The organism is Desulfovibrio diazotrophicus (genome assembly GCF_902498985.2).
Classification (GTDB): Bacteria; Desulfobacterota; Desulfovibrionia; order Desulfovibrionales; family Desulfovibrionaceae; genus Desulfovibrio; species Desulfovibrio legallii.
Map to the genome: position 1 here is coordinate 2445470 of NZ_OX346397.1, position 57269 is coordinate 2502738.

The 57269-nt window shown below is 62.8% G+C and carries 46 protein-coding genes and 1 tRNA gene (2 of these 47 running past the window's edge); 22 read left to right on the top strand and 25 right to left on the bottom strand.

Annotated features, from left to right (window positions below; genetic code table 11):
• From J7I12_RS10535 to J7I12_RS10545, 3 genes are all read left to right on the top strand, one after another.
• Window positions 1-738 carry the 3' portion of an adenine nucleotide alpha hydrolase family protein gene (locus J7I12_RS10535; RefSeq protein WP_118229700.1) on the top strand. Its footprint begins 330 nt before the window's first position, so 738 of the gene's 1068 nt are visible here — the last part of the coding sequence; the start codon falls outside the window, past its left edge; it ends in the stop codon at window positions 736-738.
• 196 nt (window positions 739-934) lie between these two features.
• Entirely contained in the window at window positions 935-1297 is a 363-nt protein-coding gene (gene dksA / locus J7I12_RS10540) for an RNA polymerase-binding protein DksA (RefSeq protein ID WP_118229699.1), read from the top strand.
• A 143-nt stretch (window positions 1298-1440) separates the two neighbouring features.
• Complete coding sequence (locus J7I12_RS10545; RefSeq protein WP_118229698.1) at window positions 1441-3027, top strand: NFACT RNA binding domain-containing protein; 1587 nt, start codon at window positions 1441-1443, stop codon at window positions 3025-3027.
• Between the two features lie 275 nt (window positions 3028-3302).
• On the opposite strand, the gene J7I12_RS10550 is transcribed toward J7I12_RS10545, so the two are convergent.
• Window positions 3303-5498 (bottom strand): putative bifunctional diguanylate cyclase/phosphodiesterase, encoded by a 2196-nt coding sequence (locus J7I12_RS10550; RefSeq protein WP_118229753.1) that lies wholly within the window; start codon window positions 5496-5498, stop codon window positions 3303-3305.
• A gap of 389 nt (window positions 5499-5887) precedes the next feature.
• Here J7I12_RS10550 and rimO point away from each other — a divergent pair, with 389 nt between their 5' ends.
• On the top strand, window positions 5888-7216 hold the full coding sequence (gene rimO, locus J7I12_RS10555; RefSeq protein ID WP_118229697.1) for a 30S ribosomal protein S12 methylthiotransferase RimO: 1329 nt from the start codon (window positions 5888-5890) through the stop codon (window positions 7214-7216).
• Window positions 7217-7318: 102 nt separating this feature from the next.
• Here the strand turns inward: rimO and J7I12_RS10560 are convergent, their stop codons facing one another.
• On the bottom strand, window positions 7319-8206 hold the full coding sequence (locus J7I12_RS10560; RefSeq protein ID WP_302413511.1) for a flagellin N-terminal helical domain-containing protein: 888 nt from the start codon (window positions 8204-8206) through the stop codon (window positions 7319-7321).
• Between the two features lie 442 nt (window positions 8207-8648).
• On the opposite strand from J7I12_RS10560, the gene J7I12_RS10565 reads away from it, so the two are divergent.
• The gene (locus J7I12_RS10565) at window positions 8649-9164 is read left to right on the top strand and encodes an Hsp20/alpha crystallin family protein (RefSeq protein WP_118229752.1); all 516 of its coding nucleotides are present in this window, start codon (window positions 8649-8651) and stop codon (window positions 9162-9164) included.
• Window positions 9165-9476: 312 nt separating this feature from the next.
• Here J7I12_RS10565 and J7I12_RS10570 read toward each other — a convergent pair whose 3' ends face one another.
• Window positions 9477-10361, bottom strand: a complete 885-nt coding sequence (locus J7I12_RS10570; protein WP_302413509.1) for a flagellin N-terminal helical domain-containing protein — start codon at window positions 10359-10361, stop codon at window positions 9477-9479.
• Between the two features lie 308 nt (window positions 10362-10669).
• On the opposite strand from J7I12_RS10570, the gene J7I12_RS10575 reads away from it, so the two are divergent.
• Window positions 10670-12004, top strand: a complete 1335-nt coding sequence (locus J7I12_RS10575) for a DUF4910 domain-containing protein (RefSeq protein ID WP_118229695.1) — start codon at window positions 10670-10672, stop codon at window positions 12002-12004.
• 231 nt (window positions 12005-12235) lie between these two features.
• On the opposite strand, the gene J7I12_RS10580 is transcribed toward J7I12_RS10575, so the two are convergent.
• Entirely contained in the window at window positions 12236-14035 is a 1800-nt protein-coding gene (locus J7I12_RS10580) for a methyl-accepting chemotaxis protein (protein WP_288908079.1), read from the bottom strand.
• A 332-nt stretch (window positions 14036-14367) separates the two neighbouring features.
• Window positions 14368-16125, bottom strand: coding sequence for a methyl-accepting chemotaxis protein (locus J7I12_RS10585; protein WP_118229693.1), 1758 nt, complete (start codon window positions 16123-16125; stop codon window positions 14368-14370).
• Between the two features lie 537 nt (window positions 16126-16662).
• On the opposite strand from J7I12_RS10585, the gene J7I12_RS10590 reads away from it, so the two are divergent.
• On the top strand, window positions 16663-17001 hold the full coding sequence (locus J7I12_RS10590) for an Hpt domain-containing protein (RefSeq protein WP_118229692.1): 339 nt from the start codon (window positions 16663-16665) through the stop codon (window positions 16999-17001).
• A gap of 169 nt (window positions 17002-17170) precedes the next feature.
• Here the strand turns inward: J7I12_RS10590 and J7I12_RS10595 are convergent, their stop codons facing one another.
• Window positions 17171-18490 carry an amidohydrolase family protein gene (locus tag J7I12_RS10595; RefSeq protein ID WP_118229691.1) on the bottom strand — a complete coding sequence of 440 codons (1320 nt, stop codon included), beginning with the start codon at window positions 18488-18490 and terminating at the stop codon, window positions 17171-17173.
• A 210-nt stretch (window positions 18491-18700) separates the two neighbouring features.
• Between J7I12_RS10595 and yajC the strand changes: the two genes are divergently transcribed.
• From yajC to secF, 3 genes are all read left to right on the top strand, one after another.
• Entirely contained in the window at window positions 18701-19060 is a 360-nt protein-coding gene (gene yajC, locus J7I12_RS10600) for a preprotein translocase subunit YajC (protein WP_242621275.1), read from the top strand.
• A 211-nt stretch (window positions 19061-19271) separates the two neighbouring features.
• On the top strand, window positions 19272-20855 hold the full coding sequence (secD, locus tag J7I12_RS10605) for a protein translocase subunit SecD (protein ID WP_118229751.1): 1584 nt from the start codon (window positions 19272-19274) through the stop codon (window positions 20853-20855).
• 18 nt (window positions 20856-20873) lie between these two features.
• The gene (gene secF, locus J7I12_RS10610; RefSeq protein ID WP_130958263.1) at window positions 20874-21977 is read left to right on the top strand and encodes a protein translocase subunit SecF; all 1104 of its coding nucleotides are present in this window, start codon (window positions 20874-20876) and stop codon (window positions 21975-21977) included.
• 66 nt (window positions 21978-22043) lie between these two features.
• Here secF and J7I12_RS10615 read toward each other — a convergent pair whose 3' ends face one another.
• Window positions 22044-23279 (bottom strand): ISL3 family transposase, encoded by a 1236-nt coding sequence (locus tag J7I12_RS10615; RefSeq protein WP_498793481.1) that lies wholly within the window; start codon window positions 23277-23279, stop codon window positions 22044-22046.
• Window positions 23280-24128: 849 nt separating this feature from the next.
• Here J7I12_RS10615 and J7I12_RS10620 point away from each other — a divergent pair.
• Together J7I12_RS10620 and J7I12_RS10625 are read left to right on the top strand one after the other, a co-directional pair.
• Window positions 24129-25034 (top strand): LysR substrate-binding domain-containing protein, encoded by a 906-nt coding sequence (locus J7I12_RS10620; protein WP_498793673.1) that lies wholly within the window; start codon window positions 24129-24131, stop codon window positions 25032-25034.
• A 45-nt stretch (window positions 25035-25079) separates the two neighbouring features.
• Window positions 25080-27272 (top strand): methyl-accepting chemotaxis protein, encoded by a 2193-nt coding sequence (locus J7I12_RS10625; RefSeq protein WP_487126093.1) that lies wholly within the window; start codon window positions 25080-25082, stop codon window positions 27270-27272.
• Window positions 27273-27589: 317 nt separating this feature from the next.
• Here J7I12_RS10625 and murJ read toward each other — a convergent pair whose 3' ends face one another.
• From murJ to J7I12_RS10640, 3 genes are all read right to left on the bottom strand, one after another.
• Complete coding sequence (gene murJ / locus J7I12_RS10630) at window positions 27590-29203, bottom strand: murein biosynthesis integral membrane protein MurJ (RefSeq protein ID WP_118229686.1); 1614 nt, start codon at window positions 29201-29203, stop codon at window positions 27590-27592.
• Window positions 29200-31614: a ribonuclease R family protein gene (locus tag J7I12_RS10635; protein ID WP_302413377.1), complete on the bottom strand. Its 2415-nt coding sequence runs from the start codon at window positions 31612-31614 to the stop codon at window positions 29200-29202. Before J7I12_RS10635 ends, murJ begins: the two co-directional genes overlap by 4 nt.
• Before the next feature lie 83 nt (window positions 31615-31697).
• Window positions 31698-32405, bottom strand: a complete 708-nt coding sequence (locus tag J7I12_RS10640) for a Bax inhibitor-1/YccA family protein (RefSeq protein ID WP_288907833.1) — start codon at window positions 32403-32405, stop codon at window positions 31698-31700.
• Window positions 32406-32695: 290 nt separating this feature from the next.
• Between J7I12_RS10640 and J7I12_RS10645 the strand changes: the two genes are divergently transcribed.
• Window positions 32696-33313 (top strand): peptidylprolyl isomerase, encoded by a 618-nt coding sequence (locus J7I12_RS10645; RefSeq protein WP_270229460.1) that lies wholly within the window; start codon window positions 32696-32698, stop codon window positions 33311-33313.
• Between the two features lie 151 nt (window positions 33314-33464).
• On the opposite strand, the gene J7I12_RS10650 is transcribed toward J7I12_RS10645, so the two are convergent.
• From J7I12_RS10650 to alr, 11 genes are all read right to left on the bottom strand, one after another.
• Window positions 33465-34262, bottom strand: a complete 798-nt coding sequence (locus tag J7I12_RS10650; RefSeq protein WP_118229683.1) for a hypothetical protein — start codon at window positions 34260-34262, stop codon at window positions 33465-33467.
• A 154-nt stretch (window positions 34263-34416) separates the two neighbouring features.
• Window positions 34417-34902 carry a metal-dependent hydrolase gene (locus J7I12_RS10655; protein WP_302548454.1) on the bottom strand — a complete coding sequence of 162 codons (486 nt, stop codon included), beginning with the start codon at window positions 34900-34902 and terminating at the stop codon, window positions 34417-34419.
• A gap of 17 nt (window positions 34903-34919) precedes the next feature.
• Entirely contained in the window at window positions 34920-36191 is a 1272-nt protein-coding gene (hemL, locus tag J7I12_RS10660; RefSeq protein WP_303193115.1) for a glutamate-1-semialdehyde 2,1-aminomutase, read from the bottom strand.
• 12 nt (window positions 36192-36203) lie between these two features.
• On the bottom strand, window positions 36204-36683 hold the full coding sequence (gene ahbB / locus J7I12_RS10665; RefSeq protein ID WP_118229680.1) for a siroheme decarboxylase subunit beta: 480 nt from the start codon (window positions 36681-36683) through the stop codon (window positions 36204-36206).
• Window positions 36684-36783: 100 nt separating this feature from the next.
• Window positions 36784-37338 (bottom strand): hypothetical protein, encoded by a 555-nt coding sequence (locus tag J7I12_RS10670; protein ID WP_118229679.1) that lies wholly within the window; start codon window positions 37336-37338, stop codon window positions 36784-36786.
• A gap of 419 nt (window positions 37339-37757) precedes the next feature.
• On the bottom strand, window positions 37758-38024 hold the full coding sequence (gene rbp, locus J7I12_RS10675) for an RNA-binding regulator (RefSeq protein ID WP_118229678.1): 267 nt from the start codon (window positions 38022-38024) through the stop codon (window positions 37758-37760).
• Between the two features lie 460 nt (window positions 38025-38484).
• Window positions 38485-39957, bottom strand: a complete 1473-nt coding sequence (dnaB, locus tag J7I12_RS10680; RefSeq protein ID WP_288907830.1) for a replicative DNA helicase — start codon at window positions 39955-39957, stop codon at window positions 38485-38487.
• A 30-nt stretch (window positions 39958-39987) separates the two neighbouring features.
• Window positions 39988-40512 carry a 50S ribosomal protein L9 gene (rplI, locus tag J7I12_RS10685; protein WP_118229676.1) on the bottom strand — a complete coding sequence of 175 codons (525 nt, stop codon included), beginning with the start codon at window positions 40510-40512 and terminating at the stop codon, window positions 39988-39990.
• A 10-nt stretch (window positions 40513-40522) separates the two neighbouring features.
• A complete protein-coding gene (rpsR, locus tag J7I12_RS10690) occupies window positions 40523-40786 on the bottom strand; it encodes a 30S ribosomal protein S18 (protein WP_118229675.1) in 264 nt (87 codons plus the stop codon).
• The gene (gene rpsF, locus J7I12_RS10695) at window positions 40787-41095 is read right to left on the bottom strand and encodes a 30S ribosomal protein S6 (RefSeq protein WP_118229674.1); all 309 of its coding nucleotides are present in this window, start codon (window positions 41093-41095) and stop codon (window positions 40787-40789) included.
• Between the two features lie 101 nt (window positions 41096-41196).
• The gene (gene alr, locus J7I12_RS10700) at window positions 41197-42333 is read right to left on the bottom strand and encodes an alanine racemase (RefSeq protein WP_302548947.1); all 1137 of its coding nucleotides are present in this window, start codon (window positions 42331-42333) and stop codon (window positions 41197-41199) included.
• A gap of 211 nt (window positions 42334-42544) precedes the next feature.
• On the opposite strand from alr, the gene tgt reads away from it, so the two are divergent.
• The 5 genes from tgt (at window position 42545) to lon (ending at window position 50069) form a co-directional block, all read left to right on the top strand.
• Window positions 42545-43681, top strand: a complete 1137-nt coding sequence (tgt, locus tag J7I12_RS10705) for a tRNA guanosine(34) transglycosylase Tgt (RefSeq protein WP_118229749.1) — start codon at window positions 42545-42547, stop codon at window positions 43679-43681.
• 353 nt (window positions 43682-44034) lie between these two features.
• Complete coding sequence (gene tig, locus J7I12_RS10710; RefSeq protein ID WP_118229672.1) at window positions 44035-45390, top strand: trigger factor; 1356 nt, start codon at window positions 44035-44037, stop codon at window positions 45388-45390.
• 261 nt (window positions 45391-45651) lie between these two features.
• On the top strand, window positions 45652-46260 hold the full coding sequence (clpP, locus tag J7I12_RS10715) for an ATP-dependent Clp endopeptidase proteolytic subunit ClpP (protein ID WP_118229671.1): 609 nt from the start codon (window positions 45652-45654) through the stop codon (window positions 46258-46260).
• 1 nt (window position 46261) lies between these two features.
• The gene (gene clpX, locus J7I12_RS10720; RefSeq protein ID WP_118229670.1) at window positions 46262-47551 is read left to right on the top strand and encodes an ATP-dependent Clp protease ATP-binding subunit ClpX; all 1290 of its coding nucleotides are present in this window, start codon (window positions 46262-46264) and stop codon (window positions 47549-47551) included.
• Between the two features lie 73 nt (window positions 47552-47624).
• Window positions 47625-50069 carry an endopeptidase La gene (lon, locus tag J7I12_RS10725; protein WP_130958256.1) on the top strand — a complete coding sequence of 815 codons (2445 nt, stop codon included), beginning with the start codon at window positions 47625-47627 and terminating at the stop codon, window positions 50067-50069.
• Window positions 50070-50524: 455 nt separating this feature from the next.
• On the opposite strand, the gene J7I12_RS10730 is transcribed toward lon, so the two are convergent.
• From J7I12_RS10730 to wbaP, 4 genes are all read right to left on the bottom strand, one after another.
• Window positions 50525-50608 (bottom strand) — tRNA-Leu (locus J7I12_RS10730).
• Between the two features lie 140 nt (window positions 50609-50748).
• Complete coding sequence (gene selD, locus J7I12_RS10735) at window positions 50749-51807, bottom strand: selenide, water dikinase SelD (RefSeq protein ID WP_302549141.1); 1059 nt, start codon at window positions 51805-51807, stop codon at window positions 50749-50751.
• Between the two features lie 133 nt (window positions 51808-51940).
• Window positions 51941-53065, bottom strand: coding sequence for a glycosyltransferase family 9 protein (locus tag J7I12_RS10740; protein WP_130958254.1), 1125 nt, complete (start codon window positions 53063-53065; stop codon window positions 51941-51943).
• On the bottom strand, window positions 53065-54468 hold the full coding sequence (gene wbaP, locus J7I12_RS10745) for an undecaprenyl-phosphate galactose phosphotransferase WbaP (RefSeq protein ID WP_130958253.1): 1404 nt from the start codon (window positions 54466-54468) through the stop codon (window positions 53065-53067). Before wbaP ends, J7I12_RS10740 begins: the two co-directional genes overlap by 1 nt.
• 308 nt (window positions 54469-54776) lie before the next feature.
• Here wbaP and J7I12_RS10750 point away from each other — a divergent pair, with 308 nt between their 5' ends.
• The 4 genes from J7I12_RS10750 to J7I12_RS10765 all read left to right on the top strand — a co-directional run.
• Entirely contained in the window at window positions 54777-55520 is a 744-nt protein-coding gene (locus J7I12_RS10750) for an ABC transporter substrate-binding protein (RefSeq protein WP_118230771.1), read from the top strand.
• 72 nt (window positions 55521-55592) lie between these two features.
• Window positions 55593-56285, top strand: a complete 693-nt coding sequence (locus tag J7I12_RS10755; protein ID WP_118230772.1) for an amino acid ABC transporter permease — start codon at window positions 55593-55595, stop codon at window positions 56283-56285.
• 1 nt (window position 56286) lies between these two features.
• The gene (locus J7I12_RS10760; RefSeq protein ID WP_130958252.1) at window positions 56287-57045 is read left to right on the top strand and encodes an amino acid ABC transporter ATP-binding protein; all 759 of its coding nucleotides are present in this window, start codon (window positions 56287-56289) and stop codon (window positions 57043-57045) included.
• A protein-coding gene (locus J7I12_RS10765; protein ID WP_118230774.1) for an amino acid ABC transporter permease crosses the window boundary here: on the top strand, window positions 57046-57269 show its beginning. It continues 445 nt past the right edge of the window; 224 of the gene's 669 nt are visible here — the first part of the coding sequence; its start codon is at window positions 57046-57048; its stop codon lies off the right edge, out of view.

The following is a 57269-nucleotide window of genomic DNA, read 5'->3' on the forward strand; positions in this document are numbered from 1 at the left end:
GGCGAGGTGCTGGGCCAGCGGCCCATGTCCCAGCGGCGGGACACGCTCAACGTGATTCTGCGCGACGCGGCGGTCAGGGATGTGCTGCTGCGACCTTTGAGCGCCCTGCATCTGCCGCCTACGCCCCTGGAAGAAAGCGGCCTGGTAGACCGGGACCGGCTGCTGGGCATCTGGGGACGCGGCCGGCAGGACCAGCTGGCGCTGGCGCGAGAGATGGGCATCAGGGAAGTGCCTACCCCCGGCGGCGGCTGCCGCCTGACGGAACGGGAAAATGCCCGCCGCTACTGGCAGGTGCTTACGCTGACGGACGCGCCCACGGGCGCGGACTTTGCCCTGGCCAACCTGGGGCGGCAGTTCTGGCACAGAACGGCAGAAGCGGCCTACTGGCTGTGCGTGGGGCGCAACAGCGCGGATAATGAAAAGCTGGCCGCGGCGGCTCGGCCGGGGGATCTGCTTTTGCGGCTGCGCGACCTGCCTGGTCCGTTGGCCCTGGCCCGCAAGGGCGCGATCTGGCCCTTGCCCGTGCTGGAATCGGCCGCGGCCCACGCAGCCTCTTACGCGCCCAAGGCTATGGCCCTGGGCGGGGCGGTGGCGGTGCGCCTTGTGCCGGACGGCGTGAGGGGGGATCTGCAAATCACGCCCGCCCGCCAAGAGGACGCCTGGGGTGAACCCGCCTGGGAGACGGTCAAGGCCGCCGTCAAGGCAGCGGCGCGGGCCAGAACCGCATGTGCGGACTGATCCATCCGCAGCAGGCCCTTCTTGCAGTACAGCGGCGACACGGCGTTGTTGCTGGTTCGTCACAGATTGCAACAAGTTGCGTATCTTTTGATGACGATGGTGCAGTGCGCTTTACAAATTTTGTGTATGACGCTATAGAGTTTCATTGTGTTGAAGACCATTCCGCGGCCCCCAGCGGCATCCGCCGGAGGAGTATATGGATCACAAGGATTTGGAGTATTTTCGCAAGCTGCTCACCGGGATGCTGGAAGAAGCCCAGCAAAAGGGCGACAGCACCCTTGAAGAACTGACCGACAGTAACGAGGTCTTTGCCGACCCCGCGGACCGTGCCACGGCGGAATCCGACAGGGCCTTTACCCTGCGCATTCGCGACCGGGAGCGCCGCCTGATCCGCAAAATCCAGGCCGCCATCACCCGCATTGACGATGGCACCTATGGTATTTGCGAAGAATGCGGCGATGATATCAGCATCGCCCGGCTCAAGGCCCGCCCCGTGACCCGCTTGTGCATCAACTGTAAAGCCAAACAGGAAGAAGACGAGCATCTGCGCGGCGATTAGCCGGGCCTCCCGGTTGGGGCCGTTGTGCCCGCCGCGTTTTGGGACCAGCGCATCCCGGCCCCGACCTTTGTTGCCAGCACCAGCCTCAGACCGCCGTCGCTGCTTTTCAGGAGCACGGCGGCGGCTTTTTTACGGGAGGCGTTATGGATGCCCACCTTTTTCGCCGTTGTTGCGATGCCCTGACGCCTCTGCTGCAGGGCGCGCGTCTGGAAAAACTGCAGGAGCCCGCGCCGGGCCTGCTGGCCTTGACCTTTTTTGGCGGCGGGCGCAAGCGCCTTCTTTGTTTGCGGCACGGCCGCAAAGACCCTTTTCTTTTTGTTACTGAACAGCGCCTTACGGCCGGCATTGCGCCTTCGGCGGCGGTCATGCGCCTGCGCAAATACGCGGCAGGCCGTCGGGTGGCGGCCTGTGTGCCGTGTTACTGGGCGCGCCAGCTCTGGCTTTTGCCCGCCGGATCGGGCAGTGCAAGCCTGCCCTGGCTGGTGCTGGATTTGCGCGAAGGCCCCGGCCTACGCTTTCTTGCCCCTGACGCCACGCCAGAGGAAGAGCGCCCCGCCTGGCCCGAACCGCAGGAGCTTGCCGCCGCCCTGCAGGACTGGCGCAGCTGGCCCGTGCTCACTCCGGCGCTGCGCCGCACCCTGGCCCTGCTGGAGCCGCCGGAACAGTGGGCCTTGCTGGAAGACCTGCGACAGGGGGGCGGCGATATTTTTCTTTACGCTCTGGCAGGGGGCCCTTGCCGCGCCGTCAGCGCCTGGCCCCTGCCCGCGCCCTTGCGGGAGGGCCTGCGCATGGCGGCGGAGGCCGCGCAAGCCAGAGCGGTGACGGAGCAGGGCGGGGACGATATTTTGCCCCTTCTGGAGCGCGCGGGCGCGGACTTAGTGCTGGCGCGCCTGGCCGCGGACGCCGCCAAAGAAGCGGACCGGCCTCTGAGCCGCCGTGAAACCAAACTACGCCGCCTGCTGGATAAACTTCGGGAAGAAGAGGCGCGCCTTACGGGCATGTGTGCCGCCGGGGCCGACGCGCTGGCCCTGCAGGCCGAACTCTGGCGCTGGCCGGCGGATCTGCGCGCGCCCAGCGTAAAGGTAAGCGCCGGAGCCCACGGCCCAGCCAGAGAAATAGCCCTGGACCCGCGCTACAGCGTACGGGAAGCCATGACCCGGTTTTTTCATACGGCTGCAAGGGGCAAGCGGGGCCTGGTCCATCTGGGCGAACGCCGCGCCGCCCTGGAGGCAGAATTGGCCGCCCTGCGGGCCGCGCGCGGTCTGGGCCTGCCCGTCAGCGCCCCCGCCAGTGCGGGCGCAAGTGCGGATGTGGCCGGCCTGGCGGCGGCCGCTCCCAGAAACGTTCAGGTCTTTGTGAGTGAGGACGGCTTTGTGCTGCTGCGCGGGCGCGACGCCAAGGGCAACCTGGCCGCCCGCAAGCTGGCCGCGCCGCACGACATCTGGCTGCACGCGGAAAACGGTCCCGGCGCGCACGTCATTATCCGCCGGGCCCACGCCGGGCAGGAGGTGCCTGCGCGTACCCTGGATCAGGCCGGTTCTCTGGCTGCGGGCAAAAGCTGGCAGAAGGATGCGGCCCGCGCCCGCATCCAGTACGCTGAAGTGCGCCACGTCAAGCCTTTGCGCCGCGCTCCGGCGGGCACCGTGCGGGTGGATAAGGTGCTGGCCTCGCGCGAGGTGCCCGTGGACCCTGGCCTGGAAACCCAGCTTTTGCCGCAAGCCGTCCGCTAGAGCATTTACCACTTGAAATGCTCGCTTACGGCAGGCAAAAGCCTGCCTTCTCGCATTTTGTGGCAAGGATTTTCAAGAAAATCCTTGCAGAGCAGTTAGCTCATTTCATTCGCTAACTGCTCTAGCGCAGAGGACCGTTGCGAAGATATCTTCTCAAAGGTTACGGCGCGCTCGTTACGGCGCAGAGCTGCGCAGATGACGTGTGCTGACGCCTCCGCAGCGGGCGGTTGTCGGCGCGCCGTCGCCAGGGCATTGGCGGCATAGAACAGTTCTGCTTAATACTCCCGGTACGGCCGCTCTTCACTGAGCGGCAGACCCAGCCGCCGGGCGTCCTTTTCAAGGCTGGGGTCCACCCAGAAGGCTTTTTGCTGTACAAAGCTCAGCACTTCAAACTCCGGGGTGTCCACGGGGCGGGAATAGTAGTAGCCTTGGGCGCAGTTGCAACCGCTGTTGAGGAGAAAACGGGCGTGCTCCAGCGTTTCCACGCCTTCGGCCACCACGCGCATTTGCAGGTCGCGGGCCAGGGCGATGGTGTTGCGGGCCACAATCTGGCCGCGTTCGTTGTCCGTGCCGTCGCTGATGAAGGTGCGGTCGAGTTTGACGATGTTGAAGGGCAGGTCGCGCATAGTGCTCAGGGAGGAGTAGCCTGTGCCGAAATCGTCCATGGAAAAGACAAAACCCGCGGCCTGCAGTTCGTACATAAGGCGGATCAGGGCGGTTTCATTGGCAAAGAAGGCGCTTTCGGTCAGTTCCAGTTCCAGCAGGTGGTGGGGCAGGTGGTAGGAGTCCACAAGGTTGATGATTTTGCTGGGCAGGTCGGCGTCGTTAAAGTGCAGGCGCGAAACGTTGACCGAAACGGGCATGGGCTGGTAGCCCTTGTCCAGCCAGCTGCGCAGTGTGCGGCAGGTCTGGTCCCAGATATATTCGTCCAGCCGTACAATAAAGCCGTTGCGTTCAAACAGGGGGACGAAGCGGCCGGGCAGGATGAGGCCGTCAGTAGGGTGGGCCCAGCGCACCAGGGCTTCGGCCCCGATGATGCGCCCGCTGGAAATTTCCACCTTGGGCTGGAGATAGAGCTTGAATTGCTGTTTTTCCAGTGCGGCGTACATCTGGTCGGTAATATAGGTTTCGTCGTGCAGTCGTTTGCGCAGGGCGTCGTCGTAAAAGGCAAAGCTGCTGAGGTCGCTGCCCTTGACGGTTTTTTGCGCCAGGTAGGCCCAGTCGCAGAGCACATGGGCCGGGGTGCGGCGGTTTTCTACCTGGCAGACGCCGAAAAAGAGCTTGACCCGGAACGTTTCTGAATAGTGTTCCAGACGACGGGACAAAGACTGCATGAAGCGCAGCAGCCGGTCCGTGTCGCCCGTGAGGCAGGCGGCAAAGACATCCGCAGTGAGCCGGGCAAAGATCTCCCGTTCCGGGTCCAGGCGTTGGCGCACCAGGCGGGCGATAACCCGCAGCAGCCGGTTGCCTTCTTCCAGGCCAAAGGCCTCGTTAAGGGCCTTGAAGCCCGCCACGTCGAAGCGCAGCACGGCGTAGGGATTTTCAGGATTTTTTTTGAGGAGGCTTTCCACCTTTTCAAAAAAGGTCTGGGTGTTGTAGGCGCCGGTAAGGGGGTCCAGCTCCGCCCGCTGGCGCAGGGCCTGTTCCGAACGGGTGATGGCGTCCACATCATTGAGCGTGCCGATGTAGCGGTCGCCGGGTTCGCCGTCGGCCAGGGCCGTGTAGGTCACCTTGCACCAGATGAACTGGCCGTCGCGTCGCCGCAGGCGCACAGTGGTTTCGCCGGATTTGACGCCCAGGGCCAGCCGTGAAAGACAGGCGTCCATGGCCGCGTTGTCGCCGGCAAAGAGCACGCCGTCTTCGCGCCAGACCTCAAAGGGAATGCGGCCGTCGTAGTTGCCGGCCAGCAGCTCCGGGATGCGGTGGCTCAGGTAGTTGAGCTCCGTGCCGCGCCATTCAAAGACCAGGGTGCGGGTGTGGTCCACTACAGCCTTGTAGCGCAGGCTGTCCAGCTTTTGCTGCTGGAGAGTTTCGTTCTCGCGCTGCAGTACGGCGGCCCGTTTGCGTTCCTCCACATCCTCCACCCCCACCAGAAAGAGCGGCTGCGCTTCATTGGGCGGCTGCAGGCGAAAAAGCATCACCTGGGCCCAGCGGTAGCCGCCTGTTGTGCATTTTTTGCGCACATCGGCGCTCACAAAGCCGCGTTTTTCATCTATTCTGTCCAAGGTCTCAGGGTTGAACAGGGCGATAAAGGCGGCGCGGTCGTCAGGGTGGACGTAGTTGGCGCTGACGTCGTCCAACAGGGCGGTAAGGCCTTTGTTTATGGCAGGGGTTTCAAAAACATTGGTGCTTCGGTAGAGCTCGCGGCATTGGTCGCGCGCAAAGTCCAGCACGAAGATTTCGTCGTATACGCTGCGCAACACGCCAGCGTAGCAGTGCGAGGTCATGTTTTGGGCGGTAAGACAAGGCATGGTTGGCGCCTTGCTGCCGCAAGGGAGGGATTCGTCAGCCTGGGTTTTCATGCTGCGGGTTTACCTTTTTGCGCTGTGACGTCGGAACCGAAAAACGGCGAACAGCGCGGCGTGGGGGCAGGTATTCGCCCCACAGGAGCGACGGTGCGCAGGAGGTTCCGACATGCCGCTATGGGAATCAAAGTACTCTACTATCACCAAGCCCGCCGCTTGGCAAACTCTTGCGGTTCAGAGCCCCGGTCCGAAGCGTGCGCCGGCGGCCGCCAACGCGGACGGACGCCACCAGAGCACGGGGGCTGCCCTTTGCGCTTTTTCATTAAGAGCGAGCAGCGCGCCGGAGTGCGTCCCGGCAGGGTGACAAGGGCGCGCGGGCTCTGTACAGTGCCCCCATGACTATTCTTCGTCCTTCACGTCCGTTGCAGGTCTGGTCCCTGAGCCTGGGCTGTCCCAAAAACAGGGTGGACAGCGAACGCTTGCTGGGTTCTCTGGGCGTGCCCATTGCCCATGCCGCCCATATGGGCCGCGCGCGCCTGGTTTTTATTAACACTTGCGGCTTTATCGCCCCGGCCGTGCGCGAATCCGTGCGGGCGGTGCTGGACGCCGCCCAATGTTTGGGCCGCTGCAAGCGCAAGCCCCTGCTGGCCGTGGGCGGCTGTATGGTGGGCCGCTACGGCGCGGCCGAGCTGGCCAGGGAACTGCCGGAGGTGGACCTTTGGCTGCCCACGGCAGATCTGCCCCGCTGGCCCGCCCTGCTGGCGCAGGCCTTGCATCTGCCGCCGCCCCCGGCGGATCCGCCCGGCGGGGGGCGGCTGCTTTCCACCGGGCCTTCTTACGCCTGGCTCAAGGTGGGAGAAGGCTGCCGCCACCGTTGCGCCTTCTGCACCATTCCGTCCATCCGCGGCGGGCTCAAATCCCTGCCGGCGGAACGCATTGAGGCCGAGGCCCGTGTTTTGCTGGGGCAGGGCGTGCGGGAGCTGGACCTGGTGGCTCAGGATCTGACCTCTTGGGGGCTGGATCTGGGTATCAAGGACGGCCTTCCCCGGCTGCTGGAGCGTCTGGCCGGGCTGGACGGCCTGGCCTGGCTGCGGCTGCTCTACCTCTATCCCACCGGGGTGACCCGCGAGCTTCTGCGCCTGCTGCGGCAATGGGGCGCGCCCCTGCTGCCCTATCTGGATATTCCTCTGCAGCACGCCCACCCCCAGGTGCTGGCGCGCATGGGCCGCCCTTTTGCCCAGGATCCGCAGCGTGTGTTGGATCTGGTGCGGGAAGAGCTGCCCGAAGCTGTGCTGCGCACGACCTTTATCGTAGGCTACCCCGGCGAGAGCGCGGCGCAGTTTGAAGCCCTGTGCCGTTTTGTGGAAAAAAATCGTCTGCAGCATGTGGGGGTTTTTGCCTATCAGGCAGAAGAGGGCACCCCGGCCGCCCAACTGTCGGAGCAGGTGCCCATGCCCCTGCGCGAGGAGCGTCGTGCGGCGCTTATGGAAATTCAGGCCGACATCAGCGCGGAGCTTTTGGCCGCCCATGTGGGCGCGCGCCTGCCCGTGCTGGTGGACGCCCCCCATCCGGAATGGCCGGGCCTGCACCGGGGCCGGGTCTGGTTTCAGGCTCCGGAGGCGGACGGCATTACCTATGTGAGCGGCCCCGGCGTGCGGCCGGGCGCGTTGCTGCCTTGCGATATTGTGGAAAGTGCGGCCTACGACCTGACGGCCCTGGCCTGACCCCCGGCATATCCCCGAAGGGCGGAAGCCTTCGGGGATATGTGAGGTCGCGAGCGGCGTGCGTCCTCAGCCCGCCAGGAGCTGGGGCGTGGAAAAACGCCCCTAGCCGCCGATAAGCTGCATAGCCATCTGCGGCATGCTGTTGGCCTGCGAAAGCATGGCCACAGCGGACTGGGTGAGGATCTGATTACGCACGAAGTTCGTCATTTCCGTGGCCACGTCCACATCGGAAATGCGCGATTCCGCCGCCTGCAGGTTTTCTGCCTGGGTAGTCAGGTTGCTGATGGTGTTTTCCAGCCGGTTCTGCAAAGCGCCCAAATGCGCCCGGATGGCGTCCTTGGAAACCACGGCGTCGTTGATGCCCACCAGAGCGCTCTGGGCCGCATTCTGGGTGGAGACCGTGTAGGCCAAGCTGCCTTCTGCGGCGCTGTTGCCCACACCCAGAGCCGAGGCCGTGCTCGTGCCGATCTGGATGTAGTAGTAGTCCTCGTCCGAGTCGTTCATGGTCCCGAAGTGGATCTTCATCTTGCCCGTGGCGGTCAGATCGCTGCCGTCGTGTGTGTCGCCGGACAGGTTGCCGTCAAGCAGGTGGATGCCGTTGAAGTCCGTGGCATTGGCGATTCGGGTAATTTCCGAAGCCATGGCCTGGTACTCCGAGTCGATCATGAGCCGCTGGGTGGAGTCGTAGGTGCCGGTGGCCGCCTGTTCCGCCAGTTCCTTCATGCGGGTCAGCTTTTCGTCGATGACGCCCAGGGCGCCGTCGGCGGTCTGGATGAGGGAAATGGCGTCGTTGGCGTTGCGCACGCCCTGTTGCAGGGCGGCCACATCCGTGCGCATGAGCTCACGGATGGCCAGGCCGGCGGCGTCGTCCGCCGCGGAGTTGATGCGCAAGCCAGAAGACAGACGCTGGGTTGAGGTTTGCAGATTGCTGTAGTGGTCCGTCAACGTGTTCGCCACGTTGGTGGCCATCTGGTTGTGATTGATATACATGACATTCCTCCTTGAATGTGCTGTCAGCCCGGCGGCGCACTGCGCGCGTCCGCTTCCGTGCGGACTGCCGCCGTTGCGGCCCGCCGTAGGGCGGGCCTCCTCCCTCCGGGAGTAGGGTTGTGTCGCCCGCGTTCTACCGGTTCCGCTGCCGGTTGCGCGGGTGGACGGTCCCAAACCTGGGGCGGTTGTCGTTTTGCTCGTGGCGGCGCAACGGCAAGTTTTGCCCCCAAACCTGCACAGCACACCTAGCAGAATCCGTGCCAGCTTCTCGGTCTCTTTTTGTTGTGTCGCAGTCGGTTACGCCGCGCGGCCCTGCGTTGGGGCATTGTCAAAATCCTGGCGGCAGCGCTGCGGGTATACAAAACTTTTCCACAGCATCTTGACGAAGCTAACTTCTGTTTTATCTATTGGATAGAAAGATTTGCACAGGAGGTTTATGATTATGGCCACTACAATGCGTCTTCCCCGTCGTTGGTTCGCGCCGCGCGAGAATATCGCCCCGGCAGCGCCCTTCAGGGACGATATGGACAAAATTTTTCAGGCCATGTTCAACGGTATGGCGGCCCCGTGGGAGGCCATGAACGAGATGCTGCCCTTCTGGCGGCACCAAAAGGCAGAAAATGCCCTCTTGCCCGACATGGATCTGACCAGTGACGACAAGGCTTATACCCTGCGCATGGAACTGCCTGGTGTGGAGCCGGAAAATGTTGCCGTGGAAGTGCGTGAAAACGCCTTGGTCGTTTCTGGTGAGAAAAAACGGGATAGTGAGGAAGAAAATAAAAATCAGCATGTTATGGAGCGAGTCTACGGTTCCTTCCAGCGGGTGCTGGCTCTGCCCGATGATGCCGATGTGGACAGCATTGCCGCCACGCACAAAAACGGCGTGCTGAGCGTCGTCATTCCGCGCAAGGCTCCGGCTGCGGCAGAGGCGAAAACTATTGAAATCACCAGGGCCTGAGCGCCGGGCGGTCTCTGCCGCCCCGGCTGCCGGGGAGGGCCGTAACGGCCCTCCGGGCCCCCATCCCATCCGGGGCCACCCCAGGCCCCGGAGCGCGAAAGCCGCCGTTTTGCGGCACATCCTCCTCCTCGCGGGCCAGCGCTCCGGCCCGTGCGCGCCCCCGCCGTTCTGGCGGGGGCGCTTTTGGTTTGGAAGTTTTGTTCAAAGAACGAAAAATCCTGGCCCGCTTTTGCGGACCAGGATTTTTCGTAGCCGCGCCCTCTCCGGCGGCGCGGCCTGTGTGGGCTTTGCGTCCTTCCCCACGTGCGGCGTTTAGCCGCCTATGAGCGAAAGCGCCATCTGTGGCATGCTGTTGGCCTGCGAAAGCATGGCCACAGCGGATTGGGTGAGGATCTGATTACGCACGAAGTTCGTCATTTCCGTGGCCACGTCCACATCGGAAATGCGCGATTCCGCCGCCTGCAGGTTTTCTGCCTGGGTAGTCAGGTTGCTGATGGTGTTTTCCAGCCGGTTCTGCAAAGCGCCCAAATGCGCCCGGATGGCGTCCTTGGAAACCACGGCGTTGTTGATGCCCACCAGAGCGCTCTGGGCCGCATTCTGGGTGGAAACCGTGTAGGCCAAGCTGCCTACGGCGCTGTTGCCCACACCCAGAGCCGAGGCCGTGCTTGTGCCGATCTGGATGTAGTAGTAGTCCTCGTCCGAGTCGTTCATGGTGCCGAAGTGGACCTTCAGCTGGCCCGTGGCTTCCAGGCCGCTGCCGTCGTGCGTGCTGCTGGACAGGCTGCCGTCCAGCAGCTTGATGCCGTTGAAGTCCGTGGCGTTGGCGATTCGGGTAATTTCCGAAGCCATGGCCTGGTACTCCGAGTCGATCATGAGCCGCTGGGTGGAGTCGTAGGTGCCGGTGGCCGCCTGTTCCGCCAGTTCCTTCATGCGGGTCAGCTTTTCGTCGATGACGCCCAGGGCGCCGTCAGCGGTCTGGATAAGGGAAATGGCGTCATTGGCGTTGCGCACGCCCTGCTGCAGGGCGGCGATGTCTGTGCGCATGAGCTCGCGGATGGCAAGGCCGGCGGCGTCGTCCGCCGCGGAGTTGATGCGCAGGCCCGAGGACAGGCGCTGGGTTGAGGTTTGCAGGTTGCTGTAGTGTTCCGTCAGCGTATTGGCCACGTTGGCGGCCATTTGGTTGTGATTGATATACATACATTCCTCCCTGAATGCTGCATGTGCCGGGCGGCGCGAAATGCCGACGCGTCCTTGCGTGCTACCGCCTCTTGCAATCTTATCGGCACGGTCCGGCCGGGGTTTAGCCGGGGGCGGAAAAATTTTCCGGAGGTTCAGGAAGCAGAACGCACAGGGAGGCAGAGCAAAATTTTTTTGCCGCCCGCCAAGCCGCCAGCGGCAAGGGCAGACAAGGCGCTGGACAAGCGTCGCACTTTCTGTTTTTTTGTCGACGGTTCCCACGGCGCGGGCCGATTTCCGGCCAACGGCATCTGAAAGGACAGCCTCCTATGCGCACCACGCTGCACGATTTTCTTACGCGGCTTTTCCCCATCTGTCGGAGCATTACCGGCAACGGCGTCCGGGAGACGCTGCGCCTTATCCAGGAAGAGATCCCTGGGCTCCGCATTCATGAAGTGCCATCGGGCGCCAAGGTTTTTGACTGGACCGTGCCCGACGAATGGAACATCACGGACGCCCGCCTTGTGGGGCCCGACGGCGAGGTGGTGGCCGACTTTGCGGACAGCAACCTGCACGTGGTGGGCTATTCCGAACCCGTGGACGCGGTTCTGGATCTGGAAGAACTGCAGGAACACCTGCACTCCCTGCCGGAGCAGCCCGAAGCCATCCCCTACGTCACTTCCTACTATGTGCGCCGCTGGGGTTTCTGCCTGCGGCACAGTCAGCGCCTGCGGTTGCGCCCCGGCAAATACCACGCTGTCATCCATTCCAGCCTGAAGCCGGGTTCGCTGACCTATGCGGACCTGATCCTGCCCGGCCGCAGCCGGAAGGAGATTCTGCTTTCCACCTACGTCTGCCATCCTTCCATGGCCAACAACGAGCTTTCCGGCCCTGTGGTGGCCACGGCCTTGGCCCAGTGGCTGGCCGCCGCGCCGCGCCGCTACACCTACCGCATTGTGTTTGCGCCGGAAACCATCGGCGCCATCACGTATCTGAGTCGGCACTATCAGGCCCTGCGCCGCAACGTGGCGGCGGCCTTTAACCTCACCTGCATGGGGGATGAGCGGGCCTGGTCTTTTGTGCCCAGCCGCAAGGGCGATACCCTGGCGGACAGGGCGGCCCTGCACGTGCTCCGGCATTTTGCGCCGGACTGCAACCGTTATTCGTTCCTGGACCGTTGCAGCGACGAGCGCCAGTATTGCGCCCCGGGCATAGATTTGCCCATGTGCAGCGTCATGCGCAGCAAGTACCACGCCTATCCGGAGTACCACACCTCCCTGGACGACTGCAGCCTGGTGACGGAAAAGGGCTTGCAGGAGAGCTTCGCCATGCTGCGCAGGATTCTGGAGGCCCTGGAAGAAAACGTGGTCTACAAAAATCTGGTGCTCTGTGAGCCGCAGCTGGGCCGCCGGGGGTTGTATCCCACCCTGAGCACGGCTTCCTCCTGTACGGAGGAGGTCAACCTCATGATGGATTTGCTGGCCTATGCCGATGGCCGCCTGAGCCTTCTGGAAGAGGCCGAGTTGGTGGGGAAGGACATTTTTCGCTGTGCCGCCGTCATGCGTCGCCTCAAGGAAAACGGCCTGCTCACCGTCTGCCCCGGTCGACCGCGCGCCGCCAGATCCCCTGCCGCGCCGTCCCTGCCCGAACTGCAGTCCGCCTGACCTCTTAGAGCAGTTTACGAATGAAATGAGTTAATTGCTCTGCAAGGATTTTCTTGAAAATCCTTGCCACGAAATGCGAGAAGGCAGGCTTTTGCCTGCCGTAAGCGAGCATTTCAAGTGTTAAATACTCTAGCGCTGGGCGCACCGCAGTTGCCGCCCCAAACAATAAAAAGCCGCCCCCGGCGTTGAACGCTGTCGGGGGCGGCCTTGTGCGCCTGAGCGGCGGGGACGCTATTGCTTCATCGCGTGGATGAGGTCGGCCAGGCGTTGGGCCTGTTCGGCCAGGTCGGCTACGGCCTTGGCGGCCTCATCCATGGCTTCGGCAGTTTGTCGGGACATTTCGTTGACGGTTTCAATGGAGCGGTTGATTTCTTCGCTGGCGGCGGATTGTTCTTCACTGGCCGCGGCAATGGCGTTCACCTGGTCCACAGTGCTTTCCACCTTTTCCACAATACCGTCCAGGGCCTGGCCGGACTGGTTGGCCAGCTCCGTAGCCTGGTCCACATTGCTCACGGCTTCTTCCATGGCGGCCACGCTTTTGGCCGTGCTTTCCTGAATGGCTGCAATGGCCTTGCCCACGTCGTGGGTGGAGGCCATGGTCTTTTCGGCCAGTTTGCGCACTTCGTCGGCCACCACGGCAAAGCCGCGGCCGGCCTCTCCGGCGCGGGCGGCTTCAATGGCGGCGTTGAGGGCCAGCAGGTTGGTCTGGTCCGCAATGTCCGAGATGACGCTCATGATCTGGTTGATAGACTGGGCGTGGGCATTGAGCTGCCCCATGTCGTCCTTGAGCTTGAGTGAAACCGCGTGCACGTGGCCAATGCTGAGCACGGATTTTTCCACAATATCCGCGCCGGAGCGGGCCTGTTCGCGGGTTTCGGCAGAGGCTGCGGAGGCCTCGGCCGCGTTTCTGGCCACTTCCTGCACGGTGGCGTTCATCTGGTTCATGGCCGTGGCGGCTTCTGCCAGGCGCTGAGCCGACTCCACCGCGCCCCGGTCGGCCTGTTCAATCTGGGCCGAGAGCTGGGTGGAGGCCGAGCTCACCACATGGGCCACTTCTTCCAGCCGGTTAGCGGCCTCCATCAGGGCGGCGCTGCGGGCGCGGGCCTCCGCGCCGGCCTGTTCGGCTTCGGTCTGGGCCGTCTGGGCTGCATGGGCGGCGTTGTCGGCGTCCTGGCTTTTTTGCTGCGCCTCGCGGATCAGGGTCTTGAGCTTACCGACCATGTCGCGCAGGCCTTCTTCCAGCACAGCCACCTCATCCCGGCCCGTGGGGCGGATGTCCACGTCCAGATTGCCGCCGGCCACGGCGCGGGCAAGGCTCGTCACCTGGGCCAGGGGCCTGGTGATGGAGCGCAGCAGCAGCAGAGAAAAGGGAACCACCACCAGCAGCAGTACGGCCAGAAAGCCCAGGCCGTAGGCGCGCACAGTGCTGCTGAAAATGTTGTGCATGGTGTTCCGCAACCGGGTCGCCTCTTTGTCCACATTGTCGATGTACACGCCGGTGCCGAGCCAGTAGGGCGTGCCGGGGACGGCTTCGGCGTAGCCCAGTTTAAAGACGTCGCCTTCGCCGGGTTTGGGGAAGACAAAGTCCACATAGTCGCCGCCCTTGGCAGCGGCTTTGCTCAGTTCCCGCACATAGTAGACGCCGTTTTTGTCTTTGGTCTGGCCCAGATCCTTGCCGATAAGCTGCTTCTGGGTGGGGTGGGCCGCGTTGACCGTGCCCTTGTAGACGTAGAAGTAGCCTGAACCGTCGTCCTCAAAACGGGATTTTTCTACAAAGTCCGTGATAATGCGAAGTTGGGCTGCTTCCGGCAGGCCCTGCGTCAGGGCGGCCAGGCCCTGGGCCGAAGAATGGGTCACGTCCTTGATGCGGGCGCGCTGGGCGTGCAGCAGCTGCTCCCGGCCCAGGCCCGTGCCTTCGTCGATGACCGTTTGCGTCATGCGATAGGAAAGCCCGGCCATGACGAGCAGGAACAGTAAGGTCATGCCCACAAGACAGATGATACGACAAGAGATGGTGTAGTTTCGCAACATGGCGGTAGTCCTCGGCGTGCGGGAGGGGGCGTCCCCGCAACGCAATATGGGGGATGTCTGGTCGCATCGTCCGGCCTGCGGCGCGTCCGTTTTAGGGGGATGACGTCAACAGGCCGGCGGGGGCGCGGCAAGGCGCAAAAGCGACAAGAATCCCAGGGAAATGCCATGCCCGCGGGACTGCGGCACCCCGCCCGAAAGGGCGGTGCATGGCCCGGCGCAAAGCCGGTGACAAAAACGCCGCGAGCGCGGCGTTGCTGGCTGGTGTGGGGCGCGGGGGATGCCCCCGCGCCCCCTTCAGGTATAAGATTTCTTTTCTGATAGCAAGAGCTTGCTTACCCCTGACGCATGTCGGCGATAAGTTCCGTCAGGCGCTGGGCCTGGGCGGCCAGGTCGCTTACGGCTTTGGCCGCTTCGCTCATGGCCTCTGCCGTCTGCTGCGACATGTCGTTGACCTGGGTAAGAGTATGGTTGATTTCTTCGCTGGCGGCGGACTGCTCTTCGCTGGCCGTGGCGATGGCGTTGACCTGGTCTGCCGTGGATTCCACCGTACTGACGATTTCCTGCAGGGCCGCGCCGGACTGGTTGGCGTAGTCCGTGGCGCTGTTGACCTGCTCCACGGCTTTATCCATGCTGTCCAGGCTTTTGGCCGTACTTTCCTGAATGGATTTGATGGCATTGCCCACGTCATTGGTGGAAGCCATGGTCTTTTCGGCCAGTTTGCGCACTTCGTCGGCCACCACGGCAAAGCCGCGGCCGGCCTCTCCGGCGCGGGCGGCTTCAATGGCGGCATTGAGGGCCAGCAGGTTGGTCTGGTCCGCAATGTCCGAGATGACGCCCATGATCCGACTGATGGCCTGGGCGTGTTCGTTAAGTTCCGTCATATCGTCTTTGAGCTCCAGCGAAACCTGGTGCACGGCGTTGATGCTCTGCAGCGAATTTTGGACAATGGACGCGCCGGCCTCGGCTTTGGCCTTGGTTTCGGCCGAGGCGCTGGAGGCAGCGCCGGCATTTTTGGCCACTTCCTGTACGGTGGCGTTCATTTCGTTCATGGCTGTGGCGGCCTCGCCCAGGCGCTGGGAGGTTTCGTGCGCGCCGCGGTCGGATTGCTCGATCTGGGCGGAGAGCTGGGTGGAGGCGGAGCTCACCACCTGTGAAACCTGCTCCAGCTGCGAGGCGGCGTGGAGCATGGCCTCGGTCTTGGCCCGGGCCTCGGCCCCGGCGGCCTCGGCCTGGCGCATGGCCTCGGTGGCTTTTTCAGACTGTTCGCGGGCTTTTTCCGATTCCAGGCGGGCCTGTTCTATATGTTCCTTGAGCGCGTGGACCATTTCCACAATGGCGGCGTACACGCCGCGTTTGGCGCTGCCGTCGTCCACGTTGTAGTCGCCGTCCGCCACGCGCTGGGCAATCTGCTGCAACTCGCCGGGGTCTTTGCCCAGCTGGGCGGCCACGCTCTTGGTCAGCAACCAGGTGACCACAATGCTGATGGCAATGGCCGCCAGCGAAAGCACCACGGAGGTGACCTTGGCGCTGTTGCCCGCGCTGATGGCCTGCTCCAGCAGTTTTTTGGAGCTGGCCGTGGTTTGGGCGACGATATCCTCATAAACGGGGATCATGTTGTTGAAAAGGGGGCGGTACTGTTCGGCAAAAATTTTGTAGGCTCCGTCAAAGTCGCCGCCTCGGGCCAGTTGGGTCAGCTCTTTGCGCACCGTGCCCATCCGGGCGGAGGTGGCGTTGATTTTGTCCAGCATCTCTCTGGCTCTGGCTGCGTCCTGCGGAGGGAATGCGTCCAAGGTGTCCAGAAACGCGTCGCTCTTTTTTTTGATCTGGGCCAGAGTGTCGCTGTTGCGTTTGTCGTACTCGCTCACGCGGCTCACGTCCCGCGCCAGGAGCATGGCGGAAAGGTTGGTGCACACACTCCAGAAGTTTAGCTGCATGCCCTGGATGGCCACCACTGAGGGCATGATGTCCGTATCCACCGTGTTTACATTGACGTTCATGCCGGAAATGCTTTTGAAAGCCACGCCGGACATGAGCAAAAGAAGGACAATAATTCCGGAAAATGCAAGTACAAGTTTTGTCGCCAGCCGCATGTGTTATCCCCCTCCACAGATAGTGATACCGAAGACGTTTTTCCGTTCCTTTGACATGCTCCCGCAAAGAGGCCACAACGGGGTCGGCGCTGTGTAGAGGCGCAGCCGGAGCGTGGCCCGCGTGCTGGGATGTTCGCCGCGTTGCCGGGATGGCCCGCTGTGAACAATCGTTTTGCATTTTATCGGAATTGTAAGCGCAATCATTAGGGGTAACTGTTTATTTATTTACTTTTTGTGTGTGAAATAAAGTCGATATACGCGAAATGTCGTCAAAATGGCGTGGACGTCGGCCAAGGCCGGCTCGGTGGGTTCGGGCTTGTCAGGCAGGGGGGCTTGCTGGCAGTATCCACATGCGGCTTGTGCGCCGCGTGTGGGATCTGGGTTTTGTGAAAGACTTCGGCGGCTGCGCCGGCGCGGACGCTGCAAAGACGCATGTGCCGGCCGCCCGCGCGGAAGAACGTTGGGCTGGGCGTTTTACTTGCCTTTGGGAAGGAACGTCCCCAAAGGCATTCTGCCCTGGAAGGCAGGAAGGAAATCATGAGCGAGGAAGTTTTGGATTGGAAGGACGGGGTGGCGCGCGTGCTTAATCAGCGTGATCTGTACACCCGCCTGCTGGGCAAATTTATTGAAAATGAAAAGGATACCCCCGCCAGGGTGGCGACGGCCCTGAAAAACGGCCAGGCCGAAGAGGCCCGCATGCTGGTGCACAGCACCAAGGGGGCAGCGGCCAATCTGGGGGCCAAGGCCCTGGCCGCGGCAGCTCTGGAACTGGAAATGACCATCAAGGCCGGGGCCGACCCCCAGCGTGTTTTGAACCACTTTGAGGTCGTGGCCATGGACACCCTGGTGACCATGCACGCTTTTATTACGCAATAGGCGGTTGCGGCCGGCACTGCCCGCCGCGCATTTCGTGCCTCCCATCGGGATACGCTCCGCGTGTGGCCTGAAGGGAGGTTTTTTTGTTCTTTGGCATATTATCAGGTCTGCCAGGCGCATTTCCCGCCCGTGACAGGCCCTTTCCCTGCCACCCTTGAACGCGCTCCTCTCACAAACCGGCGGCGTGCAGGATGTGCCGGCGCAGGTCGCGCACGGCGTCCAGGAGGGCGGGGTAGTCAAAGCGGGTGAACTGGCCGTCTTTATAGAGTATCTCACCGCCCACCATGGTCAGGCGGGTTTCCATGCCGGTGGCGGCGTAGACCAGTTGTGAGATGGGGTTATAGAGGGGTTGCAGGTTGGGGGCGTCCAGGTCCAGGGCCACGCAGTCCGCGGCCATGCCGGGGGCAAGGGCGCCCAGGCGCGGGTCGTGCAGGGCTGCGGCGCCGCCCAGGGTGCCCATGTCCAGCACTTGTGCGGCGGGGAGCAGGGTGGGGTCGTGCCCGGTGAGTTTGTGCAGCAGGGCGGCCCGGCCCATTTCGGTAAACATGTTCAGGCGGTTGTTGCTGGCTGCGCCGTCCGTGCCCAGGCCCACGGACATTTTTCGTTCCAGCATGGCGGCCACGGGGGCCGCGCCCGAAGCCAGCTTCATGTTGGAGGAAGGGTTGTGGGCCACCACAATATTTTTGCGGGCCAGCAGGTCCAGTTCGCGGGGGGTGACGTCCACTACGTGGGCCAGCGTACAGGGCAGATCCAGCAGCCCCAGACTCGCGCAGTAGGCCACAGGCCGCTGGCCCTGTGTGCCCACGCAGATTTGGGTTTCCGTCGGGGTTTCCGCCAGGTGGATGTGCAGGGGCAGGTGCAGCTCCGCGGCCAGATCGCGGCAGGCGGTCAGGATTTCCGGCGTGGTGGTGTAGACGCTGTGCGGGTTTACGGCTACACGCAGCCGGTCGTTGTCCTTGCAGGCTGCGGCCAGGGCGCGAGTGGCCTCCAGTGCGGCCTGGGGGCTCGCGCAGGCTGCGGAGGGAAAGGCAAACACGGCTTCGCCGCCCGTGCAGCGCAGCCCGGCCTCTGCAGCGGCCCGCAGTACGCTTTCTTCAAAAAGGTACATGTCCATGCAGGCCGTGGTGCCGGTGCGCAGCATTTCCGCATAGCCCATAAGGCAGCCCAGGTGGACCATTTCGGCCGTAAGGGTTTGCTCCACGGGAAAGATGCGCTGGTTGAGCCAGTCCATGAGGGGCATATCGTCGGCCAGGCCGCGCAGCAGGGTCATGGCCGCGTGGGTGTGGGCGTTGACCAGGCCCGGCAAAAGGATTGCCCGGCCCAGGTCAAGATCCCGCCGGGGCTGCCAGTGCGGGGCCAGATCTGCGCGCGGGCCCACGGCGGCCACCTGTCCGTGGTCCACGGCCAGAGAGGCGTTTTCCAGCACCCGGCGCTCACTGTCCTGGGTGACGATAATCGCCGCGTGGAGCAGCATGTCGCACTGTTGCATGAGTTCTCCTTGAAATAAGGGCTTAGATCGGGGCGAGTTTAGCGGCTGCCCGGCAGGCTGACAAGGGGCGGGGCGCGGGGCTTGCAAGATTGCGCCGCAACGTATATAGAAATGCGCTGGTATAACGCGCAGACCGCGCCGGGCCTTGCCGCCCTCGCGGGTGCGGCAGCCTTCGGGCCATGGGCCCGTCCACCTATTTGGAGGTGCGTTTTGTTTGAATCCCTAGCGTATGCCATGGGCACGCCCCAGGCCGGCGGCGCTCCCGCCAGCGGTACGGACATGCTGATGCAGTTTTTGCCGCTCATTATCATGTTCGCCATTTTCTGGTTCCTGCTCATCCGTCCGCAGCAAAAGCGGGCCAAGGCGCACAAGCAGATGCTCTCCGAGCTCAAGCGCGGCGACCATGTGATGACCTCCAGCGGTCTGTTGGGACGTATCCTTGAGATCGACGACGAGCAGGTCTTGCTGGAATGCGGCGAGGCCAAGCTGCGTGTTTCGCGCGGCGCCATCGGCGGTCTGCTGTCCGGTAAGGGCGGCAACAAGGACGCAGCCAAAGAAGAAAAGAAGTAGACCGCGGTACGGCGCGCCTCGCGGCCGTGCCGTCCCCTTGGGGCGGCCCCTGTGGTCGCGCGCGGCGGCGCGCATGCCGGGCCCGTGGGCCGGGCCGCAAAGGCTCGGTTCTGGGCCTTTTGCCGTTGGCTGTAAAAGCGCCGCCACGGTCTTTATGTCCTTGAGCGCGCACTGCACTCATGGCGCAACGTTCTCGAGCGGAAGGTGAATGATGGGTCTGCGTTGGCGATTGTCCCTGTCCATTCTGGTATTTGTCCTTGCCCTGGTCTACACCCTGCCCAGCGTGCCCGTGGTGGGGCCCGCGCTGCAGGGCGTGCTGCCCAAGAGCAAAATCAACCTCGGGCTTGACCTCAAGGGCGGCATCCACCTGACCCTGGGGGTGGACGTGGCCAAGGCCGTGAGCAACTCGTTGGCCCTGGCCGGCCAGGATCTGCGCCGCATGGCCCAGGACGAAAAAATTGTGGTGCTGCGCCCCCGCGTGGTGGGCGGCACTTCGCTGGAATTTCTCTTGCCCAGGGCGGAAAACGAACCCGCCCTGCGTGAGCTTCTGGCCAAGCATTTTCCCCAGTTGAGTGTGGGCGAACCCCAAAAGGGCGACGCCGGGCAGCTGCGCTATGTGGCCCATTTTACGGGCGCGGAAGTGAAGCGCCTGGAAGGTCTTGCCCTGGACCAGGCCCTGCGCACCATCCGCAACCGCATTGACCAGTTCGGCGTGGCCGAGCCGGATATCCGCAAACAGGAGGGCAACCGCATTCAGGTGCAGCTGCCCGGCATTTCAGACCCGCGCCGCGCCGTGCAGATCATCGGCCAGACCGCGCACCTGGAATTCCATCTGGTGCGCGAAGATGTGGATCCGGGCAAGGCCGTGCTGCCCCCCGGCGTTATTGTGCTGCCCTTGCTGGAGAAAAACCCCGGGCAGCATCAGCAGCGCGAGGGGCGCATTGCCGTGGAAAAGGACGCCATGCTCACGGGCGAGGACGTGGCCGACGCCAGGCCCGCCTTTGACAACATGAACCAGTCCTATGTGACGCTGACCTTCAACGCCCGCGGCGGCCGCATTTTTGAGCGCGTCACGGGCGAAAGCGTGGGGCGGCGCATGGCCATTGTGCTGGACGGCAAGGTCTATTCCGCCCCGGTCATCCGAGAACGCATCGGCGGCGGCCGGGCCAGCATCTCGGGCAGTTTCACCACTGCCGAGGCGCAGGATCTGGCCATCGTGCTGCGCGCGGGCTCCCTGCCAGCGCCTGTCTCTGTGTTGGAAGAGCGCACCGTGGGGCCCTCTTTGGGGCAGGAAGCCATTGACAGCGGCATGCGCGCGGCCATGGTGGGCGCGACCGCCGTGGTGCTGTTCATCGGCGTCTATTACGGCCTGAGCGGCCTCATTGCCGACCTCATGCTCTGCTTTACCATGCTCATCGTCATGGCGGGCATGGGGGCCTTTGGGGCCACCCTGACCCTGCCGGGCATTGCGGGCATTGTGCTGACCATCGGCATGGCAGTGGACGCCAACGTGCTCATCTACGAGCGCATCCGCGAGGAACTACGCCTGGGGCTCACGCCGCTGGCGGCGGTGCGCGCGGGTTTTGACCGCGCGGCCATCTCCATTACGGACTCCAACCTGACGTCCATCATCGTGACCATCATCCTTTACCAGTTTGGCACAGGCCCCATCCGGGGGTTTGCCGTCACGCTGGGGCTGGGCATCATGGCCTCCATGTTCACGGCCATCTTTGTTTCGCGGGCCATTTTTGAAGAATGGGCGCGCCACTGCGGCCCCAAGGGCATCAGCATCTAGCGCCGGGGAGGCAGCGTCATGGGTTTGAGTTTTATCAAGCACGATACCAATATTGACTTTATCGGCTACCGCTACTGGTCCTATGGCATTTCCGTTCTGCTGATTCTGGTGGGGCTGGGCGCGGCCATCTGGGGCAACGGTCTCAAAATGGGCATCGACTTTGCCGGCGGCGTCATCGTGCAGGTGCAGTTTGCCCAGCCGGTGAGCGACGAGGCCCTCAAAACCAGTCTGGACGTGCCGGCCTTGCCCGGCATCACCACCCAGCGCTACGGCGAAGGCGGCCGCGACTATCTGCTGCGCTTCTCCAAAGCCGAAAACGCCGACGCCACGCAGCTGCGCACCACGGTAACCGGTACCCTGGCGGCGGCCTTTCCCGGCAACCCGGCGGAAATCGTCCGCCTGGAAATCGTGGGCCCCAAGGTGGGCGCGGATCTGACCAACAAGGCTTTGAGCGCCCTGTACTATTCCATTCTGCTCATTGCCGTATACATTTCCGGCCGTTTCGAGCAGCGCTGGATGGCCGGCGCGGCTATGGCCGGCGCCCTTTGGGGCGGTATGTATGTGGTGGGGCTTACGGGCCTGAGCATGGGCTGGCTGGTGCTGCTCTCTCTGGGCATCACCATGGGCGTCTGCCTGGCGCTGCGCCTCAACTTTGCCTTGGGCGCGGTGGTGGGCCTGCTGCATGACGTGTTGATCACCGTGGGGCTGCTGGCCCTTATGGGCGTGGAGATCGACCTTAATGTCATGGCCGCCCTGCTGACCCTGGTGGGCTATTCCCTCAACGATACCATCATTGTCTACGACCGCCTGCGAGAGAATCTGCGCGCCGACCCGCACATGGACATGGCGGCTCTGATCAACCGCAGCGTCAACCAGACCCTTTCACGCACCATCCTCACCAGCGGCACCACCTTTCTGGCCACGCTTTCCCTGTTCCTGCTGGGCGGCGGCGTCATCCACGACTTTGCCCTGACTATGCTCATCGGCGTGGTGGTGGGCACGGCTTCGTCCATCTACGTATCCTCCGCCGTGCTGCTGGCCTTGGGCGACACGGCCTTCTACGTCAACCTGGTCCAGAAAAAGGGACAATACGAGCGCCCCGGTGAACACGGCGTGGTGTAGCCTGTAGCCTCTCCTCCGCTACCCGTAAATAAAAGGTTCTTCCGGGTTTTCCGTGGGTAACCCCTGTCAGGAACTGGCCGGGTAGAGGTTTAGACCGCCACAGAAGAAGTAGATGGCTGTCTTGAAATGCTCCCGGTTCCTATAACCGCAAGCCTTCCTCTTGATGGCCATGATCTTGCTGTTGAGGCCCTCGGCCACGCCGTTGGTGATCCTGTGGCGGCAGAAGGTCAGGATGTTCTCAAGATGTCTCTGAATCAGTCCGCCCACTTTGCGCATTGGGGCAAGATCTGACCTGTTCACCCAGACCAGCCATCGCTTCACAAAACGTCTGGCCCATCCCGTGCTCAGGTACTTCCAGACGTCGTTCAGGCTTTCCTTCATGGCCCAGGCCTTGGCCACCTTGAGGTTCGCTGTCTTCAAGGCCTCCAGGGCTGGCCGGTGTTTGTCCGGCAGATTCTCCTCCCGGTATAGCCAGAGGAATTTCGTGCCCTTGAGTCGATGGTCATCCTGACTTGTGAGTTCGCGGTGCTCTTGCTTGCGTACCCGGTCCACAGCCTCGCCTACGTGTTTCATGACGTGGAACCGATCGTGAACGATTTTCCCCGCCGCGTCCGGCACATGTTTGAGCGTAGCTTTAAAATAGGGCTCCCACATGTCCATGGCCACGGCCTTGATCCGCTCCAACTGCGCCTTGGTGAACTGAAGGTAGTACCCCTCAAGGCTTTCGGCCTTACGCTCGTCGGCCACATACTCCACCGTGCTGCCGATCAGATCACAAACCACGGTCACATAGTCGTGCCCCTTGCGGAATGCCTTCTCGTCAACGCCAAGATACCGCGAGGGATTCGATTGCTTGCGCTCCCGGCCCCGGCGCACCGCCCTTTCCATGACACCCCATGCTTCGTCCCAGGTGATGCGCAGGATGCGCCGCGCTCCTGTTACGGTGGCGCACTCGGTCAGCACGTCGATGATCAATCGCTCCATCAATATGGTGAAACGTGCCTTGGACTCGGCCCAAGGCACGTTGACCTGAAGGACGCCATGCTCGGGGCAGTCCACTCGGGGAATCCGAGCATGCAGGAACGTCTTGAACTGGCACGTGTCCAGATGGCGCCAGACACGAGGCTCGGCATGGTCGCGGCAAGCCAGCTCTCGACCACAAGTAGGGCAAAACCAGCGAACACCAGGACCATGCTCCCCGCGGATGTCTACCCGACCTTCCGCCGTGTCCAGTTCAACAGCCTCAACAAACCAGGGCTCGGTCAGCCCGAGAATCCGAAAATATAGGTCCGTATCCTTCATTGGTGCCCTCCGGGAAGGACATTAGCAGATCAGCTACCCACGGAAAACCCGGAAGAGCCAAATAAAAACGCTGGGTGCCGCCCATGTCCGGGATACCGGATGTGGGCGGCGCTTTTGTATGTGGCCCCCTGCTTTGTCGGGGGGCCTTCTGTTGCCCGTGACCGGTACGCTCCGGCGCGTTTGCAGTTTTTCTCCACGTGGTCGCGGAGGTTGGCGTTCCCTGTTTCGAGCTTGCCAGGGGCATAACGTCTTTTGCAATGATGGTCTTTGTTAACACTCCGGAATAATTCAACAGAGTAATGCCATGGGTTAGAAAACTAGGTATACTAAATGGTTGTTGTAATATTTTTATGCAACCTCCTTAATTTTTTAAGATACTGCAGCATGCCGCCGGAAACGGGTTTTTAATCTGTTTGCCCCCATGCGTTATCCCGCGCCTTTTGTTGTTTAGCGTTATTGCATTGAATTATGAAGCATCGTCGTTGCAGTATGTTGCCTCTAGCGTTTATTCGTAAAAAATGCCGTAGTTTCGTCGATATCACGACCCAAAAATCCTGCAAGCTCCATACATATAACGAATAATCGTAATGAATATTGCGCTGTTGGGTACATCGGGTTATAATGAACTAATTTCTCCCTGAGCACAAAATCTGGCTTGAAAAAGGCATGATAACAAAATGCCAGAGAATATTCTGGGCACGCACTCCACCCTGCGGGCGTGGGTGAAAAAAATAAATTCGCATGTGATATTTTTAACAACATCTGCCATTATTCCGTATGGAAGCTGGGGAATACGCGCATCTATAACATGGAGTCATAGATACGCTTTGCATGTAACAGGAACGTGTCATGGAACTGAAACACCTTAGATATTTTTTAACTGTAGCTGCAGAAAGAAGCATTTCAAGGGCTTCTTTGCAGCTAAATGTATCGCAGCCGTCAGTGAGTCGCGTAATACATGAATTAGAGGATGAAATAAGCATTCCACTTTTCTATAGAACGTCATCCGGCATGACATTGACTTCTTCTGGTGAAAAATTTTTCATGTATGCTAACAGAGTACTGTCAATAATGAATGAGGCAAAATTTGAAATATGCAAAATTGAGCGTAGCAACAGCATCATAAATGTTGGTTTTTGTTCAAGCATATATATATTTGAAATTATAGAAAAGCTAAAATATGTTGGATACAATGTAAAAAATTTACGCTTTTTTGAGTTCAACTCCATGAAACAAATAGCTGCTGTAAAGGATAAGCTGCTTGATCTTGCTATAATACGATATGCTGATGATTTTTCGTTTCCAGATCTCGAATGTTTACCATTTTTTAATAATGAGATTTTTGCCGTAGTACCGGCATCACACCGGCTTTCTGGAAAAAAATCAATTTATTTGCGTGAGTTGAAAGATGAAAAGTTTGTTGTTCTCAAAAGAGACGTGCACGAAAATATGAATAAGCTCCTTTGTGATGCTTGCGCCGTATCGGGATTCAGCCCAGACATCACATTTTGCGCCAATGGCTTCATGTCGGCACTGGCCACTATCGCCACCGGCGTCTGTGTGGGGCTGCTGCCGCGCAACATCGCCAATGCTGCTATCCCTGGCTACGTCTATCTTCCGATCAATGGCGGAAACTACTGTGTAGAGTCGGCCTGTGTATATAGGCGGAATGAAAAAAATGCCTCAGTTATTGAATTGGCAGAAAAAATTAAGCTCTGCTATTCAAATGAAATTTGTAAACAATGCGAGGGATAAATGCGTTCAATAAAACAAAAAATTATCCTGGTTTCAGGGTTGTGCATGGCGATAATCGCAACGGTGCTTGTTGTCTTTAGTGTATATTCAACAGGTACAACACAGCATATTGTCACGGAAAAAGTTTCTCACATCCTGGAAACAAAAAGCAAAACAGCGCTTACCTATCTTTTGTCATCCTGCGCTGCAACGGTAGAAAAAGCCCTGCAGGACAACCTGGACACGGCCCGCACTACCGGAAAGATTTTTGAAGTATTGCACGCCCAACCGCAAAAAGAGCACCTTCGCGAACTGGTGACCACCATCCTGCGCGCCAACCTGGAAAATAACCCGGCCTATCTCGGTTCTTATTCGGCTTGGGAACCCAATGCCCTGGACGGCAACGACATGGCCTATGCCAACACCACGGCGCACGACGCCAGCGGGCGTTTCATCACTTACTGGAATCGCGATGCCGCAGGCAAAATCAACCGTCAGGCTCTGGTGGATTACGAAAGTCAGGGCACGCATCCCAATGGCGTGCGTAAGGGTGGTTGGTACCTGACCCCCAGGGAGACGGGTAAGGAAAGCGTCCTTGATCCTATCCCCTACACCATTCAGGGCAAGACAGAATGGCTGACCACTATTTCTGTGCCCATCAAGGAAAAAGGCAAATTCCTGGGCGTGTCCGGCACAGACCTGCGGCTGACCTTCCTGCAAAAAATGGCTGAGGAGGTTAATCAAAAAATATATTCAGGCAAAGGTCGGCTGTTGATTATCAGCCATCAGGGCTTGCTGGTGGCGGACAGCGCCAATCCCGGCATGGTGGGCAAGCCGCTGAGCGAGGCTCTGCCCCAAAGTGAAGACATCCTGCGCGACGTGCAGTCGGGCAAAGAAGCCATGCGGGCGGACTCTTCCGGCAAACAGATTTTGGGCTGCGCCCCGGTAGCTTTGGGGCGCTCCGGCAAGTTCTGGTCTGTATTGGTGCAGTTGCCGCGCGAGGTTGTGCTTGCAGATGCCGTGGCCCTGCAAAATGAGCTGGAAGCCCGCGCCAGCACCGATGTCCTGTGGCAGATAACCGTGGGCGCGGTTATTACACTTCTGGGTCTTGCGGGCCTGTGGTACTTTGCAGGAACCCTCACCCGGCCTCTGGTACGGGCCACAGTCTTTGCAGAGCACGTGGCACAGGGAAATTTTGACCAGCAGCTTAATGTGCGTCAGCAGGACGAGATCGGCATCCTGGCTGATGCGTTGCGCACCATGGTAGCAGAACTGCAAGAGATGATCGGTCGGGCTAAAGCCAAGGGCGAAGAAGCCCAGAAGGCTATGGGCGAAGCGCAGCAAGCCATGCGGGAGGCGCAGGAGGCCAAAGCCAGGGCAGAGCACGCCAAGGCCGAAGGCATGTTGGCCGCCGCACGCCAGCTGGAGGGTGTTGTTGAAATTATTACGTCGGCTTCAGAGGAGCTTTCCGCCCAGATTGAGCAGTCCAGCAGGGGAGCTGAAGAGCAGTCCGGTCGCGTGCGGGAAACGGCCACGGCTATGGAAGAAATGAATGCCACAGTGCGCGAGGTGGCGAGCAATGCGCTGCAGGCCGCCAATGCTTCCCATGAAACCAAAGAAAAGGCTCAGGAGGGCGCGGACATAGTCAATAAGGCCGTCAGCGGCATTAAAACGGTGCGTGAGCAGGCCTTGGCTGTTAAAGACGATATGGCCCAGTTGGGCAATCAAGCGGAAGCCATCGGCAAGGTCATGAACGTTATCGCCGATATCGCGGATCAGACCAACCTACTGGCCCTCAACGCGGCCATTGAGGCGGCCCGCGCCGGCGAAGCCGGACGCGGTTTTGCCGTCGTGGCCGACGAAGTGCGCAAACTGGCGGAAAAAACTATGGCCGCCACGCAGGAAGTGGGCGAAGCCATCCACGGTGTGCAGGAAGGCACGCGCAAAAACATCACCAATGTGGAACAGGCCGCCGCAGCTATTGAAAGCGCCACGTCCCTCTCCCTCAAATCCGGAGAATCTTTGCAGCAGATACTGGCTCTGGTGGCCGAGGTCAACGACCAGGTGCAGTCCATAGCCACGGCCAGCGAAGAGCAATCCGCCGCCAGCGACGAGATTAACCATTCCGTGGAACAGGTGTCCACCATCTCGATGCAGACCGCCCAGGCCATGGTGCAGGCAAATCGTGCCGTGGTTGATCTGGCGGAGCAATCGCATGTACTGCAAAGCCTGATTGCCGATATGAAAAAACAGGGCTGATCGCCCAAATCACTTTTGCCGATGGCACAACAGCGTCTGGCAGAAGTACATAATGTACAGCATAGGGAAGCGGGTTGCGGTTACTGCCGTAACCCGCTTCCGCACGTTGGCGTGATCCCCCGTGACTTTTATGCGTGCTACATCAATTTGTATATTTTATACCACATGTTAAAATAGTTGCAGCTACGCTTCCGCTTCCACGACGGGCGTCTGCTGACGCAACAGCCAGGGCATTGCAACGTTACAATGCCCTGGCTGTGGGTTCCTGCCGTGACGCAGGGGACGTGTAAGGAAGTTTTTTTGTAAAAGCCGTGGCGTCAGCCCTGGCTGCGGCGGCGCAGGCGGGCGCGGATATTTTCCACGGCGCCGGGCGCGGCGCGCCAGGCCAGGGGCAGGAAGACCAGGGCAAAGGCCAGGCCCCCGGCGGCCAAAGCCGCGCAGGCGGCCAGGAAAGGATGGAGGGGCACGCGGTTTTGCACGGCGTCGGCGCAGAACCATGCGGCCCCGGCGGCAGGCAGGGAGCAGGCCAGCATGCGCAGGGTCAAGCCCAGAAGCCCGCTGAAGGCGTTGCGTCCTTTACGGCGCGTCCAGATGCCCATGAGCAGCAGCACATAGAGGCTGACGCTGATGCAGGAAAGCGCGGCTATGCCCAGGCCGCCGTGGGGTACGGCCCAGTAACGATAGAGGGGCAGGCAGAGCAGGGTCATGGCCGTGCCGCTGACGGCGGGGGTGAGGGTGTCGCCCTGGGCGTAGTAGCCGCGTACCAGAATGGCATAGATGAGCCAGAAGGGCGTGGCCGTGAGCATGAGCCTGGTCAGGGGCAGGGCGGCCAGGGTTTCTTCCGGGCCGAAGCGTCCGCCCTGAAAAATCACGGTCAGGACGGGCCAAGCCAGGGCCGCGATGCACAGGGCGCAGGGGATGATCAGCATCAGACCGGCGCGCAGGGCCTTGCGCAGCGTGTTGTCAAAGCCGGCCACATCGCCGGCGGCCAGGAGGTTGACCAAAAAGGGATACGAGGCCACGGCCGCCGTCTGTCCCATGAGCCCTACGGGCACCTGGGAAATGCGTCGGGCGTAGCTCAGCAGGCTTACCACGCCGTCGCCGGCCAGGCTGCCGAACACGCGCAGGAACTGCTCGTCCAGCATGATGACGGTCTGGCCCAGCATGAGGGGCAGGGCCGTGAGCAGAAAGCGCCCCAGAAGCGGATGTCGCCAGCGCATATGCAGGTGCAGGCCGTCTTCCCTGGCGACGCGCAGGGGCAGCAGAAATGCGCCGATAAAGGCGCCCAGGGTAGCTCCGGCGCAAAAACCCGTCATGCCGCCCAGCTGGGCCAGCGCGGCGGGCGAAAACAGGGCGCGCAGCAGATCCAGCCGGGCCAGTTGCGGCGCCAGCAACCCGCCGCTGATAATGCAGAGGTTGTAGATGAGCGGGGCCAGGGCCGGCACGCGGAACTGCCGCCGTACAAAGAGCAGGGCCGTGAAGCAGGCCCCACAGAGGAAAAAGATCTGGGCAGGCAAGACAATGCGCATAAAAAAGGCCAGGCGCTCCACCTGCTCCGGGTCAAAGCCCGGGGCCACCAGACGCGCCAGGGGGCGGGCGGCGGTCATGCCCGCCAGGGTCAGCGCCACGGCGGCGGCAGTCATCCAGCAGAAGACACAGGAGAAAAAGCGCCAAGCGTCCTCTTCGTCTTCGCTCAGACGGCGTGTGAACAGGGGGATGATGGTGATGGACATGAACCCGCCGGCCAGCAGGTAGTTGATGATGTCCGGCACCACAAAGGCGGCGAAGTACATGTCCGATTCGCCGCCTGCGCCGAACTGCCAGGAGATGACCTTGTCCCGCACCAGGCCCATAAGCCGGGAAAGAATGCTGGCCACGGCCAGAAGAATGGCCGCCGCGCCCATGCGTTGCTGCGCGCCCAGACGGCTCATGAAGACTTCCTTGTGCGTGAGCGGCGGGTCGGGGTGGGGGTACGGGCGTTGCGCGCGGACGTATCCGAAGCGGTCTTGCGGCGCGCGGTTTTGTCCGCAGGGGTCTTGCCATTGCGGGGTTTGTCTGAACGGGGTTTGCCTGTCCGCACCGTTCGGCCCGCAGGGCCGCGGCGTGCGTCCCGTCCTTGGGGGCGGCTGCGTCCGCGCCGCATGGTGACGCCTTTGGGCAGGGCCAGGGGCAAAAGGCGGATTTCCAGGCGGCCCAGGTTGACTTCGGTCAGCGCCACGTCCACCTGCTGCCCCATGCGCCAGAGCGCGCCGCTGTGTTCGCCCACCAGGGCCATGCGGCGGGCGTCAAACTGGTACCAGTCGCCGCCCAGGTCCTCTACCCGAATCATGCCTTCCACAGGCATCTGCCCCAGTTCCACAAACAGGGCGTGTTCATTGAGGCCGGCCACCACGCCGCTGAAATGTTCGCCCACGCGGGGCAGCAGGGCCAGACAGCCCAGGCGGCGTTCCATTTCACGCTCGCAGGCCAGGGCCGCACGTTCGCTGCGGTTGAGCTGGTCGCCTATGCGCAGCAGTTTTTGCCCGGCGGGCAGGCGGCCCACGTCGTGTCCCAGGGCGTATTTGAGCGCCCGGTGCACCAGCAGGTCGGCATAGCGGCGGATGGGCGAGGTAAAGTGGCAGTAGGCCGCCGAGGCCAGGCCGAAGTGCCCTTCATTGATGGGCTGGTAGCGGGCCTGGGGCATGGCCCGCAGGCAGAGACGGTTGACCAGAAATTCCTGCTCCGTGCCGTGGGCGGCCCGTAAAATGCCCTGCAGCGCGGTTGCCGCAGGCTGCGGCGGCAGGGGCAGGCCCGCGGCTGTGAGCGTGTCAAACAGGCTTTCCAGGCGCTCCGGGTCGGGCTGCGGGTGCACGCGGTAGAGAAAGGGCAGGCCCGCGTCGCGCAGATGCCGGGCCACGGCCTCATTGGCGGCAATCATGAATTCTTCGATCAGCCGGTGGGCGTTGTGGCGTTGCCGGTGCCCCAGCCAGACCACCCGGCCCGCCGCGTCCTGTCGGCTGTCGGCTTCGGGCAGATCGAAATCCAGGCTGCCCCTGGCCTCGCGCGCAGCGCGCAGCACGGCAAAAAGCTGAAAGGCTGTTTCCAGCATGTCCAGCACTTCCTGCCCGCGCGGCTGGGCCGCCAGGGCTGCGCGGGCGTCCACGTCCTTGTCCAGCAGGCAGGCCTTGACCTGATCGTAGGTCAGCCGCGCCGCGGAACGCATGACCGCCAGGGCAAAGCGGGCCTGACCCGGTGCGCCGGCAGCGGTAAAGGGAATTTCGGCCAGCACGGCCAAACGGTCCTCGCCGGGGCGCAGGCTGCACAGGCCGTCGCAGAGGGCCGGGGGCAGCATGGGTTCCACCGACCGGGGAAAGTACCATGAATTGCCCCGCGCCAGGGCCTCGGCGTCCAGAGCGCCGACCGCGCCCCGTCCGCGCGGGCGCACATAATGGCTCACGTCGGCAATGGCCACGCGCAGCAGCCAGCCGCCGCCGGGGCGGGGAGACACCTGCACGGCGTCGTCAAAGTCGCGGGCGTCCGCGCCGTCAATGGTGACCAGGGGCAGGCCGCGCAGGTCTTCACGCCCTTCCAGATCCTGCGCTGTGGGGCCGCTCGGCAGGGCGGCGGCCTCGTCCAGGGCGGCGGGCGGAAAGTCCCGCGGGGCCTGATGGTTGATCTTGACCAAGGCCTCCTGCACGTCCACGGTGTCTTCCTGTCCATAATCGCCCAAAAGTCGCGCGGCCCAGAGGTCGGCGGCGAGCGGCTCCAGTGGGGCCAGCAGAACCAGGGCGCCCGTGGCGGGGGGGGCGGCGTCCGGCGGCAGCTCCACGCTGAATTCTACAGGCAGGCGGGCGTCGGCCGGACTGCAGAGCAGACGGCTGCCCGTGCGCCAGCGCACGTGGGCGGGCACTTCCTTCAGGCCGCGTTCCAGCACTTCCAGCACGCGCCCCGTGCCCCCGCGCGCGTTGCCGGGGGTGAGCGCCGCGCGCACCGTATCCTGATGCCAGGCCCCGGCTGTGGCTTCGGGGGGGATGTAAATTTCAGACGGCGCACGGCCGTTGGCAGGGTCGCGCTGCGGGCTGACCAGGCCGCCGCCGTTACGCAGGGCGCTGAAGCGGCCAATCACGGTGCGCAGGCTTTGGGGCTGCGCCCAGAGGCCGCCGGGCAGGCGGATCAGCCGGCCCTGGTCGGCCAGGTTTTCCAGCAGGTCAAGCAGATTTTTTTTGGAGCGACGGGGCAGGCGCAGCACGCGCAGCAAATCGTCCAGGCGCATGGGCCGGGCCTGGGCAGCAAAGGTCTGCTCCAGTTGTGCGGCGTGGGGCAGGGCTGCCGGAAGGCCGCGGTTGGAGGGGTTTTTTTTCATGTACTATCCGTGGGAGCACGAAACGGGGGCAAAAGGCCAGGCCTTTCACCCCCGCAGCAAAACTCTTAAGGCGCGTTATGCGCTCACTCGCGGTTGCCGCCAAAGAGGCGCAACATCATGAGGAAAAGGTTGATAAAGTCAAGGTACAGGGTCAGCGCGCCCAAAATGGCTCCCCGGCGCACGGCGGCGCCGTCTTCCAGGGGGGCGGCGGCGCCGAACTGGCGCAGCTTCTGCGTGTCATAGGCGGTAAGGCCGGTGAAGATGAGCACGCCGATGCAGCTGATGATCAGGTCCATCATGGTGCTGCGCAGGAACAAATTGACCAGCATGGCAATGACCAGGCCGATCAGCCCCATGAACAGAAAGCTGCCCATGGAGGTGAGGTCGCGTTTGGTCACAGTGCCGTAAACGCTCATGGCCAAAAAGGTGCCTGTGGTCACCAGAAAGGCGTTGGCGATGGAGGCAATGGGGTAGACCACGAAGATGGACGAAAGCGTGGCCCCGGTCACGGCTGAATAGAGCAGGAACAGGCTTGTGGCCGTGCCCGCGGACATCTTGTGCACTGCCGCCGAAAGGGCGATGACCAGGCCGAACTGGGCCACCAGCAGCAAAATCATGATCAGGGTGTTGCCGAAGAGAACCGCCTGCACCGCCGGCGAGGTGGCTACAGCGTAAGCCACCACAGTGGTCAGAGCCAGACCGGCGGTCATCCACTGGTAGACCTGACGCATGTAGAGGGAAGCGACACTGCTGACGCCGCTCTGGGCGACACTGCGGGTATTGATGGACATCATATCCTCCGAAAAGGGTTGGAAACGCAAACCGGACGCCCCCCGCGCGGGCAAACGCGCCCGTGTGCGGCGGAATTTTCCGCAGGGTTTCATGTTCTGTATATATGACTTGTGCCGCAATTAGCAAGTGCTTTGCGCCAACGGCCCCGCGCCGGGGCGGGGCTGCGCCGCCCGTGCCGCGCCTCTGCAGTGCCCGCGAACGCTTGCGGGCGGCAACGGCCCCGTGCTACCCATGACGCACGCCCGCGCTGCGGGCGCAGATGCCCCAACAGAAAAACCAAGGAGTGGATATGCGCAGAATTTTTTCCGGCACGACGTTGCGCCGCATGGTGCTCGCAGTGTGCTTTTCATTGCTGACGGCGGGCTTTGGCCTGAACGCCGCGTCCCCGGCGCGGGCGGCGGCCCCGGACCCCACGGTGCGGCTGGAAACCAGCATGGGCGACATTGTGCTGCGCCTGGACGCCCGCAAGGCCCCCATCAGCACGGCCAACTTTGTGCAGTATGTGAAGTCGGGTTTCTATGACGGCACGGTCTTCCACCGTGTCATCAAAAACTTCATGATCCAGGGCGGCGGCCTCACCCCGGACCTGAAGCAGAAAGAAGCCCGCACGCCCATCCGCAATGAGGCGGACAACGGTCTGAAAAACAAAAAATACACCATCGCCATGGCCCGCACCGGCGAACCCCACTCGGCCACGGCCCAGTTCTTTATCAATGTGAAGGACAACGCCTTCCTGGACTTCAAGAACCAGACCGCCCAGGGCTGGGGCTACGCGGTGTTTGGCAAGGTCATCAAGGGCCAGGACGTGGTGGATAAAATCGCCGCCGTGAGCACCGGACGCAAGGGCTATTACGACGACGTGCCCGCGCAGACCATTCTCATCAAAAAAGCCGAAGTTGTGGAATAGGCGGGTGCGTAAGCCGAAGCCCGCTGTGGAGGCACAAGCGTGGCTTCAGCCGTTACGACGCAGGAAGTTACGGGCAAAGACAACAGTGCTGGCTGCAGGTGAAGGCTGCGCCACAGGGCCGGGCCCTTGCGGTCCGGCCCCTTCCCCGGGCTCAGCGCGCCTCTTTGCCGCGTACGGCGGCCCCAAAGCGGCGTTCCTCCTGCAGGGTCACGCCCGCGCCTGTGACCAGGGCCGCCGTGGCGGCCAGGGTGTAGCAGGGCCAGAGCGGCAGACGCTCCACCCCGGCCATGATGACCACGGCAAAGGCAATGCAGCCGAACCAGCCCGCCATAAAGCCCCGCATGATGCGCACCACGGCCGTTGGGCCGCCGGAAGCGTGCACAAAGGGCACGATGGCGCAGATCATGACCGGAAAAAACATGAGCACGCCGCTCCAGCCCGGACCGAGCCGTTGCGCGGCGGCCGTGACGCCCAGCACCAGCGCCGCCCCCCAGGCCATTTGCAGAGGCAGGCGCAGCCGGGCGGCCAAAGGGTGCGGCGGGGGCGGCGGCCCCTGCGGCGCGGCCGGCAGCAGAGCCAGAATGCCCACCGGCATGGCCAGCGCCAAAACCACCGCCAGCCACGGCGCGTGCGGCAAACCCAACACCAGCCAACCCGTGACGAAAAAACCTGCCAGTGAAAGGGGCAAAGCCTCAAACCAGGGCAGCCCCCAAACGGCCAGCCAAGGATACGCCAGCGCCGTGGCCGCGCAGGCCACTACCCCCAGTAAGGTGTTGTAGGAGGCCGCCGCTGCAAAGGCCGGGCCCTGCTCCAGGGTCAAAAAAAACGACGTGGGCCCGGAAATGAGTGGCAGGCCCGCCACCGCCCCACCCAGAAATGTTCCCCAGCGCCGCGTTACCCCGGCACATAACAGAATTAACAACGGCGTAAGCAGAATTTTGAGCAGCATGCGGGCTCCTTGGCAAGGGAAAGGGCGGCGACGGGGGGAAAACTTTTGCGCGAACGCCTTGCCCCCGCGCTCCTGTCCTTCAAAAAGGCGTTTTTCCTGGGCGGCACACGCGGCAAGTCCTCCAGAGTCAGGGCAATTGCAGCGTTGCCAGGCTCTATCCCAGCAGCCGCAGCAGGTCCTTCCCCCAGAACAGCCACCCCACGGCCAGCACGCCGGTCAGGAACAGATACTCTCCCAGACTGCCTGTGGCGCAGAGCTTGAGAGAGAGTTTGTGTTTGCGTGAAAAGGGCGTCAGGGGCACGCCCGCCGGGGTCAGCATATCCAGCAGCACATGGCTCAGGCCGCCAAAGCACAGACCCAGCAACACGGGGCGCAGGGCCGCCGGCAGTGTGGGCAGCACAGCGGGCAGCAGGGCCAGGGCGCAGCCCAGCAGCCACCAGCCCAGCCAGTGGGTGGTGCCCCGGTGCACAGCGTTGAAGATTCTTTGTCGTCCTCGCCTGGTGGGCGCCATGCGGGCCATGCTCTGGTCCAGCACGTCGGGCAGGATGGCCCCGGCGCAGGCGGCGGCCACTCCCGGCAAGGGGAAATGCAGGGCCACGGCCGCCAGCACGGCCGTGGCCTCGTGAGTAATCCACTTCATAGGAGCCCGGAGAGGGGTTAAAAACGTACGGCGCGCGCAGCCTCCAGGGCCTTGTCAAAGTCCGCGTCCGTATGGGCAAAGGAAACCATGCCCGTCTCAAAGCCCGACGGGGCCAGGTAGATGCCCTGATGGCGCATCTGCTTGTAAAAGGTGGTGAACAGGGCCTGGTCGCAGGCCTGGGCGTCGGCAAAGCAGGTGACTTCACGTTCGCTGAAATAAGGGCAGAACATGGAGGCGATGGTGGGCACCTGGATGGGCACGCTTTTGGCGGCCAGGATGCGCTGCAGTTCATGGGCAAAGGCGGCGGTGCGGGCTTCCAGTGCGGCGTAGTCGGCGGTTTTGAGCAGGCGCAGGGTGGCCAGCCCGGCGGCCATAGCCAAGGGGTTGCCGGAAAGCGTGCCCGCCTGGTAGACGCCGCCGCTGGGCGCGATCTGTTCCATGTACCGGCGCTTGCCGCCAAAGGCCCCCACAGGCAGGCCGCCGCCGATGATTTTGCCGAAGGTGGTCAGGTCCGGGTCCAGGTGGAAGCGGGCCTGTGCTCCGCCGTAGGCCAGGCGGAAGCCGGTGATGACCTCGTCCAGGATGAGCAGACTGCCGTGCTCGCGGGTCAGAGCGCGCAGGCCTTCCAGAAAACCGGGCTTGGGCAGGACCAGACCCATGTTGGCGGCCACGGGCTCCACAATGACGGCGGCAATCTGCTCGCCGTGGGCGGCAAAGCTGGCCTGGGCGGCTGCGAGGTCGTTGTAGGGGGCCAGCAGGGTGTCGGCCACCACGGCCGCGGGCACGCCGGGCGTGCCGGGGATGGCAAAGGTGGCCAGGCCGGAGCCGGCGGCGGCCAGGAAGGGGTCGGCGTGCCCGTGGTAGCAGCCCACAAATTTGAGCACCTTGTCCCTGCCGGTGGCGGCACGGGCCAGGCGCAGGGCGCTCATGGTGGCCTCGGTGCCGGAATTGACCATGCGGACCATCTCCAGGCTGGGCATGGCGGCGGTCACGGCTTCGGCCAGCAGCACCTCATCGGGGCAAGGCGCGCCGTAACTGGTGCCGCGTCCTGCGGCAGCGCGCACGGCTTCGGTCACCGAGGGCTCGTCGTGGCCCAGGATCATGGGTCCCCAGGAGAGGACAAAATCGATAAACTGGCGGCCGTCCACGTCGGTGAGGCGGCAGCCGTGGGCTTCGGCGATGAACAGGGGGAGGCTGTCCACATTGTGGCAGGCGCGCACGGGGCTGTTGACCCCGCCGGGGATGACGGCGCAGGCGCGCCGCCACAGTTCTTGGGAGCGTTGGTCCATGAGGGATTCCTTTCAGGCAAAGTAGGTCATGGAAATTTTTTTGAGTTCTTTAAGGCTGCGCAGGATGGCGTGCTCCCGCAGGGGGGTATCGCGCATGAGTTCTTCCACCACCTGCAGGCATTCGGCCTCGCTACGGCCGTGGACCATGGTGTAGAGCTCGTAGGGCCAGTCGGGCGCGGCGCTGGGCCGGTAGTAGGCGTGGGAGACGTGGGGGTGTCGGGCCACAGTCTGACCGCAGGCGTCCACGGCATCGGGGTGGATTTTCCAGGCCACCATGGCGTTGTGGGTCCAGCCGGTTTTCTGGTGCTTGATGCTGGCGCCGAAGCGACGGATAGCTCCGCTTTTTTTGAGGCGGGCGAGCAGCTCCAGCACGGCCGCTTCACTCAGGCCGGCCTCGCGGCCCATATCGGCATAGGGGGTCAGGCTGTCCGGCAGGTCGGCCTGCACGATGCGCAGCACGCTGTATTCCGCCGGGGTGAACTGCTGGGCCATGTGGCTGCTCCATCCTGAGGGGGATAAAAGGGCTTGGCTTTTTTGCAGCGCCTTGCGGGCAGCGGCCGCGTGCGGTGGCCGTTGCCCGTAAGGCGCTGCGTCAGCGGGAAAAGGAGCGGGCAAAAAGGTTCTGGATGGCCACGCGGCCGTTGTCTTCCAGAAAGCGGGTGCCGGTGGCGGCAAAGTGGGCGCACTCAACGACGGGGTCCGTCGCGGCGGTCCAGTGGTCTTTTTGCCAGACAAACCAGGAATTTTTGGGCTGGTCAAAGACCAGCAGGGGTTTGTTGCAGATTTTGGCGAATTCCGCCCCCCAGCCCGTGCCGCCCTTGACGGTGCCGTCGGGCTGCACGGCGCCCACCACCACGATCTGGTCGCCGCTGCTCACCTGCCAGCAGATGGACTGCAAAACTTTGCGGAACAGGGGCGCGCGCGTGTACTCGCGGCTCATGAGGCGGGAGACGTAGGTCAGGCTGACGTCCTTGAGGGCCAGCTCTTCGGACGTCAGCACGCGCACGCCGCGGCTACGTTCGATCTGGTGGCCTTCAAAGCTGTAGTTCACCTCTTCCATGCCCCAGCTTTCGGCCAGGGCCCCGAAAAACTGTTCGGTTCCCGCGGCGCCGCCGCTGTAGAGCACACAATGTTTGGGGTTGAGCATGCGGGCCTCCTCGGAGGGTGGTTGTGCCGGCCCGGAAGGGCGCGGTAAAAACGTATGGGGATATCTTCGCAAAAAAAGCGCCCTTGGGCAAGGCGGGGCGGGCAACGCGGCAAAAAATCACGCCCCGCGGCGGCGGGGCGTTGCGGCGGCCGAAGCCGGAAGCAGGGCGGGAAGCGGCGGTGTGCGCCAGGCAAGGTGGGGCGGCGACAACCGGGGGTGCGCCATAAAAAATGCGGCGTGAACGCGGGGGGTCGTTTCCGGCGAACGCGGTGAGGCGGGCTGGCGACAACCGGGATGTGACAGTCGGTACGTAGCCTGCCCGCCGCGGTCAAAGGGCTGTGCAGGTGCAAGCCTGCGGGGGGACGCAACGCGACAAAAAACGCCCCCGCAAAGAGGGCGTTGTTCTGCCTGTGCGGGTTCTAGTAGCGGGGCTGGCGGGGCGCCCGGGGTTTTGCTTCATTGACGCGCAGCGTACGGCCGCCGAAGCTGAAGTTATCCAGCGCTTCGATGGCGGAATCGGCTTCGCCGTCTTCCATTTCCACAAAACCAAAGCCGCGGGCACGGCCGGTATCCCTGTCGCTGATGAGTTTGACGGACAGAACGTTGCCGTATTCGGCAAAAAGATCCTGAACCTGTTCTTCAGTGGCGGACCAGGGAAGGTTCCCGACATAGATGGACTTGGACATGAAACACCCTCGCAAAAAAAACAATCTTCCCGCGCGATATTCCGGCAAAACGTATCACCGGCACGCGGCCCTTGGTGTAAGCAAAGCACGCTTTTGCGGGATTGTCAATGAAAGCACAAAAAAAGTTAGCATTGCGCGCTTTTTTGCGCGATGCCGCACGCTACCCCAGAAAGCTGTATGAGACCAAAAGTTAACATTAAAATTAATTATATTGAATGATTATATTAACAAATGGTGCTCGGTGCAGCTTGTGGTGAAAAAAATGACAATACGGTGTTGCATAAAAACAGAGCTTTTTCCTTGGAAAATATAAGTGCTACTAGAGTGTTTGAATATTCAATTAGGGGGCAGCACGCAGGCACTGCACCAGAGGCATGCTGCGCGCTGTGCAGAAAAAAGCCCCGGACGGGCAGGCGTCCGGGGCTCATGAAAAAAATTGGAACTCGCTGGGGGGAGGGGCCTACGCCCCGCCTTCCGAAGGGGGCGGGGTCCAGTCCGGAGAGATGTCTTCAAAGGAGGTGTAAGGCGAGATGTACATGAGCTCGGCCACGCCCACCGGGCCGTTGCGCTGCTTGCCGATGATGATTTCGGCCAGCCCCTGGGGCGGGCGTTCGGCGGGCTTCTGAAACTTGTAGACGTCGTCGCGGTACACAAACATGATCACGTCCGCGTCCTGTTCAATAGCGCCGGACTCGCGCAGGTCCGAGAGCATGGGGCGTTTGTCGCCGCGTTCTTCCACCTTGCGGTTGAGCTGGGCCAGGGCCACCACGGGGACGTTGAGTTCCTTGGCCAAGCCCTTGAGGGAGCGGGAGATGTCCGAAATTTCCAGTTCGCGCGAATCCGTGCGGCGGCTGGTGCGCATGAGCTGCAGATAGTCCACCACAATGAGGCCCAGGCCTTTTTCCGCCTTGAGGCGGCGGGCGCGGGCGCGCAGTTCCAGGGTGCTCAGGGCCGGGGTGTCGTCGATATAGATGGGCGCGCGGGCCACTACGTCCGCCGCCTCGTAAAGGCGCTGCCAGTCTTCATCTGTAAGCAGGGAGGGACGCCGCAGTTTGGAAAGGTCCACCTTGCCCCACACGGCCAGCATGCGCTGGATGAGCTGTTCCTTGCTCATCTCCAGAGAAAAAACGGCCACAGACACGCCCTGGCGCACGGCCGCGTGCAGGGCCATGCACATGGAAAAGGCCGTCTTGCCCATGCTGGGCCGGGCCGCCACAATGATCAGGTCCGAGGGCTGCAGCCCCGCCGTGAGCTTGTCCAGGCGGGTGTAGCCCGTGGTGACGCCGGTGATGACGTCGCGGGCGTCGGCCAGTTTGGAAAGGTTGTCGAAGACCTTGTCCAGCAGTTCGCGGGTGGGGGTAAAGTCGCGCCCTACCGTGCGCTGCGAAATGGCAAAGACTGCCTGCTCCGAGGAATCCAGCAGGTCGCCTACCTCGCGGGAGGCGTCGTAGCAGTTGGCAATGATGCGGGAGCAGGCTTCAATGAGCCCGCGCTGCAGCGCTTTGTCCCGCACAATGGTGGCGTAGTATTCCGCATTGGCGCCGGAAACCACGGCCTGGGCCAGCTCACCCAGATACACGGCCCCGCCGGCGTCTTCCAGCCGGTTGCCGTTTTTGAGCTGTTCCGCCGTAGAAAGCAGATCGATGGGCGCGGATTTGCGGTAGAGGTCCAGAATGGCCTGAAAAATGACTGCGTGCGCCGGCAGGTAGAAGTCTTCCGGGGCCAGTTGGCCCACCAGAATGTGCAAAAGCTGCGGCCGCAGCAAGATGCCGCCCAACACGGCCTGTTCCGCCTCTACGCTGTGGGGCGGTACGCGGCGCACCATATCCTGCTGGGCGCGTTCCACCGTGCGGTTGACGCGGGGCTGCTCACGCGCGGGGGCGCCCCCCGGCAACGACGTGCCCCCGGCCTGGGGGCCGGGGGCACTATTCATATTATCATAAGAGCCGGACACGCCGCACCCTTATTGGGCGGCGGAAGCGTCCGCAGAGGCTTCGTCGGTGTCAGCGGCAGGTTCGGCGGGTTCTTCCTCCACCTCGGGCTGGTGGTCGGAGATAACCTTCACCGGCACCACGGCGATGACGCTGGCGTGCAGGCGCACGCGCACGGGATGCTCGCCCAGGGTGCGGATGGGCGCGTCCATAAGAATGCGGCGGCGGTCCACTTCCACGCCAAGGGCGGACAGAGCGTCGCCGATGATGGTGGAGGTCACCGAGCCGTAGAGCTTGTCGTTGTCGCCCACATGCATGGGAATGACCACGTCCAGGGCTTCCAGACGGGCCTGCAGGCCTTGCGCATCGGCGCGCAGGGCGTCCATACGGGCCTGCAGCTTTTTGCGTTCCTGCTCAAAAACTTTGAGGTTGGCCGGAGAAGCCACCATGGCCAGGCCCTGGGGCAGCAGAAAATTGCGGCCGTAACCGGGCTTGACTTCAACCACGTCGCCAAGGTTGCCGAGATTTTCCACGTCGGCGCGAAGAATAAGTTTCATGTGCGCCTCCTTAGATGGTGCTCTTTTTCTTGACGCCGGAATCGTGCGTGGCGGTGTAGATGAGCAGGGCCATCTGGCGGGCGCGCTTGATTTCGCGGGTCAGCAGACGCTGATGGTGGGCGCAGGTGCCCGTGATGCGCCGGGCGATGATCTTGCCGCGCTCTGTAATGAAGTCGCGCAGGACGTCGGGGCGCTTGTAGTCCAGGGGCAGTTCTTTGTCGGCGCAAAAGCGGCAGAACTTGCGGCGCGGGGCGAATCTCTTTTTAAAAGCCATTTAGGCAACCTCCCCGGCCTCTTCTTCGGCCAGCTTGACGGTCACGAACTTGAAGATGCCGTCGGTGATGCGCACGTTGCGTTCCAGCTCGGCCACCAGAGCGGCCGGGCCTTCATACTCCATACGCACATAGTAGCCGCGCATAAGTTTGCGCACGGGGTAGGCCAGGTCGCGCATGCCCCAGTGGTCCATGTTCGTGATGACGCCCTGTTCGCGTTCCACCACCGCGGTCAACGTGCTGAGCACGCCTTCGCGGTTTTCGGCGGAAAGCTCCGGCGAAAGGAGCAGCAGGGTTTCAAATTTCCGCATTCTGATTCTCCTTATGGATTGGCAGCCCGCGCCGCAGGGCGCGAGCAAGGAACGAATTTTGTACAACCCCTTTGCGCACGCTGTCAAGGGGAAAAGCCGCCTCAGACATACAGGCGGGGATTGGTGGCCCCCAGCAGGCAGAGCACCTCATACGAAATGGTGCCCAGGGTATCGGCCAGATCCTGCACCGTCACGGGCTGCTGGCCCGGCTGCGTCGGTCCGCCCACCAGCCATGCCGTGTCGCCTTCACGCACCTGGGGCAGATCGGTCACGTCGGCCATAATCATGCCCATGCAGACCCGGCCCACCTGCGACACCCGACGGCCGTTGATGCACAGGGCCGCACGGGTAGAAAGCGCCCTCGCAAAGCCTGTGGCGTAGCCAATGCCCACCACGGCCACGACGGTGGGCTGTTCCGCTGTGAACAGGCGGCCGTACGAAACGCTCTGGCCCGCTTCCAGCCGCCGCACCTGGATGACCGGCGCGCTCACGCTCATGGCCCATTCCAGGCCCAGCGCCGCGCCTTTGTCTTCCCAGGCTGTGCCCGCAAAGGGATTGCCGCCGTACAGGGCGATGCCCGGCCGGCACACGTCGTAATGGGCTTCGGGCCAGGCGATGGTGGCCGCTGAATTGGCCAGGGAACGCTCCATGCCGGGAAAAGCGTCCCCAAGTGTGGCCGTCATGGCTGCAAAGCGTTTCATCTGCCCGCGCGTGTAGTCCTCCTGCCCCGGCGTATCCGCACAGGAAAGGTGTGAAAGCGCCATCACCGGCGCGATTCCCTGGATGCTCCGTAGTCGTTCCACGGCCTGGGGCAGCTCTTCCTGCGTAAAACCCAGGCGGCCCATGCCCGTCTCGCATTTGACCGCCACGTGCAGCGTGCGCCCCGCGTGGCAGTGGGCAGAAGCCTTGTCCAAAGCCGCAAAACTGCCCACTACGGGGATCAGATCCTGCGCTGCCGCGCCCTGCCAGTCCACGTCGTCCAACGCGCCCAGCAGAACCACAATCTTCTGGCGCAGACCAGCTTCGCGCAGGGCCATGCCCTCGGCCACCGTGCCCACGGCAAAGCGTCGGGCCCCGGCTTCGGCCAGCGCCCGGGCCACGGGCACCAGACCGTGCCCGTAAGCGTCGGATTTGATCACCGGCATGAGCGCGGCGGGCTCGCCCAGCCGGGCAAAGTTGCGCCGCAGGGCCCCCAGGTCCACATGGCATACGGAAGGGGAAAAAGTACACTCGCTCATACGTGTTCCTTCAGAATATGCATCCTTAAGGTAAAGAAGAGGCCCACACCGGAGCGTGCTCCTGAAAAACGGCGCGCGCCTCTGTGCCGGCTCTCCGTTTGTACCGCGAAACCGCGAAACCGGAACGTGGAGCGGTATTCTACCCCCATTGCCCCACAGGCACAAGAAGGAGCCCTTGCCAGGCCCCGGCCTTTGCGGCTACCTTAGTCCCATGACGCACCCCACCTTTACCCTGGAACACACGGACGGCGCGGCCCGTGCGGGCCTGTTGCACACGGCCCACGGCCCGGTGCCTACCCCCATCTTCATGCCTGTGGGTACGGTGGGCTCGGTCAAGGCCCTGGCCCCGGACGATCTGCTGGCCATTGGCGCGCCCATCATCCTCGGCAACACTTACCACCTCTATCTGCGCCCCGGTCACGAGCTGGTGGCCCGTCGCGGCGGCCTGCACAACTTTGCCGCCTGGCCCGGGTCAATTCTTACGGACAGCGGCGGCTTTCAGGTCTTCAGCCTCAGTTCCCTGCGCAAAATCCACGAAGAGGGCGTGGAGTTCCGCTCCCATCTGGACGGCTCCCGTCACCTTTTTACCCCGGAAAAAGTTCTGGAAATCCAGCGCGCGCTTAATTCCGACATCATGATGGTTCTGGACGAGTGCGTGCCCTTTGGCGCGGACTATGACTATACCGAGCGCTCTTTGGCCCTGACTACCCGCTGGGCCCGCCGGGCCCGCGTCGCCTACCCGGCGGGCACGGCCCGCAATCTGCTCTTTGGCATTGTGCAGGGCGGCTTTTTCAAAGACCTGCGCCGGCGCTCGGCCGAAGAAATCTGCGCCCAGGATTTCGACGGCTTTGCCATCGGCGGCCTCTCCGTGGGTGAACCCAAACCGCAGATGTACGATCTGCTCTACCATACGGCCCCCCTCCTGCCGCAGGACAAGCCCCGTTACCTCATGGGCGTGGGCACCCCTCTGGACATCGTCACCGGCATCCACGCCGGCGTGGACATGTTCGACTGCGTGCTGCCTACCCGCAATGCCCGCAACGGCACGCTCTACACCTCTTACGGCAAGGTCAACATCAAACGCCGTCAGTACGCCGAAGACGACCGCCCCCTGGACCCCCGCTGCCGCTGCTACACCTGCCGCACCTTTACCCGCGCCTATCTGCGTCACCTCTTCGCCAGTCAGGAGTTGCTGGCCTTTCGCCTCAATTCCCTGCACAACCTGACTTATTTTCTGGATCTGGTCCGCGGCGCGCGCGAGGCCATCCTTCAGAATCGCTACGGGGATTATCTGGCCCGCATCGCCGCCCTCTACCCCGACGAAGCCGCCCGCGCCGCAGGCGCGTAGGGGGCAGGGCCTGGGGAAGTTTTTTTGTGTGGTATCCCCATGGGGACCGGGCGGCGCCGTCTGCCGGGGGCCGGTGCCGGCGGCATGCCGGAACTCTCCTGCCTGGGCGTCGGGGCAAACGGTTCCCCTGTGAGGGCAGGGCAGGGCCGCGCGGTTGACACCCCTGCCGCGGCATTGGTACAAGCACGCACTTTGCAGGCGGCCCGTCGTCTTGCCTCGCCAGAGGAAAAGGCATATGGTGCCAAAGCGTGCGCCGCTTGCGGCCTCATGCGCCGGAGCGGCCCCAGAGCCGGGCAGACCGGGCGCGGAGGCCCAACCCTACCCGCACAATCCCATCCGAAAAGGAGTCCCTCGTGGAATACAGCGCCGAAGACATCTCGCCGGTGAAAAAAAAGGTCGTCATCACTACCGGGCCGCAGGAAGTGGAAGCGGCCATTCTGGGCACCGTGGCCCTGTACAAAACCTCCGTGCAGCTGGACGGCTTCCGCAAGGGCAAAGCGCCCGCCTCGGTCATTGAGCAGCGTTTCCACGACAAAATTTATGAAGAGGCCCGCCAAGACCTCATCAATGTCCACATCAACGACGTCATGCAGAAGCTGGGCGTCACGCCCCTGTCGGGTATCAATGTGGACGCGCCCCAAAATTTTGAGCGCGGCAAGGAATACGTCTACAGCATTGAGTTTGAAACCTTGCCGGCTGTTGACCTGCCGCCCTACGAGGGCCTTGAGGTAGAGCAGGAAAAGGTGGCGGTCGACCCCAAAGAAGTGGAAGACGTGCTGACCCACCTGCGGCGTGAGCGCTCCCAGCTGGTGCCCGTGGAAGGCGCGGGCCCGGCCGTGGACGGACAGGTGGTTACCCTGGACTTTGCCGCCTTTGCCGAAGACGGTACGCCCGTGGAGGGCATCAAGGCCGAAAATTTTGACCTGGCCCTGGGTGAAGGCCAGGCGCTGGAAGAATTTGAAGCCCTGGTCAAGACTGTGCCCTACGGCCAGCAAGGTGAAGGGCAGATTCACTTCCCCGACGATTTTCTGGCCAAGGATCTGGCCGGCAAGACCGTCACCATGAAGGTGAAGGTGCACGCCATCAAGGAGCGCAAGCTGCCCGAATTGGACGCCGACTTTGCCAAGAGCCTGGGCAAGGATTCGGTGGACGCCCTGCGCGCGGCCATCACTGAAAGCTATACCCAGAGCCGCGCCCGGCTGAGCAAAAGCGCCGCGCAAAAATCCTTGCTGGACAGCATGCTCAAGATGGTTACTTTTGAGCTGCCCCCCAGCCTGGTGGAAACGCAGATGCGCACCCTCATGGGCGACATGGCCTCCCGCCTGGAGCGTCAGGGCCGTAGCCTGCAGGCTTTGGGCAAGAGCATGGAAGAGCTGCGCAAAGAGCTGCAGCCCCAGGCCGAAGAGCTGACCCGCGCCGAAGTGCTGCTGCTTTCCATCGCCAAAAAAGAAGGGCTGGAAGTGAGCGAAACCGAGGTTTCCACCCAGCTCTACCGCTTTGCGCTGGAATCGGGCGAGGACTTCAAGGCTCTGCGCGAGGAATACGAACGCAGCGGCATGATTTTTGTTCTGCGTGATCGCCTGCTGGCCGACAAAGCCATGGACCTGGTTTACGAGCGGGCCAAGGTTACGGAAGTGGAGCCCAAGCCCGCACCCACGGCCGAGCCCGTCGCCGACACTCCGGCAGAAGGGCAGGACGCCCAGGCCTGAGGCCGGGCGCGCAGCCCACGCGGAGGGGCACGGGGCCGGGCGGCAAAGGCCCGCGGCCGCGTGGCCCGCGATCCGCGCGGAGCAGGTATTTTCTCGGGCGGCGCGGGGAAGGTTTCCTCTTTTCAGGGGGCCCTTCCCCGCGTCGGGTTCCGCGTCCCGGCCCCGGTCGAAGCAAAAAAAGGACGCGCCCCGGCCGTCCCTCATCCTCCGGCGGCGCAAACCGCCACATCCGGCCCTGACGGGCCGCGCAGCGAGGTCGTCATGTCCCTGGTCCCCATGGTCATTGAAACTACCGGCCGTTCCGAACGCGCCTACGATATCTATTCCCGTTTGCTCAAAGACCGCATCGTGCTGCTGGGCTCGGAGGTTAACGACGCCGTGGCCTCGCTTATCTGCGCCCAGCTCCTGTTCCTGGAATCGCAGGATCCGGAAAAGGAAATTTATCTTTACATCAACTCCCCCGGCGGTTCCGTGACGGCGGGTCTGGCCATCTATGACACCATGCGTTTTATCTCCTCGCCGGTGTCCACGGTGTGCATGGGCCGCGCGGCCAGCATGGGCGCTTTTTTGCTGGCGGCCGGCAAACCCGGCATGCGTTTTGCATTGCCTAACAGCCAGATTATGATCCACCAGCCTTCGGGCGGTTTTCAGGGGCAGGCTACGGATATTGAAATCCACGCACGGGAAGTGCTGCGACTGAAAGAGCGCCTCAACCGCATGCTGGCGGAAAATACCGGCAAGCCCTACAAGGAAGTTGTCAAGGCTACGGAACGTGATAATTTTCTGACTCCGGAAGAAGCCAAAGACCTGGGCCTTATCGATCGCGTGCTCGTTTCACGCCACGAAATGGCCCAGGAAAAGAGCGAATGATATGCCCAAAAAAAAATCCCCCACGGTAAGCGAGCCTTTGCGCTGCTCTTTCTGCGGCCGCAGTGAGCTGGAGGTGCGTAACCTCATCGTTCAGGACGGCGCCTGCATTTGCGATAAATGCGTCAAGGCCTGCAATGAAATCATTGCCCGCGACCAGATGGAAAGCCCCGAAAATCCGGAGCGCCTGCTCTCCCCCCAGGAGATCAAGGACAAGCTCGACCAGTACGTCATCGGACAGAACGAAGCCAAAAAAATTCTGTCCGTGGCCGTGCACAACCACTACAAACGCGTGTTCTATGCCGACGCCCTGGGCGACGACGTGGAGCTGGAAAAGAGCAATATCCTTTTGGTGGGCCCTTCGGGCAGCGGCAAAACCCTGCTGGCCAAGACCCTGGCCAAGGTGCTGCGCGTGCCTTTTGCCATTGCCGACGCCACCACCCTTACCGAGGCGGGCTATGTGGGCGAGGATGTGGAAAACATCCTGGTCCAACTGCTCCAGAACGCCGATTACGATCTGGAGGCCGCGGGCAAGGGCATCATCTATATTGATGAAATAGACAAGATTTCCCGCAAGGGCGACGGCCCTTCCATCACCCGCGACGTGTCGGGCGAAGGCGTGCAGCAGGCTCTGCTCAAAATTATTGAAGGCACCGAGGCCAACATCCCCCCCAAGGGCGGCCGCAAGCACCCGCAGCAGGAATTCATCCGTATGAATACGGGCAACATCCTGTTCATCGTGGGCGGCGCTTTTGTGGGCCTGGACAAGATTGTGGAATCGCGCATGACCGGCGGGGCCATGGGCTTTGGCGCCAAGGTGCGTGCCAGCAAGGATATGCCCATGGGCGAGCTGCTGGACAGGGTTCACCCCCAGGATCTGGTCAAGTTTGGCCTTATCCCCGAGTTTGTGGGCCGTATCCCCATTATTACCCATGTGGATGAGCTGGACGAACCCGACCTGGTGCGCATTCTCACCGAGCCCAAAAACGCCCTGGTGCGCCAGTATCAGAAGCTCTTTGAGCTGGAAAATGTGGACCTGCGCTTCACCCCCGACGCCCTCAAGGCCATCGCGACCAAGGCCATTGAGCGTAAAACCGGCGCGCGCGGCCTGCGCAACGTCATGGAGCGCACCATGCTGGACATCATGTTCAAGCTGCCTTCCATGCCCAACGTGCGCGAGTGCCTCATCAATGAGGCCGTCATCGACAAGGGCAAGGAACCTGTGCTCCTGTTCGGCGACGAAGGCGAAGCCGCTTCCGTTCACGGCCAGGCCGGCGGGGACAAGGCATCCTGACGGGACGGGGGCTTTCCGCCCCCTCCCCCGTGCGCCACAGCCAGGGGGACCGTCTCATTTTTTGGAGAACCGTATGACCGATACTCAGCGTGACGCTGCGGCCGGCGCCCAACTGCCCTTCATGCCTCTGCGTGAGGTGGTCATGTTCCCGCGCTCCATCATGCCCCTCTTTGTGGGGCGCGAGGCATCCATCAAGGCTATTGAGGCCGCCCAGGCCGACTACAACAAAAAGATTTTTCTGGTGGCCCAGCGCGAATCCGACCTGGAAAAACCCGCCGCCGAAGACCTGGCCCCCGTGGGCGTGGTCTGCAAGGTGCTGCAGATGCTGCGCCTGCCCGACGGCACCATCAAGGTGCTGTTTGAAGGTCTTTTCCGCGCCCAGTGGTCCGGCCTTGCCGAAACCGAGGCCTGCGCCACCGTAATGGTGCGCCGCCGGGCCGAAATCCAGAGTCGCCCAGAAGAGGCCGAGGCCCTGGTGCGGGCTGCCCACGAAGCCCTGGAAGAATACGGCAAGACCAACAAAAAAATTTCGCAGGAGGCCGTGCTCTCCATCATGGCCCTGCACGAACCCGGCCCCCTGGCCGACGCCATCCTGCCCCACCTCAAGGTGGACTACCGCAAAAAACAGGAAGCCCTGGAACTGGACGATGTGACCCTGCGCCTGGAAAGCGCCTACGCCCTGCTGCAGGGCGAGGTGGCTCTGGCCACCGTGGAAAAGCGCATCAAAAACCGCGTCAAGGTCCAGATGGAGCGCAACCAGCGCGAATACTATCTCAACGAGCAGATCAAGGCCATCAACAAGGAGATGGGCCGCGAGGACGACCCCCAGGCCGAAGTGGACGAAATTGAGCAAAAGCTCAAAGCCCGCCGCATGCCTGAAGAGGCCCGCCAAAAAGCCCTGGCCGAAGCCAAAAAACTGCGCACCATGCCTTCCTCCGCCGCGGAATACACGGTGGTGCGCAACTATGTGGACTGGATTCTGGACCTGCCCTGGGACGAACTTAAAGATATTGACATAGATATCGAAAAAGCTCGCGCTATTCTGGACGGCGACCACTACGGGCTGGAAAAACCCAAAGAACGCATTCTGGAATACCTGGCCGTGCAGAAGCTCTCCCACGGGCTGCGCGGCCCCATCCTCTGCTTTGTGGGCCCTCCCGGCGTGGGCAAAACCTCTCTGGCCAAGTCCGTGGCCCGTGCCACCGGGCGCGACTTTATCCGCCTTTCTCTGGGCGGCGTGCGCGACGAAGCTGAAATCCGCGGCCACCGGCGTACCTATGTGGGCGCGCTGCCCGGTAAAATTATCCAGTCCCTCAAAAGGGTAAAATTCAACAACCCCTTGTTCTGCTTGGATGAAGTGGACAAAATGACCTCGGACTACCGCGGCGACCCGTCTTCAGCCCTGCTGGAAGTGCTGGACCCAGAGCAGAACAATACCTTCATGGACCATTACCTGGATCTGGAGTACGACCTCTCCAAGGTCTTCTTCATCACCACGGCCAATTCCCTGCACACCATCCCGGCCCCCCTTCTGGACCGCATGGAGATTATTGAGCTCAACAGCTACCTTGAAACCGAAAAACGCCACATAGCCCGGCAGTTTTTGTTGCCCCGCCAGATTGAAGAACACGGCCTCAGGCCCGAAAACCTGCGCGTTTCCGACAAGGCTCTGCTGGAGATCATCCGCTCCTATACCCGCGAGGCCGGCGTGCGCAACCTGGAGCGCGAAATCGCCGCCCTCTGCCGCAAAACCGCCATCCGCCTCGTGGAGGAAAACAACCTGGACCGCAGCGTCAACATTTCGCTCCAGAATCTGCCCACCTTGCTCGGCGTCAAAAAATACCGCCACGACGAGCGCGAGGATGCCCCCCAGGTGGGCGTGTGCGCGGGGCTGGCTTACAACCAGCGCGGCGGCGAAATTCTTTTGGTGGAAACGACCATCATGTCCGGTTCAGGCCATGTGGTCACCACCGGCCAACTGGGCGAAGTCATGACGGAATCGGCCAAGGCCGCACTCTCCTATGTGCGCTCCCGCGCTGAAGTGCTGGGCCTGGACCCTCGCTTCCACCGTAAGGTGGATATCCACGTCCATGTGCCCGCCGGGGCCACCCCCAAGGACGGCCCCTCCGCGGGCATCACCCTGGCCACCTCCATTACTTCCGCCCTGCTGGGCATCCCCGTGCGCAACGACGTGGCCATGACCGGCGAAATATCCCTGCGGGGCCGCGTGCTGCCCATCGGCGGCCTGCGCGAAAAACTGCTGGCAGCCCGGCGCAGCGGCATCAAAAAGGTGCTCATGCCCCGCGATAACGAAAAAGACCTCAAAGAAGTGCCCGACGAGGTGCTCAAAGACCTCCAGATCGTCTTCGTGGACCACGTGGACGAAGTGCTGCCCCAGGCTCTGGACGCCACCGCCGAGGAAATCTTTTCCGGCCGCGCCACGGCACAACCCATCTGCCGTACCCTCCGCGCCCCCAAACTCGACGGCATGGCCAGCAATCCACAACCAGCGCAGTAGCGCCGTTGCGGCGTGAGCTTTTTGTGGGGGAAGAAAGTGTATGGCTTTGTGGGGGGAAGGGAACTTTTGTGAACAAAAGTTCCCTTCCCCCCACACCCCCCATCCCTCAAAAAACTTTTTTCCTCACAGAACCGCGACGGTCGTACCTTAGTCGCCCCTTAAAAACAAATAATCTCTTGAAATACACTGAAAATGTATTTCAAGAGATTATTTGTTTTTAAGGGGCGACTACTTACAATTGAGCGCTCCCGCTCTTGGGGCTACAGGCTGATTGCGGCTCTACCTCAAAGACGGGGGCATAGCGGTCTGGAGAAAACGCTTGCCCTGTCTTTGGCGCAGGCTCCATGACACCCTCCTCCTGCAACCCAAACAACGTAGCCCCCTCATGCTGACCACCGGAGTTGCAGCATGGGGGGGCTTTATGTTCCGCTTGTATATCAAGCGCTTGTGGTCTTTGGTGCGAGAGGGGGGACTTGAACCCCCATACCAATGGTGCTGGATTCTAAGTCCAGTGCGTCTACCAATTCCGCCACTCTCGCGAAGCGAACTTGCATACCATAAGGCCCGGCGGGTCGCAAGACGCGCGGAGCGGAGCTGGGGGAACAAGATTCCGGCTGGGCCGCACGGCAGACCCGCATAAGGGGCGGCTGCGACAAAGCCGCTGCGGGCCGCGTGTGCGCTACTCCAGCAGCAGGGCTATACCGTCCGGCCGCGGAGGCAGCACCTCGCCCACCACGGCGGCCAGGTCGCCGCCGCCCAGCAGCAAGGCGCGGGCCGCCTCCACTTGATCGGGCGGCACGGCCAGCAGCAGGCCGCCGGAGGTCTGAGCGTCAAAGGCCAGGCTCTCCAGGGCTTCGTCCATGGCCTGCGCCGTGCGCGTGCGGCAGGCGCAATGCGTGCGGTTCCGGTGGCTGCCCGCCGGGATGAGCCCGTCGCGGGCGTACTCCAGCGCGCGGGGCAGCAGAGGCAGCGCCGTGGCGACCAGGCGCACGCAGACGTGCGAGGCCAGGGCCATTTCCAGGGCGTGCCCGCCCAGGCCAAAGCCCGTGATGTCCGTAGCCGCCGAAAGACGCAGCTCCCGGATCACCGTCCCGCCCACGCTGTTGAGCCGGCCGCACCAGCGCACCAGATTGGCTTCGCTTGCCGCAGCGCCGTCCCAGCCGGCCTTGACGGCCGTAGAAAGTACCCCCGTGCCCAGCGGCTTGGTCAGCAGCAGCACCTGGCCGGGCTTGAGCCCGTCATTGCGGGCCAGGTGTTCCGGGTCGATGACCCCCGTCACGGCCAGCCCGTATTTGAGCTCTTCGTCCTGCACCGTGTGCCCTCCGGCCAGCACGGCCCCGGCTTCGTTCATGGCGTCCAGGCCGCCCCGCAGAATGGATGTCAGCAGGCCTTCCGGGTCGTCCTCGGCCAGGGCGGGCGGAAAGAAGGCCACGTTCATGGCGCTCCAGGGTTCGCCGCCCATGGCGTAAATGTCCGAAAGCGCGTTGGCCGCCGCAATGCGGCCAAAGGCAAAGGCGTCGTTGACCACAGGCGTGAGCACGTCTACGCTCTGCACCAGGGCGTGGCCCGGCGGCACGCGCAGCACTACCGCGTCCTCGTTGCAGGCGCGGCCGGCCAGCACGCGGGCTTCCAGATCAGGCCGCCCGGAAGCGGGCGTGTTCCGCAAAAGTCGCTCCAGGGCCCCTGGAGCCAGCTTGGCCGCTCAACCGGCGGCGCGGGCTTTTTCCAAAAGTTTCATGAGGGTCTCCTGGCGGTAGGGGTGAAGGACGGAACTTGCCTGCAGGGGGAGGGCCGCACGGCGGCTCAGTGAGATGTGTAGAAAAAAATACGACACAGCCGGCGGCGGGGCAAGTGCGGCTGCACAAAAACGGCTAGAAAATTTCCAGGCTGTGCAGGGCGTCCAGTACGTCTTCCACGGGCAGGGCGTCCAGGCAAGGCCGGGGCGGCCTGGGGTATTCAAAGCCCAGGTTCAGGTAGGCGCAGGGCCCGCGGTGGGGCAGCAGACTGCGCACGCGCGGCCCTATGGGCCCCCAGCGCAAGGGATTGGTGGGCCCGTTAAGCGCCACTGTGGGCGCGCCCGTCAGGGCCGCCAGGTGCATGGTGCCCGTGTTGACCGCCACCACGGCGGCAATGTGGGCAAACAGGCAGGCCAGGTCGCTCAGGCTGCCTGTCCCTGCCAGCGAAACAGCCGGGCAATCCGGGTGTTCCCGCAAAAAAGCCGTGACGCGCGTCGCGTCCCCCGGTCCGCCCGTGAGACAGACCCGGAAACCGCGCTCGGCCAGGCGACGGATGAGCGCGTCCCAATGGGCGGCGGGCCACTCCTTGAGCCAGGCCTGACTGCCTGAAGGCCACATGTGCAGGCAGACGCAGCGCTCCGGCGGATCCGTCACGCCGACCCGCGCCAGCAGGTCGGCGGCTGTTGTCGTCGGCTGCGGCGGCAATTGCAGTCGGGGCGCGCCCGTCAGGTCGGGGTAAAGAGTGCGGCCCAAGGCCAGAAAATTTTCCACTTCATGCCGTCGGTCGCTGTGCTGGGCCGTGCGGCTGTAGCCCCAGGCCCGGCACTGGCCCGGCGTGGCAAAGCCCACGGTGCTGCCCGCGCCGGAAAGATTGCACAACAGCGCGCCCAGGCGCGCCCACTGGCTGCTGTCCACCAGCAGATCCAGCCGCTGGGCGCGCAGCCATGCGCTCATGGCGGGCACCTGCCGCACGCCGAAGGCTGCCGTTATGTCCAGGCCGGGCACGAGGGCCGCAGCCTGGGCATTGGCGCGCGACGTGAGCAGGACAAAGGTCGCCCGGGGCAGGCGTTCCCGCAGGGCGGCGATACAGGCCGAGAGCAGCAGCAGGTCGCCGATGGCCCCCAGGCAAAGAAAGCCTACCCGTTGCGGCGGGTCTGCGACGGGTTTGCGGCCCAGGCGCAGCAGGGCGCTGGTAGCCGCCAGGGGCACGCCAGCCCAGCGATCCAGCCGCCGCAGGAGCGTGTTGCTGCGTTCGGCCATCAGTAGGCTCCATAGCCGGTCAGCACCACCGGCACGGTCTTGCCCAGAATCCAGAGGTCCATCCACACGGACCAGTTGCTGATATAATAGTGGTCGTAGGCCACCCGTTCCGCATAGGAGGTATTGTTGCGGCCGGAAATCTGCCACAGGCCCGTGATGCCGGGTTTGACCAGGCAATATTCCTCGTAGACGGGCCCGTATTTTTCCTCTTCGTTTTCCACAATGGGCCGCGGCCCCACCAGGCTCATATCGCCCTTGACCACATTGATAAGCTGGGGCAGCTCATCCAGACTCAGCTTGCGTAAAATGCGCCCCACACGGGTGATGCGGGGGTCGTTTTTGAGTTTTTGGTCCTCTTTCCATTCTTCCTGCAAAGCGGGGTTTTCCTGCAGCAGGCGCTGCAGAAAAGCGTCTGCATCGCGCACCATGGTGCGGAATTTAAAAATGCGGATTTCCCGTCCGCCCTGGCCTACGCGCCGCTGGCGAAAAAAGATGGGTCCCGGGCTGTCCAGACGGATGCACAGAGCCAGAAGAAACCCCAGCGGCAAGAGCACCACGGCCCCCAGCGTGCAGAACAGCAGATCCATGCCGCGTTTGAAGCGCAGCCGGCGTTTGTCGCGCAGATTCTGGCGCACCAGCAGGCCCACGGCCTGGCCAAGGTCGCGCGGACTGAGCCAGTGCACCCGGAAGCCGTCGCCAAAGACGGGCACCACCAGAATGCGCTGAAAATATCGGCTGGCCTCGGTTATGTAGTCCACCGACTGTTCCTGGCCCGCGGGCTGCAGAAAGAGGGCGATGGCTTCGGGGTGCCGGATTGCTGTGGAGGAGAACAGGGCGCGCAGCTCGTCCAGCCGGGAGGGCAGGGGGCGGATGTCCACAGGGTTGAGGTCGCGTTCGGGGTGGCGTTTAAGATAGTGCCAGAATTCGCGTCCGCCCCCGCCGTGGTCAAAAATGACCAGCAGGCTGCCCCACCACCAGCAGCGGGCGAAGCGGCGGCGGCACAGGCTGCGCGCCCAGGGCAGAGTAAAGGCGCTGCAGGCCCAGGCGCCCGTGAGCACGATGCGCGAGTAGACGTCGCCTGTTTTGGACAGAAAAAGTGCGGCCACAATGCAGCCGTAGAGCAGGCAATCGAGCTGGAACAGGGCGCGCACCTCGCGGTGCGGGGGCAGGCCGATACGCTGGTAGAGGCCCAGGCCCCCGGCCATGAGCGGCCCCAGCACCACCAGCAGGGGCAGCACCCATTGGTAGAGTACGGGGTCCACGCCGCCAAAGGCGGCGCGCAGCAAAAAGACAGCCAGGGCTGTGCCCGTGAGGGCCAGCAGATCGGCCAGGCAGAGCAGGGCATTTTGCGGCGCAAATCCGCAGAAGCGTAAGGCGCGGACCCAGAAGGGCGGATGGTGCATGGCAGGGCGATTGTTGGGTTGAAGGATGTGGTGCGGCTATGGCAACGACACGCCAACGCCAGCTCCTATACCATGCTTGGGCCGCAACGGCAACGGCGGCAGGCCGGCCCGTCGCCGGGGGTTCTTGCCACGGGCGCGGGCTTCTGGTAGGCTGACGCCTTGTTTTGCCGCTGTTCGCGCGGGGGGGCTGGCCTTGCCGCGTGCGGTCCGGGCCGACCTCTGCCACCGTGTCCGGGCGCGGACCGGGGGGTGACGGCAGGCCTGTGGCCGCCGTGTTCGTCCATATCTTCTGCCAGGGGGAACCGAGTATGAAAAAACTTTTTGTCTGCGCGGTCTTGGCCGCGGTGCTGGCCGCGGTGCCTGCCTTTGCCAAAAAAACCTACGTCAACGGCATCGACCCCAACTACCCGCCTTTTGCCTATGTGGATGAAAAAACCGGCCAGCCCGCTGGTTTTGACGTGGATTCCATGACCTGGATCGCTAAGCATATGGGCTTTGAAGTGACCCACAAGCCCCTGGCCTGGGACGGCATCATCCCCGCCCTGCTGGCCAAGCAGATCGATATGGTGGATTCGGGCATGAGCATCACTCCAGAGCGGGCCAAGATGGTGCAGTTTTCCAATCCTTACTGGACGGTTTCGCGCGTGTTTCTGGTGCCCGCCGATTCCAAGCTGACCCCCAAGGACATTCTGACTCAGAAGGTTAAACTGGGCGTACAGCGCGGCACCTCCGAGGCCAATGCCATCAAGAAGGAGCAGGAAGAAAAGGGCTATGCCTTTGAACTGCGCTTTTACGATTCCGCCCCGCTGGCGGTGGAAGACCTGCTCAACGGCCGCATCCAGGCCGCCCTTATGGACGAACTGCCCGCCGACGACGCCATCGCTCACGGCCGCGCGGTGAAAAAGGCCGGCACACACGGCGTGCCCGACGAGTTTGGCGTGGCCATGCGTAAAGACGACAAAGAGCTGCACAAACTGGTCAACGAAGGCTATAAAAAGCTCATGGCCGATCCCTACTGGAAAGAGCTGCAGAAGAAATATCTGAACAAGTAGCCGTTTCGGCGGTGTTTTTGGGGCGCGGGCCGTGTCTGACGGTCCGCGCCCGCAACCTTTGGGCCCCTTTCTATGCATTCACTGCTGGTCGTTTACAATGCGCTGCCCTCCATGTTGGCGGGCAGCCTGGTTACCCTGGGCAATGTGGCCCTGTCTTTGGGCATGGGGCTTGTGCTGGGGGTACCGCTGGCCGTGGGCCAGGTTTACGGCGGGCCGTGGCTGCGTCGGCTGGCCGCGCTTTATGTCTGGTTTTTTCGCGGCGTGCCCATCCTGGTGCTGCTCTTCCTTTGTTATGGCCTGTTTATGAGCCTGGGCCTGCCCGTGGACCCGTTTTTCGCCTGCTGTCTGGTGCTGGGCTGCACCAGCACGGCCTACCAGTCCCAGATTTTTCGCGGCGCTATGGAAAGCCTGCCCCGAGGCCAGCTCAACGCCGCCCTGGCCCTGGGCATGGGGGAGGGCGCGGGTATCCGTTCCATTGTGCTGCCGCAGGCTCTGCGCCTTTCCATCCCCGGCTGGGCCAACGAATTTTCCATCCTGCTCAAGGATTCGGCCATCTGTTATGTGCTGGGCACCCAGGACATCATGGCCCGCACGTCTTTTGCCGCTGCCCGCACGCACGAACACCTGGCCTTGTACGCGGCGGCGGGCGCCCTGTACTGCCTGCTGACCCTGGTAGTGCTGCGGCTGCTGCGCCTGCTGGAAGACAAGGTCCATGTGCCGGGCTATTCTACGGGAACGGGCCTGGACGGCATGGAGATGGGGTAACATGAATATGGATTCTCAGGCCGTGCTGCGGGTGGAGCACATCTCCAAGGCCCTGGGCGGCAAAGCCATTCTGAACGACTGCTCCCTGACCGTGCGCCGGGGCGAACTCAAAGTCCTTATTGGGCCTTCAGGGGCGGGCAAAAGCACGTTTTTGCAGAGCATCAACTGCCTTATCCCGCCGGACGCGGGCGAAATCTACCTGGAAGGACAAAGGCTGGACCGCGCCGACAAGGCGGCGCTCTGCGCCTTCCGCGCGCAGGTGGGCATGATTTTTCAGGATTTTAACCTGTTTGACCACCTTACCGCCGAAGACAACGTGGCCATAGCCCTGCGCAAGGTGCGCGGCATGTCTGCGGCGGCGGCCAGGAAACGTGCCCAGGAAGAACTGGCCCGTGTGGGCCTGGCCCGGCGGGCCCTGCTCTATCCGGCCCAGCTTTCCGGCGGGCAGAAGCAGCGGGTGGCCATAGCCCGGGCCCTGGCCATGGATCCCAAGGTCATTTTGCTGGACGAGCCCACGTCGGCCCTGGACCCAGAGCTGGTGGGCGAGGTGCTGGCCGTCATTCGCGACCTGGCCGACGGCGGCATGACTATGGTCATGGCCACCCATCAGATGGATTTTGCCCGGGCTCTGGCCACGGAAATTATTTTTATGGAGCACGGCAGGCTCATTGAGCAGGGCGCGCCCCAGGACCTGCTGGCCGAGGGCGCGGCCACCCGCACGCGTGATTTTTGCCAGCGGCTGCTGGAGATGGGGGCCTAGGTGCTGGATACGGCCTTTTACGCCCACGATCTGCTGCCGGCCCTTAACCGGGGATTGATGGTTTCCCTGGCGCTCATCGTGCCGGCGGCCAGTCTGGGTTTTGTGGGGGGGGTGCTGCTGGGCTGCGCCCGCGCCTTCGGGCCACGCTGGCTGCGCCGTCTGGGCAACGGCTACACCTCCCTGGTGCGGGGCGTGCCTCTGGTCGTGCAGCTCATGCTCATCTA

What these genes read in the sequence shown, in the direction of transcription:
- dksA (WP_118229699.1), top strand. Translation starts at nt 935, where the DNA reads ATGGATCACAAGGATTTGGAGTATTTTCGCAAGCTGCTCACCGGGATG.
- J7I12_RS10545 (WP_118229698.1), top strand. Translation starts at nt 1,441, where the DNA reads ATGGATGCCCACCTTTTTCGCCGTTGTTGCGATGCCCTGACGCCTCTG.
- J7I12_RS10550 (WP_118229753.1), bottom strand. Translation starts at nt 5,498, where the DNA reads ATGCCTTGTCTTACCGCCCAAAACATGACCTCGCACTGCTACGCTGGC.
- rimO (WP_118229697.1), top strand. Translation starts at nt 5,888, where the DNA reads ATGACTATTCTTCGTCCTTCACGTCCGTTGCAGGTCTGGTCCCTGAGC.
- J7I12_RS10560 (WP_302413511.1), bottom strand. Translation starts at nt 8,206, where the DNA reads ATGTATATCAATCACAACCAGATGGCCACCAACGTGGCGAACACGTTG.
- J7I12_RS10565 (WP_118229752.1), top strand. Translation starts at nt 8,649, where the DNA reads ATGGCCACTACAATGCGTCTTCCCCGTCGTTGGTTCGCGCCGCGCGAG.
- J7I12_RS10570 (WP_302413509.1), bottom strand. Translation starts at nt 10,361, where the DNA reads ATGTATATCAATCACAACCAAATGGCCGCCAACGTGGCCAATACGCTG.
- J7I12_RS10575 (WP_118229695.1), top strand. Translation starts at nt 10,670, where the DNA reads ATGCGCACCACGCTGCACGATTTTCTTACGCGGCTTTTCCCCATCTGT.
- J7I12_RS10580 (WP_288908079.1), bottom strand. Translation starts at nt 14,035, where the DNA reads ATGTTGCGAAACTACACCATCTCTTGTCGTATCATCTGTCTTGTGGGC.
- J7I12_RS10585 (WP_118229693.1), bottom strand. Translation starts at nt 16,125, where the DNA reads ATGCGGCTGGCGACAAAACTTGTACTTGCATTTTCCGGAATTATTGTC.
- J7I12_RS10590 (WP_118229692.1), top strand. Translation starts at nt 16,663, where the DNA reads ATGAGCGAGGAAGTTTTGGATTGGAAGGACGGGGTGGCGCGCGTGCTT.
- J7I12_RS10595 (WP_118229691.1), bottom strand. Translation starts at nt 18,490, where the DNA reads ATGCAACAGTGCGACATGCTGCTCCACGCGGCGATTATCGTCACCCAG.
- secD (WP_118229751.1), top strand. Translation starts at nt 19,272, where the DNA reads ATGGGTCTGCGTTGGCGATTGTCCCTGTCCATTCTGGTATTTGTCCTT.
- secF (WP_130958263.1), top strand. Translation starts at nt 20,874, where the DNA reads ATGGGTTTGAGTTTTATCAAGCACGATACCAATATTGACTTTATCGGC.
- J7I12_RS10615 (WP_498793481.1), bottom strand. Translation starts at nt 23,279, where the DNA reads ATGAAGGATACGGACCTATATTTTCGGATTCTCGGGCTGACCGAGCCC.
- J7I12_RS10620 (WP_498793673.1), top strand. Translation starts at nt 24,129, where the DNA reads ATGGAACTGAAACACCTTAGATATTTTTTAACTGTAGCTGCAGAAAGA.
- J7I12_RS10625 (WP_487126093.1), top strand. Translation starts at nt 25,080, where the DNA reads ATGGCGATAATCGCAACGGTGCTTGTTGTCTTTAGTGTATATTCAACA.
- murJ (WP_118229686.1), bottom strand. Translation starts at nt 29,203, where the DNA reads ATGAGCCGTCTGGGCGCGCAGCAACGCATGGGCGCGGCGGCCATTCTT.
- J7I12_RS10635 (WP_302413377.1), bottom strand. Translation starts at nt 31,614, where the DNA reads ATGAAAAAAAACCCCTCCAACCGCGGCCTTCCGGCAGCCCTGCCCCAC.
- J7I12_RS10640 (WP_288907833.1), bottom strand. Translation starts at nt 32,405, where the DNA reads ATGTCCATCAATACCCGCAGTGTCGCCCAGAGCGGCGTCAGCAGTGTC.
- J7I12_RS10645 (WP_270229460.1), top strand. Translation starts at nt 32,696, where the DNA reads ATGCGCAGAATTTTTTCCGGCACGACGTTGCGCCGCATGGTGCTCGCA.
- J7I12_RS10650 (WP_118229683.1), bottom strand. Translation starts at nt 34,262, where the DNA reads ATGCTGCTCAAAATTCTGCTTACGCCGTTGTTAATTCTGTTATGTGCC.
- J7I12_RS10655 (WP_302548454.1), bottom strand. Translation starts at nt 34,902, where the DNA reads ATGAAGTGGATTACTCACGAGGCCACGGCCGTGCTGGCGGCCGTGGCC.
- hemL (WP_303193115.1), bottom strand. Translation starts at nt 36,191, where the DNA reads ATGGACCAACGCTCCCAAGAACTGTGGCGGCGCGCCTGCGCCGTCATC.
- ahbB (WP_118229680.1), bottom strand. Translation starts at nt 36,683, where the DNA reads ATGGCCCAGCAGTTCACCCCGGCGGAATACAGCGTGCTGCGCATCGTG.
- J7I12_RS10670 (WP_118229679.1), bottom strand. Translation starts at nt 37,338, where the DNA reads ATGCTCAACCCCAAACATTGTGTGCTCTACAGCGGCGGCGCCGCGGGA.
- rbp (WP_118229678.1), bottom strand. Translation starts at nt 38,024, where the DNA reads ATGTCCAAGTCCATCTATGTCGGGAACCTTCCCTGGTCCGCCACTGAA.
- dnaB (WP_288907830.1), bottom strand. Translation starts at nt 39,957, where the DNA reads ATGAATAGTGCCCCCGGCCCCCAGGCCGGGGGCACGTCGTTGCCGGGG.
- rplI (WP_118229676.1), bottom strand. Translation starts at nt 40,512, where the DNA reads ATGAAACTTATTCTTCGCGCCGACGTGGAAAATCTCGGCAACCTTGGC.
- rpsR (WP_118229675.1), bottom strand. Translation starts at nt 40,786, where the DNA reads ATGGCTTTTAAAAAGAGATTCGCCCCGCGCCGCAAGTTCTGCCGCTTT.
- rpsF (WP_118229674.1), bottom strand. Translation starts at nt 41,095, where the DNA reads ATGCGGAAATTTGAAACCCTGCTGCTCCTTTCGCCGGAGCTTTCCGCC.
- alr (WP_302548947.1), bottom strand. Translation starts at nt 42,333, where the DNA reads ATGAGCGAGTGTACTTTTTCCCCTTCCGTATGCCATGTGGACCTGGGG.
- tgt (WP_118229749.1), top strand. Translation starts at nt 42,545, where the DNA reads ATGACGCACCCCACCTTTACCCTGGAACACACGGACGGCGCGGCCCGT.
- clpP (WP_118229671.1), top strand. Translation starts at nt 45,652, where the DNA reads ATGTCCCTGGTCCCCATGGTCATTGAAACTACCGGCCGTTCCGAACGC.
- clpX (WP_118229670.1), top strand. Translation starts at nt 46,262, where the DNA reads ATGCCCAAAAAAAAATCCCCCACGGTAAGCGAGCCTTTGCGCTGCTCT.
- lon (WP_130958256.1), top strand. Translation starts at nt 47,625, where the DNA reads ATGACCGATACTCAGCGTGACGCTGCGGCCGGCGCCCAACTGCCCTTC.
- J7I12_RS10740 (WP_130958254.1), bottom strand. Translation starts at nt 53,065, where the DNA reads ATGGCCGAACGCAGCAACACGCTCCTGCGGCGGCTGGATCGCTGGGCT.
- wbaP (WP_130958253.1), bottom strand. Translation starts at nt 54,468, where the DNA reads ATGCACCATCCGCCCTTCTGGGTCCGCGCCTTACGCTTCTGCGGATTT.
- J7I12_RS10750 (WP_118230771.1), top strand. Translation starts at nt 54,777, where the DNA reads ATGAAAAAACTTTTTGTCTGCGCGGTCTTGGCCGCGGTGCTGGCCGCG.
- J7I12_RS10755 (WP_118230772.1), top strand. Translation starts at nt 55,593, where the DNA reads ATGCATTCACTGCTGGTCGTTTACAATGCGCTGCCCTCCATGTTGGCG.
- J7I12_RS10760 (WP_130958252.1), top strand. Translation starts at nt 56,287, where the DNA reads ATGAATATGGATTCTCAGGCCGTGCTGCGGGTGGAGCACATCTCCAAG.